This window comes from Pseudohaemophilus paraphrohaemolyticus (assembly GCF_003253115.1).
Classification (GTDB): Bacteria; Pseudomonadota; Gammaproteobacteria; order Enterobacterales; family Pasteurellaceae; genus Haemophilus_A; species Haemophilus_A paraphrohaemolyticus_A.
This window is the reverse complement of record NZ_QEQF01000007.1, coordinates 56,256-108,537: the sequence shown is the minus strand read 5'-3', so window position 1 is coordinate 108,537 and position 52,282 is coordinate 56,256. Positions and strand designations below refer to the sequence as shown.

General features: G+C 38.7%; 60 protein-coding genes and 1 pseudogene (1 of these 61 running past the window's edge). 18 read left to right on the top strand and 43 right to left on the bottom strand.

What is annotated here, in order from left to right; all coding sequences use genetic code 11:
* Nucleotides 1-135: 135 nt before the first annotated feature.
* The 5 genes from fbp to DPV92_RS07710 form a co-directional block, all read right to left on the bottom strand.
* The gene (gene fbp / locus DPV92_RS07730; RefSeq protein ID WP_111354372.1) at nucleotides 136-1,140 is read right to left on the bottom strand and encodes a class 1 fructose-bisphosphatase; all 1,005 of its coding nucleotides are present in this window, start codon (nucleotides 1,138-1,140) and stop codon (nucleotides 136-138) included.
* Between the two features lie 192 nt (nucleotides 1,141-1,332).
* The gene (locus tag DPV92_RS07725) at nucleotides 1,333-1,533 is read right to left on the bottom strand and encodes a helix-turn-helix domain-containing protein (protein WP_111354371.1); all 201 of its coding nucleotides are present in this window, start codon (nucleotides 1,531-1,533) and stop codon (nucleotides 1,333-1,335) included.
* Nucleotides 1,534-1,747: 214 nt separating this feature from the next.
* Complete coding sequence (locus DPV92_RS09940; protein WP_225791974.1) at nucleotides 1,748-1,858, bottom strand: type II toxin-antitoxin system RelE/ParE family toxin; 111 nt, start codon at nucleotides 1,856-1,858, stop codon at nucleotides 1,748-1,750.
* Nucleotides 1,859-2,022: 164 nt separating this feature from the next.
* The gene (locus tag DPV92_RS07715; RefSeq protein WP_111354370.1) at nucleotides 2,023-3,291 is read right to left on the bottom strand and encodes an NRAMP family divalent metal transporter; all 1,269 of its coding nucleotides are present in this window, start codon (nucleotides 3,289-3,291) and stop codon (nucleotides 2,023-2,025) included.
* Nucleotides 3,292-3,586: 295 nt separating this feature from the next.
* Nucleotides 3,587-3,928 (bottom strand): carboxymuconolactone decarboxylase family protein, encoded by a 342-nt coding sequence (locus DPV92_RS07710; RefSeq protein WP_005709289.1) that lies wholly within the window; start codon nucleotides 3,926-3,928, stop codon nucleotides 3,587-3,589.
* Nucleotides 3,929-4,054: 126 nt separating this feature from the next.
* Here DPV92_RS07710 and DPV92_RS07705 point away from each other — a divergent pair, with 126 nt between their 5' ends.
* Nucleotides 4,055-4,942: an AraC family transcriptional regulator gene (locus DPV92_RS07705; protein WP_111354369.1), complete on the top strand. Its 888-nt coding sequence runs from the start codon at nucleotides 4,055-4,057 to the stop codon at nucleotides 4,940-4,942.
* Between the two features lie 22 nt (nucleotides 4,943-4,964).
* Here the strand turns inward: DPV92_RS07705 and DPV92_RS07700 are convergent, their stop codons facing one another.
* The 3 genes from DPV92_RS07700 to DPV92_RS07690 form a co-directional block, all read right to left on the bottom strand.
* Nucleotides 4,965-5,516: a TIGR00645 family protein gene (locus DPV92_RS07700; RefSeq protein ID WP_111354368.1), complete on the bottom strand. Its 552-nt coding sequence runs from the start codon at nucleotides 5,514-5,516 to the stop codon at nucleotides 4,965-4,967.
* A gap of 177 nt (nucleotides 5,517-5,693) precedes the next feature.
* Nucleotides 5,694-6,578 (bottom strand): CAF17-like 4Fe-4S cluster assembly/insertion protein YgfZ, encoded by an 885-nt coding sequence (gene ygfZ / locus DPV92_RS07695; protein WP_111354367.1) that lies wholly within the window; start codon nucleotides 6,576-6,578, stop codon nucleotides 5,694-5,696.
* Nucleotides 6,579-6,598: 20 nt separating this feature from the next.
* Nucleotides 6,599-7,462: a YicC/YloC family endoribonuclease gene (locus tag DPV92_RS07690; protein ID WP_111354366.1), complete on the bottom strand. Its 864-nt coding sequence runs from the start codon at nucleotides 7,460-7,462 to the stop codon at nucleotides 6,599-6,601.
* Nucleotides 7,463-7,544: 82 nt separating this feature from the next.
* On the opposite strand from DPV92_RS07690, the gene rph reads away from it, so the two are divergent.
* From rph to kdsA, 5 genes are all read left to right on the top strand, one after another.
* Nucleotides 7,545-8,261 carry a ribonuclease PH gene (gene rph / locus DPV92_RS07685; RefSeq protein ID WP_111354365.1) on the top strand — a complete coding sequence of 239 codons (717 nt, stop codon included), beginning with the start codon at nucleotides 7,545-7,547 and terminating at the stop codon, nucleotides 8,259-8,261.
* 90 nt (nucleotides 8,262-8,351) lie between these two features.
* Nucleotides 8,352-9,959, top strand: a complete 1,608-nt coding sequence (gene rmuC, locus DPV92_RS07680; RefSeq protein ID WP_111354364.1) for a DNA recombination protein RmuC — start codon at nucleotides 8,352-8,354, stop codon at nucleotides 9,957-9,959.
* Between the two features lie 112 nt (nucleotides 9,960-10,071).
* Nucleotides 10,072-10,929, top strand: a complete 858-nt coding sequence (gene prmC, locus DPV92_RS07675) for a peptide chain release factor N(5)-glutamine methyltransferase (protein WP_111354363.1) — start codon at nucleotides 10,072-10,074, stop codon at nucleotides 10,927-10,929.
* 28 nt (nucleotides 10,930-10,957) lie between these two features.
* A complete protein-coding gene (locus DPV92_RS07670) occupies nucleotides 10,958-11,824 on the top strand; it encodes a SirB1 family protein (RefSeq protein WP_111354362.1) in 867 nt (288 codons plus the stop codon).
* A 22-nt stretch (nucleotides 11,825-11,846) separates the two neighbouring features.
* Nucleotides 11,847-12,701: a 3-deoxy-8-phosphooctulonate synthase gene (gene kdsA / locus DPV92_RS07665; protein ID WP_111354361.1), complete on the top strand. Its 855-nt coding sequence runs from the start codon at nucleotides 11,847-11,849 to the stop codon at nucleotides 12,699-12,701.
* 52 nt (nucleotides 12,702-12,753) lie between these two features.
* On the opposite strand, the gene DPV92_RS07660 is transcribed toward kdsA, so the two are convergent.
* From DPV92_RS07660 to DPV92_RS09980, 9 genes are all read right to left on the bottom strand, one after another.
* On the bottom strand, nucleotides 12,754-13,617 hold the full coding sequence (locus DPV92_RS07660; RefSeq protein WP_111354360.1) for a cysteine ABC transporter substrate-binding protein: 864 nt from the start codon (nucleotides 13,615-13,617) through the stop codon (nucleotides 12,754-12,756).
* Entirely contained in the window at nucleotides 13,601-14,365 is a 765-nt protein-coding gene (locus tag DPV92_RS07655) for an amino acid ABC transporter ATP-binding protein (RefSeq protein WP_111354359.1), read from the bottom strand. The genes DPV92_RS07660 and DPV92_RS07655 overlap by 17 nt, the downstream gene beginning before the upstream one ends.
* Nucleotides 14,366-14,367: 2 nt before the next feature.
* Nucleotides 14,368-15,033 (bottom strand): amino acid ABC transporter permease, encoded by a 666-nt coding sequence (locus DPV92_RS07650; protein ID WP_111354358.1) that lies wholly within the window; start codon nucleotides 15,031-15,033, stop codon nucleotides 14,368-14,370.
* Nucleotides 15,023-15,682, bottom strand: coding sequence for an amino acid ABC transporter permease (locus DPV92_RS07645; RefSeq protein WP_111354357.1), 660 nt, complete (start codon nucleotides 15,680-15,682; stop codon nucleotides 15,023-15,025). Before DPV92_RS07645 ends, DPV92_RS07650 begins: the two co-directional genes overlap by 11 nt.
* A gap of 159 nt (nucleotides 15,683-15,841) precedes the next feature.
* Nucleotides 15,842-16,066 carry a sulfurtransferase TusA family protein gene (locus DPV92_RS10075; protein ID WP_111354356.1) on the bottom strand — a complete coding sequence of 75 codons (225 nt, stop codon included), beginning with the start codon at nucleotides 16,064-16,066 and terminating at the stop codon, nucleotides 15,842-15,844.
* 49 nt (nucleotides 16,067-16,115) lie between these two features.
* Nucleotides 16,116-16,622 (bottom strand): hypothetical protein, encoded by a 507-nt coding sequence (locus tag DPV92_RS07635; RefSeq protein WP_111354355.1) that lies wholly within the window; start codon nucleotides 16,620-16,622, stop codon nucleotides 16,116-16,118.
* A gap of 11 nt (nucleotides 16,623-16,633) precedes the next feature.
* The gene (locus tag DPV92_RS07630; RefSeq protein ID WP_111354354.1) at nucleotides 16,634-17,146 is read right to left on the bottom strand and encodes a hemerythrin domain-containing protein; all 513 of its coding nucleotides are present in this window, start codon (nucleotides 17,144-17,146) and stop codon (nucleotides 16,634-16,636) included.
* A 98-nt stretch (nucleotides 17,147-17,244) separates the two neighbouring features.
* Nucleotides 17,245-18,384, bottom strand: a complete 1,140-nt coding sequence (gene tgt / locus DPV92_RS07625) for a tRNA guanosine(34) transglycosylase Tgt (protein WP_111354353.1) — start codon at nucleotides 18,382-18,384, stop codon at nucleotides 17,245-17,247.
* 65 nt (nucleotides 18,385-18,449) lie between these two features.
* Nucleotides 18,450-18,578: a hypothetical protein gene (locus tag DPV92_RS09980; protein WP_263969932.1), complete on the bottom strand. Its 129-nt coding sequence runs from the start codon at nucleotides 18,576-18,578 to the stop codon at nucleotides 18,450-18,452.
* A 103-nt stretch (nucleotides 18,579-18,681) separates the two neighbouring features.
* Between DPV92_RS09980 and DPV92_RS07620 the strand changes: the two genes are divergently transcribed.
* On the top strand, nucleotides 18,682-19,257 hold the full coding sequence (locus DPV92_RS07620) for a DUF1439 domain-containing protein (protein WP_111354352.1): 576 nt from the start codon (nucleotides 18,682-18,684) through the stop codon (nucleotides 19,255-19,257).
* A gap of 21 nt (nucleotides 19,258-19,278) precedes the next feature.
* The gene (can, locus tag DPV92_RS07615; protein WP_111354351.1) at nucleotides 19,279-20,025 is read left to right on the top strand and encodes a carbonate dehydratase; all 747 of its coding nucleotides are present in this window, start codon (nucleotides 19,279-19,281) and stop codon (nucleotides 20,023-20,025) included.
* Nucleotides 20,026-20,159: 134 nt separating this feature from the next.
* On the opposite strand, the gene serS is transcribed toward can, so the two are convergent.
* Genes serS through DPV92_RS07600 form a run of 3 tightly spaced genes read right to left on the bottom strand, consistent with a single transcriptional unit; the run spans nucleotide 20,160 to nucleotide 23,409 of the window.
* On the bottom strand, nucleotides 20,160-21,467 hold the full coding sequence (serS, locus tag DPV92_RS07610; RefSeq protein WP_111354350.1) for a serine--tRNA ligase: 1,308 nt from the start codon (nucleotides 21,465-21,467) through the stop codon (nucleotides 20,160-20,162).
* A 22-nt stretch (nucleotides 21,468-21,489) separates the two neighbouring features.
* Nucleotides 21,490-21,972, bottom strand: a complete 483-nt coding sequence (gene smpB / locus DPV92_RS07605; protein WP_225791975.1) for an SsrA-binding protein SmpB — start codon at nucleotides 21,970-21,972, stop codon at nucleotides 21,490-21,492.
* 33 nt (nucleotides 21,973-22,005) lie between these two features.
* Nucleotides 22,006-23,409, bottom strand: coding sequence for a YcjX family GTP-binding protein (locus DPV92_RS07600; RefSeq protein ID WP_111354348.1), 1,404 nt, complete (start codon nucleotides 23,407-23,409; stop codon nucleotides 22,006-22,008).
* Between the two features lie 58 nt (nucleotides 23,410-23,467).
* On the opposite strand from DPV92_RS07600, the gene DPV92_RS07595 reads away from it, so the two are divergent.
* Nucleotides 23,468-24,310 (top strand): CYTH domain-containing protein, encoded by an 843-nt coding sequence (locus tag DPV92_RS07595; RefSeq protein ID WP_111354347.1) that lies wholly within the window; start codon nucleotides 23,468-23,470, stop codon nucleotides 24,308-24,310.
* Between the two features lie 73 nt (nucleotides 24,311-24,383).
* On the opposite strand, the gene prfB is transcribed toward DPV92_RS07595, so the two are convergent.
* The 17 genes from prfB to DPV92_RS07510 form a co-directional block, all read right to left on the bottom strand.
* A protein-coding gene (prfB, locus tag DPV92_RS07590) for a peptide chain release factor 2 (RefSeq protein ID WP_111354346.1) occupies nucleotides 24,384-25,482 on the bottom strand; the annotation gives its coding sequence in 2 pieces (ribosomal slippage) (nucleotides 24,384-25,406 and nucleotides 25,408-25,482; 1,098 coding nt in all).
* A gap of 99 nt (nucleotides 25,483-25,581) precedes the next feature.
* A complete protein-coding gene (gene pfkA / locus DPV92_RS07585) occupies nucleotides 25,582-26,556 on the bottom strand; it encodes a 6-phosphofructokinase (RefSeq protein WP_111354345.1) in 975 nt (324 codons plus the stop codon).
* 95 nt (nucleotides 26,557-26,651) lie between these two features.
* On the bottom strand, nucleotides 26,652-27,848 hold the full coding sequence (locus tag DPV92_RS07580) for an aminotransferase class V-fold PLP-dependent enzyme (RefSeq protein WP_111354344.1): 1,197 nt from the start codon (nucleotides 27,846-27,848) through the stop codon (nucleotides 26,652-26,654).
* Between the two features lie 11 nt (nucleotides 27,849-27,859).
* Nucleotides 27,860-28,561: a thermonuclease family protein gene (locus tag DPV92_RS07575; RefSeq protein WP_111354343.1), complete on the bottom strand. Its 702-nt coding sequence runs from the start codon at nucleotides 28,559-28,561 to the stop codon at nucleotides 27,860-27,862.
* Between the two features lie 3 nt (nucleotides 28,562-28,564).
* Complete coding sequence (argE, locus tag DPV92_RS07570; RefSeq protein WP_111354342.1) at nucleotides 28,565-29,698, bottom strand: acetylornithine deacetylase; 1,134 nt, start codon at nucleotides 29,696-29,698, stop codon at nucleotides 28,565-28,567.
* Nucleotides 29,685-30,350 carry a DUF998 domain-containing protein gene (locus DPV92_RS07565; RefSeq protein WP_225791973.1) on the bottom strand — a complete coding sequence of 222 codons (666 nt, stop codon included), beginning with the start codon at nucleotides 30,348-30,350 and terminating at the stop codon, nucleotides 29,685-29,687. Before DPV92_RS07565 ends, argE begins: the two co-directional genes overlap by 14 nt.
* Nucleotides 30,351-30,497: 147 nt before the next feature.
* The gene (locus tag DPV92_RS07560; protein WP_111354340.1) at nucleotides 30,498-31,892 is read right to left on the bottom strand and encodes a basic amino acid/polyamine antiporter; all 1,395 of its coding nucleotides are present in this window, start codon (nucleotides 31,890-31,892) and stop codon (nucleotides 30,498-30,500) included.
* Between the two features lie 185 nt (nucleotides 31,893-32,077).
* A complete protein-coding gene (gene pal / locus DPV92_RS07555) occupies nucleotides 32,078-32,539 on the bottom strand; it encodes a peptidoglycan-associated lipoprotein Pal (protein ID WP_005709282.1) in 462 nt (153 codons plus the stop codon).
* A 20-nt stretch (nucleotides 32,540-32,559) separates the two neighbouring features.
* Nucleotides 32,560-33,840 (bottom strand): Tol-Pal system beta propeller repeat protein TolB, encoded by a 1,281-nt coding sequence (tolB, locus tag DPV92_RS07550; protein WP_111354339.1) that lies wholly within the window; start codon nucleotides 33,838-33,840, stop codon nucleotides 32,560-32,562.
* Between the two features lie 18 nt (nucleotides 33,841-33,858).
* On the bottom strand, nucleotides 33,859-35,175 hold the full coding sequence (gene tolA, locus DPV92_RS07545; RefSeq protein WP_111354338.1) for a cell envelope integrity protein TolA: 1,317 nt from the start codon (nucleotides 35,173-35,175) through the stop codon (nucleotides 33,859-33,861).
* A gap of 16 nt (nucleotides 35,176-35,191) precedes the next feature.
* Entirely contained in the window at nucleotides 35,192-35,629 is a 438-nt protein-coding gene (tolR, locus tag DPV92_RS07540) for a colicin uptake protein TolR (RefSeq protein WP_005709295.1), read from the bottom strand.
* 108 nt (nucleotides 35,630-35,737) lie between these two features.
* Nucleotides 35,738-36,421 (bottom strand): protein TolQ, encoded by a 684-nt coding sequence (gene tolQ / locus DPV92_RS07535; protein ID WP_005709287.1) that lies wholly within the window; start codon nucleotides 36,419-36,421, stop codon nucleotides 35,738-35,740.
* 25 nt (nucleotides 36,422-36,446) lie between these two features.
* Complete coding sequence (gene ybgC / locus DPV92_RS07530; protein WP_005709312.1) at nucleotides 36,447-36,839, bottom strand: tol-pal system-associated acyl-CoA thioesterase; 393 nt, start codon at nucleotides 36,837-36,839, stop codon at nucleotides 36,447-36,449.
* Between the two features lie 150 nt (nucleotides 36,840-36,989).
* Nucleotides 36,990-37,271 carry a cyd operon YbgE family protein gene (locus DPV92_RS07525; protein WP_005709296.1) on the bottom strand — a complete coding sequence of 94 codons (282 nt, stop codon included), beginning with the start codon at nucleotides 37,269-37,271 and terminating at the stop codon, nucleotides 36,990-36,992.
* 3 nt (nucleotides 37,272-37,274) lie between these two features.
* Nucleotides 37,275-37,373, bottom strand: a complete 99-nt coding sequence (locus tag DPV92_RS07520; protein WP_078177678.1) for a cytochrome bd oxidase small subunit, CydX/CbdX family — start codon at nucleotides 37,371-37,373, stop codon at nucleotides 37,275-37,277.
* A gap of 9 nt (nucleotides 37,374-37,382) precedes the next feature.
* A complete protein-coding gene (gene cydB, locus DPV92_RS07515) occupies nucleotides 37,383-38,519 on the bottom strand; it encodes a cytochrome d ubiquinol oxidase subunit II (RefSeq protein ID WP_005709324.1) in 1,137 nt (378 codons plus the stop codon).
* A gap of 10 nt (nucleotides 38,520-38,529) precedes the next feature.
* A complete protein-coding gene (locus DPV92_RS07510) occupies nucleotides 38,530-40,083 on the bottom strand; it encodes a cytochrome ubiquinol oxidase subunit I (protein WP_005709316.1) in 1,554 nt (517 codons plus the stop codon).
* Between the two features lie 419 nt (nucleotides 40,084-40,502).
* On the opposite strand from DPV92_RS07510, the gene DPV92_RS07505 reads away from it, so the two are divergent.
* Nucleotides 40,503-40,832, top strand: a complete 330-nt coding sequence (locus tag DPV92_RS07505; RefSeq protein ID WP_005709340.1) for a DUF5339 domain-containing protein — start codon at nucleotides 40,503-40,505, stop codon at nucleotides 40,830-40,832.
* A 74-nt stretch (nucleotides 40,833-40,906) separates the two neighbouring features.
* Here the strand turns inward: DPV92_RS07505 and DPV92_RS07500 are convergent, their stop codons facing one another.
* Both DPV92_RS07500 and grpE read right to left on the bottom strand, forming a co-directional pair.
* Nucleotides 40,907-41,731: a 5'-nucleotidase, lipoprotein e(P4) family gene (locus tag DPV92_RS07500; RefSeq protein ID WP_111354337.1), complete on the bottom strand. Its 825-nt coding sequence runs from the start codon at nucleotides 41,729-41,731 to the stop codon at nucleotides 40,907-40,909.
* A gap of 246 nt (nucleotides 41,732-41,977) precedes the next feature.
* The gene (gene grpE / locus DPV92_RS07495; protein WP_111354336.1) at nucleotides 41,978-42,589 is read right to left on the bottom strand and encodes a nucleotide exchange factor GrpE; all 612 of its coding nucleotides are present in this window, start codon (nucleotides 42,587-42,589) and stop codon (nucleotides 41,978-41,980) included.
* A gap of 232 nt (nucleotides 42,590-42,821) precedes the next feature.
* On the opposite strand from grpE, the gene DPV92_RS07490 reads away from it, so the two are divergent.
* The gene (locus DPV92_RS07490) at nucleotides 42,822-43,901 is read left to right on the top strand and encodes an extracellular solute-binding protein (RefSeq protein WP_111354335.1); all 1,080 of its coding nucleotides are present in this window, start codon (nucleotides 42,822-42,824) and stop codon (nucleotides 43,899-43,901) included.
* Between the two features lie 39 nt (nucleotides 43,902-43,940).
* Here the strand turns inward: DPV92_RS07490 and DPV92_RS07485 are convergent, their stop codons facing one another.
* Nucleotides 43,941-44,834 carry an ATP-grasp domain-containing protein gene (locus DPV92_RS07485; RefSeq protein WP_111354378.1) on the bottom strand — a complete coding sequence of 298 codons (894 nt, stop codon included), beginning with the start codon at nucleotides 44,832-44,834 and terminating at the stop codon, nucleotides 43,941-43,943.
* Nucleotides 44,835-44,848: 14 nt separating this feature from the next.
* Nucleotides 44,849-46,228 (bottom strand): DNA repair protein RadA, encoded by a 1,380-nt coding sequence (gene radA, locus DPV92_RS07480; RefSeq protein WP_111354334.1) that lies wholly within the window; start codon nucleotides 46,226-46,228, stop codon nucleotides 44,849-44,851.
* Nucleotides 46,229-46,420: 192 nt separating this feature from the next.
* On the opposite strand from radA, the gene DPV92_RS07475 reads away from it, so the two are divergent.
* From DPV92_RS07475 to DPV92_RS07445, 7 genes and pseudogenes are all read left to right on the top strand, one after another.
* Nucleotides 46,421-46,888, top strand: a complete 468-nt coding sequence (locus tag DPV92_RS07475; RefSeq protein ID WP_318655606.1) for a pilin — start codon at nucleotides 46,421-46,423, stop codon at nucleotides 46,886-46,888.
* Nucleotides 46,889-46,956: 68 nt separating this feature from the next.
* A complete protein-coding gene (locus DPV92_RS07470) occupies nucleotides 46,957-48,342 on the top strand; it encodes a GspE/PulE family protein (RefSeq protein WP_111354333.1) in 1,386 nt (461 codons plus the stop codon).
* Nucleotides 48,335-49,531, top strand: a complete 1,197-nt coding sequence (locus DPV92_RS07465) for a type II secretion system F family protein (protein WP_111354332.1) — start codon at nucleotides 48,335-48,337, stop codon at nucleotides 49,529-49,531. Before DPV92_RS07470 ends, DPV92_RS07465 begins: the two co-directional genes overlap by 8 nt.
* A gap of 1 nt (nucleotide 49,532) precedes the next feature.
* A complete protein-coding gene (locus DPV92_RS07460; protein ID WP_111354376.1) occupies nucleotides 49,533-50,177 on the top strand; it encodes an A24 family peptidase in 645 nt (214 codons plus the stop codon).
* A 20-nt stretch (nucleotides 50,178-50,197) separates the two neighbouring features.
* Nucleotides 50,198-50,824, top strand: a complete 627-nt coding sequence (coaE, locus tag DPV92_RS07455; protein WP_111354331.1) for a dephospho-CoA kinase — start codon at nucleotides 50,198-50,200, stop codon at nucleotides 50,822-50,824.
* Entirely contained in the window at nucleotides 50,812-51,000 is a 189-nt protein-coding gene (yacG, locus tag DPV92_RS07450) for a DNA gyrase inhibitor YacG (RefSeq protein ID WP_111354330.1), read from the top strand. The genes coaE and yacG overlap by 13 nt, the downstream gene beginning before the upstream one ends.
* Nucleotides 51,001-51,081: 81 nt before the next feature.
* Nucleotides 51,082-51,732: pseudogene (locus tag DPV92_RS07445) on the top strand (IS1595 family transposase).
* A 58-nt stretch (nucleotides 51,733-51,790) separates the two neighbouring features.
* Here the strand turns inward: DPV92_RS07445 and DPV92_RS07440 are convergent.
* Complete coding sequence (locus tag DPV92_RS07440) at nucleotides 51,791-52,051, bottom strand: DinI-like family protein (RefSeq protein WP_111354329.1); 261 nt, start codon at nucleotides 52,049-52,051, stop codon at nucleotides 51,791-51,793.
* Nucleotides 52,052-52,154: 103 nt separating this feature from the next.
* Nucleotides 52,155-52,282 carry the end of a 7-carboxy-7-deazaguanine synthase QueE gene (locus DPV92_RS07435; RefSeq protein WP_111354328.1) on the bottom strand. Its footprint extends 514 nt past the window's final position, so only the last 128 of its 642 coding nucleotides appear in the window; its start codon lies off the right edge, out of view; the stop codon is at nucleotides 52,155-52,157.

The following is a 52,282-nucleotide window of genomic DNA, read 5'->3' as shown; positions in this document are numbered from 1 at the left end:
TAATCTATCTCTATGAGATTTATTCTTTTACTATTTTTTTACTAAATAAAAAATACTTTTAAAAAATATTTCTTTAAAAGTATTTCAATATTTTTAAAATAACAAGCGATTGTTTTTTATGATTAATTTGCAAATCTATTCTGAAAATTCCTGCATAAATTCAACCGCTTTCTCAACCATCTCTTTTGAACCTGTAAAGAACGGCACACGTTGGTGTAGCGTGGTTGGTTTGATGTCTAAAATAGGGTTGATGCCATCAGTTGCCAAACCACCAGCCTGTTCGGCTAAGAATGCGATTGGGTTACCTTCATAAAGCAAACGTAATTTACCGTTTGGATAGACGGTTGAAGTTGGGTAGATGTAAATTCCGCCTTTAAGCAAATTACGGTGGAAATCAGAAACCAATGAGCCGATATAGCGAGAAGAGTATGGGCGTTTACTTGCTTCGTCGCTTTCTTGGCAATATTTAATAAAGCGTTTCACCCCTTGCGGGAAAGTGACATATTGCCCTTCGTTAATAGAGTAATATTTCCCTTTTTCTGGCATTTGCATATCTGGATGAGAAAGAATAAACAAGCCAAGCGATGGTTCGTAAGTAAAGCCGTTCACACCGTTGCCTGTAGTGTAAACCAGCATTGTAGATGAGCCATAGGTAATATAACCCGCGGCAACCTGCTTTCTTCCCTCTTGCAAGAAATCTTCCATCGTAACAGGTGTGCCAATTGGAGAAACGCGTTTATAGATAGAGAAGATCGTTCCCACAGAGACGTTCACATCAATATTGGATGAACCATCAAGTGGATCGGTCATTAAAATATATTTTGCATTACGAGAACGTTCAGTATCAAATGAGATGAAAGTGTCATCTTCTTCAGAAGCAAATCCTGCCACTTCTTCACGTGCAATAAGGGCTTTTTTCATTGTTTCGTTGGCAAAGACATCCAATTTCATTTGGGCTTCACCTTGAATATTTTCTGAGCCTGCAACACCTAAAATATCTTTACTCAAGCCTGCGTGGTTAATTTCGCGGTGGATAAATTTTGCTGCCAAGCGGATAGAAGAAAGAATGCCACTTAGCTCACCTTTTGCTTGTGGATATTCCGCTTGTTTCTCAATAATAAATTCGCCTAATGTTTTCATAATCACTCCTTTTTATGAATTGTTCAGTTAATCAAGTATGGTGTATCAGCTTTAATTATAGAGAGGATTTTTAGAAAAGATGTAATAGAAATGTCGAAAAATGTGAACTAGATCACACGCTTTTGGCTATAAAAAGAATAGACAGATTTTCGTCTGCCTATTGTGTTATGCGATAACTTCAATGCCTTTATGTTATACAAGGCTGGGGAATTTCAATGCTGTACCACTCGTTTTTTTAACGCCTCGCTCCCATTCAGAAATCATATTTTTGCTCACGTTCAGATAATGTGCAAAAATACTTTGCGATACTTGTTCTTTTTCGCGAATGGCTTTGATTTCGTCTGGAGATAAAGCTTGCACGGGAGTTAAGCAGAGATCATCAAATTTTCTCATTATTTTTTATCCATCAAACCTGATTTATATAAATCAGTAGTATTTTCATGGATCGTAAATAGAAGCTCACTCATAGGTATCCTACTGTAAAATTTCAATAAAATAACCTTTCTTTACTTGAGATTGAATTCGTAAAGCGGTTAATTTTTCATATTATTTTGCTGATTCCTGCAACAAAGTAGCTATTTTCATTAATTCGATAAAATATAAAAGATCAAAAACCACCAAAAAGCCCTTGCCCTTTTCTAGCTATACGTTGTTTTAAGATATTTCCAACTAAATCAGCATCAATTAATCCCTCTTCAGCTCTGAAAATAGCTTCCACGAGTTAGGCATCTTGAATATGATGCTTACGTGCAAATTTATCAAATGCTTTAGTTTTAAAACTCCTCACAACACTCCATTGTAATCTATGGCGTGATGACAATAACATGATTTTTACTCATAAAAAAGGGCGTATTCTCATACGACCTATACATTTATTTTAGATTAAATCCAACCAAACTCATACGCAATAAAGAGTAGCGTAAAGCCAGTTAAGTAAGTTAAACCAACAACGGCCAACCAGAACAAGCCGCCCTTCACGCGATGTTCACCTTTTAAAACCAGGGAGAAGTTTAACCAACCAAAAATTGGTGTGGAAACGAAAGAACAGATCATCGCAAATGAAAGTAATTTTGCTACATCGCTCATAAAAAAGAGAATGATGATAATGCCGATGGCTGAAGCGGCTGTCATCCAAATATTTAAGCTTGCCACTGAACTCTCTTTTCTGCCTAATAAAATACGCAATGCTTCGTTGTTTGCACGTGAATAGCCGTCGATTACGGTAATGGTTGTGCCGAACATACACATAAAGGCAATCAATGCAATGAGTAATTTAGACCAATCGCCAATAGCAAAGGCATACATTTTGATAAGCTGTGCAATATATTTTACACCCGCTTGTTCAACCACTTCACCAGAACCATATTGCACCAATGCACCGAGTGCTAAGAAAACAATCGCTAAAATCGCTGTGCCGATAAAGCCGATGTTGAAGTCTAAAATACCGTCTTGGTAGCTTACTTTGCTTAAACGGCGTTTTGCGACCACCCACATTGAGTTGATTGCTGAAATCTCAATAGGGGCAGGCATCCACCCCATCAATGCAACAATAAAGCCAAGAGAAGCCAAATTCCACGGTGACGGTTCAATAAAATCAGGTGCAACTTGTACACCACCTTTTGATGCAGCAATAACTACCGCAGAAACCGTTGAAATTGTTAAGGCGATCATAATAAGCTTAGACAAGCGGTCTAAAAATTTGTATTGACCAAGTAAAAGAATGCCTAGTGTGCCTGCAATAATAATGATACTTGCAGTTGGAATGCTGATGTCCCAGTTCAATCCTAACGCAGAAATAATAAATTTGAGAATGGCCGCTGTCACAATACCCACCGCAGCGGTGTTAATCATTGTGGCGATCACATTCAAGATAAAGAAAACAACTAAGTAGATGCCACCTTTTTCTTGATAACCTTCAAGCAAGGTTTTGTTCGAACTAAGCGTATATTGCACGCCGAAACGGAAGAAAGGATATTTGAAAAGGTTCGCTAAAATAATGATGATTGCAAGTTGCCAACCATAGATTGCGCCAGCTTGAGTTGATGCCACGATATGCGAACCACCAACTGCAGCAGATGCCATTAGGATACCAGGCCCAAGTACCTTAAACTTTGAAACCCAAGTTGAGCATTCTTCGATTTGTTGTGTCATAAAAAGTCCTACATTATATAAATTAAAGTCTTGGCGATTTTAATTTAAATTTTTAATAAAACATAGTCTTTTAGATAGCGTTTTTAGGATTTAAAACTATTAAAGAGAGTAAAAATGCGTGAAATGGAAGTTATATTAGAACTTGATTCTAGTTTTTAAATCAAAATTAGATATTTAAACTAAAATAAACAAATGTTACAGAAGAATAAAATTTGTAAAATTTTTATCGAATAATATAAAAAAAGCTAGCTTTGAAATCTGTTCAAAACTAGCTTTGGTTTACTTTAAATCTAAATTAGCCTTTTTGTACGTTATATGCTTCCAACGCACGTAGTGAATAAGTGTAAGCTGCACCCGCATTTAATGCGATAGACATGGCAAGTGCTGCAGCGACTTCATCTTCTGTCGCCCCCGCTTTCACTGCTTCTTCAGCGTGCACGCCAATACAACTTTCACAACGAGTAGTTACCGCAACAGCTAAGGCAATTAATTCACGTGTTTTCGGATCTAACACATTGCCTTCTGCCGCCGCAGAGCCTAATGCTTGATAGGCTTGTAACATTTTTGGATATTTTTTACCTAAGCCACCAAAAGATTTTTTCACATGTGCTACGTCATTTTTCCAATCTGCAAACATAATATTTCTCCTTAAATTTATGATGATGTATGTTTAACTGATGTGTGCATTATAAGAAAAATGAGCTATGATAATTGTCAAATCATCTCAACTGTTTTCGTAAAAATCTCAAAATGGAAATTTCTCATGGATTATTTAGATAAACTCACTCAGCTTGCACAAGTGCAAGGTAAAATTAATATTCGTTGTTTATTTCAAGGCGATTGGCGAGTAGAACACAATGTGAATACCGTCCAAGATGAAGGCATTTTTCATATTATCGAACAAGGCGAATGCTGGCTAACTTTGGCGGATAAAACCTTTCATTTGCAAGCCGGCGATCTGTTTTTCTTACCCAAAAACTGCCCACACCGAATGCATAGCTCTGCAAAAGTTTCCACAAAATCGACCGCTATTACCACCTCGCAAGGTTTATTTGAACTTCGTCAAATCGGGCAAAAATCTCCTGATCTCAAAATGTTCTGTGGGCTATTTTTATATCAAAAAGAATCGCTTTTAATTGATGCCTTACCCGAGTATTTGCATTTTCATCTGCCTGAAACACCTGTTCAGCCACTGCTTCAGCTTTTTCTTAAAGAAGCAAATGAAACAAATCAAGGCTCAAAATCAGTAATTGATGCATTAGCGAATGTGCTTTTTATCTATATTTTACGCCACGCATTGCAGATGGGATGGGTTGAATCAGGCTTGCTAGCAGCCTTTGAAGATAAACGGCTTAGCCATGTGCTGATTAAGATGTTAAATGAGCCACAAGCAGAGTGGAATATTGAACAATTAGCCGAGCTTGCATTGATGTCTCGTGCTAATTTCTGCCGTGTTTTTCAACAAAAAATGCAGATGCCTCCAAAGAAATTTCTCAATCAAATTCGATTGCAACAAGGGGCTTATTTGCTCAAACAAACCCCAAAAAGTGTGCTAGAAGTGGCATTAGAAATTGGCTATCAATCGGAGGCGCATTTTAGTAAAGCGTTTAAAACCGCTTATGGCATCACTCCGAGTCAGTATCGGAAGTAGCTTTTTAATTCAGTGAGTCTAACTAGTGTGTTTTGTGACTGGTACTATAAAGGATTTTATCCGTATAAGCCAATGCAATTGCCGAGGCTAAAAAGCCGAGGTGTAAAAACAACTGCCACATCATCGTTTTTTCAGGCATATTATTTGCATTTACAAAAGTTTGAAGCATATGAATAGATGAAATGCTAATAATTGACATAGAAAGTTTCACTTTCAGCACAGTCGCATTAACATGGCTAAGCCATTCAGGTTGATCTGGGTGATTTCGAGTGCGAAGCTTAGAAACAAAGATTTCATATCCCCCAATCGTTACCATAACTAATAAGTTAGCAATCATTACTACATCAATCAGATTAAGCACTGCCAACATAATGGTGTTGGAATCCATTACATTGATATTTGTAATAAGCTCCCAAAGCAATTTCATAAATTTATAAGCATAAATACCTTGTGCTGCAATCAATCCTAAATAAATAGGCAATTGCAACCAACGACTCATAAAAATCAGCTTACTGATTGCATTTGTTTGCGCATTATATTTTGCATAAGGATCTTGAGTTTTTGTCTGTTCCATAGTTACCACGATAAAATTTAATAAACATTGTATAAAAAAGTTGCACGAAAATAGCAATTTTATAAAAATTTTCAATTATTTTTCAGATCAATTTGAATAACACTATTTTCTATATGCAACAAAAACGACCGCATAATAATCCGAGCATAAGCGGCCGTTAAAGTAACAAATTGTACGTTATTCTTCTAACGAATACGGCAATTCACAAATCTGCAACGCAATACCATTCACGCGGAAATTCGCCTCTTGTTCCACATCTTTGTTCATTACCACTTGCAGCCACAATTTACCTTGGTAATGCACAGCAGAAAGAATTGTCCCCGTCGCACGCCAGTTTTCGCCGAGTTGCATTTCAATACTCGAAGCAATTTCTGGCAGCTCGATTTCTCTTTCAACATTGCCAACTAACGTAAACATCGCACGTTTATTGGCTCCACGATATCTAGCACGAGCCACGGTTTCTTGCCCGATGTAACAACCTTTGGTAAAGGAAATCGCATTTTCGATCGCTTGTAAATTTGCTGCTTGCGGGATCAGTTCAAACTGGTTCTCTTTAAACAAAATCGGTAAGCCATCTTGAATATCTATCAGATCCCAAAGTTTTGCCGAACCATTTGTTTCTACATTTTCGCCCCAAACAATCGCTCGTTTTTGCCCTTGCGGGAGCACCAAAGCGGTCGAATTTTCGTGAAGTGTTGCTAAAATCTCACCACTTGTTACGCCATAAAGCGGAGTATCTAATTCAGTGAAAGTTACTTTTGAGAACACCGCATATTTTTTGAGCTGAGTTAAGGCTTCAGGCAATAGATCTTGATGCATAATCACAAAAAATTGCTCTTGACTGGCTCGATATAAGCGGAATAAGGCACTCATTTTTCCTTTAGGATCACAATGGCAGGTTAGCGTGTGGCTTCCTACTTCAAGCTTTGCCACATCGCACGTTAATTGTCCTTGCAGATATTTTTCCGCATCCACGCCTGCAATTTCAATCAAGCGATATTGATCAAGTAATACGCAAAGATCGGGATGAATTTTGCTGATTTGGTTACATTCGCATTTCATTTTAACGTCCTTTTTTCAAGCTATTCCAAATTCTGAATTTGCTCACGCATTTGCTCAATAAGCACTTTCAATTCCACCGCTGAATTGGTAATGTCGGCATTGATCGATTTTGAAGCAAGCGTGTTGGATTCACGGTTCAATTCTTGCATCATAAAATCTAATTTACGCCCAACAGCCCCACCTTTTTTGAGAATAGAGCTGGTCTCTTTCACGTGCAATTGCAAGCGGTCTAATTCTTCGGCTACATCAACACGCTGTGCAGTAAGTACCATTTCTTGCTCTAAACGTTGCGGATCGAGTTGCAAATTAAGCTCATCAAAGCGTTGTTGTAGACGATCTTTTTGCCATTGCAACACTTCTGGCATCTGTTGTTGCACACCTTGTGCAATCTCAGCTATATTGTCTAAACGTTGCTGGATAATCGATTGTAAGTTTGCTCCTTCACGCCCACGCATTGCAATAAAATCAGTTAAAATGTGCTCAAACCCTGCTAATAAATCTTGCGAAATTTGGTCTAAATCTTGGCTTTGTGCATCGACCACACCTGGGTAACGTAGCACATCCACCAAGTTGATCTCCCCTTTCCCCGCAATGCCTTGCAAGGTTTTAAGCGAAGCGATAACTTTCTCTGCATAGTCGGTATTTAATGCGATAGTTTTATTTTCGGCTTGATCCAATTCAACGCGTAAGCTACATTCCACTTTACCGCGAGTAAGGGCACTGCGCAGGCGTTCACGCAAGCCCATTTCTAACTGGCGGAAAGCCTCAGGCAGACGGAAATAGGTTTCTAAAAAGCGTTGATTGACAGAGCGAATTTCCCATACTGCATTGCCCCACTCTTTTTTAATTTCTAAATGGGCAAAGGCGGTCATACTATAAATCATCTTGATTGTCCTGTTTTATAATGAAAATTAGCTTATTGTACTGTAAAATAGCCAAGAATTTTAGTAGAAGGAAAGAAAAACTATGCGTCCAAATAATCGCGAATTAAATCAAATCCGCCGTGTAAAAATTACCCGCCACTATACCAAATATGCTGAAGGCTCCGTGTTAATTGAATTTGGCGAAACCAAAGTGCTTTGCAATGCGACCATTGAAGAAACCGTGCCGCGTTTCTTAAAAGGGCAACAACAAGGCTGGGTAACCGCAGAATATGGAATGCTTCCACGTGCGACCCATTCTCGAACCCAACGTGAAGCCGCAAAAGGCAAACAGACAGGCAGAACGATGGAAATTCAGCGTTTAATCGCTCGTTCTTTACGTGCAGTGGTTGATTTAAAAGCCCTTGGCGAACGCACCATTACCGTAGATTGTGATGTGATTCAAGCTGATGGCGGCACACGTACTGCTTCCATCACTGGTGCTTGTGTAGCACTACACGATGCCATTGCTCACTTAATCGAAAATGGTACGCTTAAAACCAGCCCACTTAAAGGCTTAGTCGCTGCGGTTTCTGTTGGTATTGTGGATGGAAAAGCGGTTTGTGATTTAGAATATGTGGAAGATTCAAATGCGGAAACCGATATGAACGTGGTAATGGTTGAAGATGGCAGAATGGTGGAAGTGCAAGGCACCGCAGAAGGCGAGCCGTTCTCACACGACGAATTATTACGTTTATTAGACCTTGCAAAACAAGGAATTAACCAGTTAGTTGTAGCACAGCGTGAGGCGTTAAATCTATAATTTTCCATCATTTATTTGGTAAGGCGGACTTCAGTCCGCTGTTTCATTTCTTTAACCGGCGAACTGAAGTCTGCCCTACATTTAGCACCTATGACAATCGATCCAATCTGGCTCTATATCAGCTTAATTTTACTCAGCTTTCTCTCCATTACTCTCTTTTTCTTACATTCTCGTTCAACCAACGAAGCCCAAGCATTGCTACAACAAAGCGAAGAGCAAAAAGCCCAACTGACTCAGCTTTCACAAAAAACAGAACAGCTTGCGACTGAAAAATCACAGGTAGAACAATGGGCAGTGCAATATAAAGTTCGCTCTGAAAATGCCGAAAATCGGGTTAGCGAAAAAGAGAGCGAAATCCACCGCTTGCAAGCAAAAATTGAGCAGGCGTCTCAGTTAGAAGATCAACAAGAGAGCTACATCAACGAGTTGAAAGAACGCATTGGTGCATCGCAAGCAAAAGCGGAAAGCTTGGAAGAGCAACTAGCTTTTAGCCATCAACGTTTGAACCAAAAAGAGCAAGAGTGCCAGCGTTTGAATGGACAGTTTATCCAATCGCAAAATGAACTGACCGAATTACGTACAACGCTTAATGAAAAACAGGCGAATTTTGAAGAGCAACAACGTAATTTTGTGCAGGTAAAGCAGCAGTTGAATGTGGAATTTCAACATCTAGCACAGCAGATTTTAGAAGAGAAAAGCCAGCTTTTCGCCCAAAGTAACCAATCTTCATTAGATGCATTACTCAAGCCGTTTAAAGAACAAATTGAGGGTTTCCAAAAACGGGTGAATGAAGTACATAGCGAATCGCTCAAAGGCACGGCGAATTTAGAAGCAGAGATTAAACGCGTGTTGCAAATTGGTGTGTCAATGTCAGAAGAGGCACAGAACTTGGCTACCGCTCTCAAAGGCAACAACAAAATTGCAGGCAACTGGGGTGAAGTGCAGCTAGAAAGTGCGTTGCAATCAGCAGGCTTGTTGGCGAATGAACATTATGTGGCACAAGAGAACTTCCGTAATGAAGAGGGTAAGCGTTTTGCCCCCGATTTTGTATTGCATCTGCCTGATAACAAACATTTGATTATTGACAGCAAAGTCTCACTCGTGGCGTATGACAAAGCCATTCGTACCGAGAATCAAGCCGAAGTATTGCAAGCCTTTGATGAACATTGCCGCTCGTTGCGAGCACATATTGATGGGCTTTCCAAAAAAAATTACAGCTCGTTGCTGGGCGTAAAAAGCCCTGATTTTGTGCTGATGTTCGTGCCAATTGAGTCTGCATACATTGAGGCAATGAAGCACGATCAGCAGCTTTTCAATTTCGGTTATGAACGCAATGTAATTTTAGTTTCTTACACCACTCTTATGCCGATTTTACGCACAGTCGCAAACCTTTGGCGAATTGAGCGAGGCAATAGCGAAGCCCGTGAAATCAGCGAAAAAGCGGGTGATATTTACAATCAAGTATGCACCATTGCAGAGCGGTTAAGCAAACTGGGCAACACACTCAACACGGTAAACAATCAATACAACCAAACAGTGACTTCGCTTGTTGGACGACAAGGTTTGCTCGGTAAAGTTGAGCGTTTCCAACAGCTTTCCAGCAAAGCTGGTCAAAATGTGCCACAAGTAGAATTTTTGCAGAATGATTTGGATACAGCAAGATTGGAATTGTTGATGGAGAGAGAAGAGACAACATAAATAAATTCTAGTAAAAATTACATTGAAGTAAACATAACCTAGCCTTGTGCTAGGTTTTTTATTTGGGTGTGAATGTGCTATCCTAACACTATTCTTTATTGAGTGAATTTTTATGACTTATTCCGATTGGCTAACTTATGCCACCCAATTATTAACCGAAAAATTAAGCCAAGATCCTTATCTGAACGCGAAATTAGATGCGAATTTGCTGTTACAAGCGGTGACAAAACGCTCGCGTTCTGCAATTTTTGCGTTTGGAGAAACAGAGCTGAATGAAACTGAACAAAATCAGCTAAATCAGATGCTAGAACGCCGCACAAAAGGTGAACCGATGGCATATATTTTAGGCGAAAAAGAGTTTTGGTCGTTGCCATTAAAAGTGTCGTCTGATACTTTGATTCCCCGCCCAGATACGGAACGATTGGTCGAAGTCGCATTAAGTTGGGCAAACAAGCGGTTGGAAAATCAAGAAAGTTTGCAAATTTTAGATTTAGGCACAGGGGCTATTGCACTGGCACTAGCTTCCGAATTAAAGCAGAAAGCACAAGTGTTAGGTGTCGATTTCAAGCCCGAAGTGGTAGTACTTGCAGAAAGTAATCGACAAACGTTGCAGATTGAAAATGCCCGTTTTCAGCAAAGCGATTGGTTTTCTACATTAGTAAATCAGCAGTTCGATTTGATTGTAAGTAACCCACCTTATATTGATGAGGAAGATGAAAATTTGCAGATTGGTGATGTGCGGTTTGAGCCTTTAACCGCATTGGTAGCAGATAATCACGGTTTAAGCGATTTGCAAAAGATTATCGAAAATGCACCGCTTTATTTGAAACCGAATGGGGCGTTATTTTTAGAACACGGTTGGCAACAAGCACTCAATGTGCAACATATTTTTCACCAAAATCAGTGGCAAGCGGTTGAAACATTCCAAGATTATGCCAATTTAGATCGCATTACAAAGGCTGAGAAATAAAGCTAGAAGAGTAAAAAAGAAGGATAAAATGGACGATATTATTAACGAAATTTTACAAGAGCTGGAGTTACCGAAAATTACGATAAGCGATGAAAAACTGCAGACTTTTTTATATGAAGAGATGAGCCGAATTGGCGGAATTGTGGATGAAAGCGTAACGCCTCGCCAACGTAGTGCACGAGCTTCAGCTTTAGTACGGAAGGTTAGACCGCTCATTACAGCTGATAATGAACTCGACAGATTACATCAACTACTAGATGTGATTTACCACCAAATGCAATTTTCTTACCGCTACACCGACTATTTCAACAGCGATAATTTGTTGCTGCATAAAGTGTTGCAAACCAAGCAAGGTATGCCGGTTTCTTTTGCCGCTATTTTGCTTTATTTGGCGGCGAAATGCGGTATTCCGCTGTTTGCGGTAAACTTCCCAACACAAATTATTTTACGGGCGGAAATCTCGCACGCTGATGGTCGTCAAGAAACGCTTTTTATCAATCCAGCCGATGGTAAGTTTTTAAGCATGGATGATTTAGAAAAATGGTTGGATGGTGAGCCGATGGCGGGGCTTTTAGTCACACCAATGCTTATTCGTCGTGCTGAGTCATTTGAGCTATTGGAACGAGTGGAAACACTGTTTAAAATGGCATTAACTAAAGAAAAAAAATTTCAAGAAGTGCTAGAAATGATAAACTTCCGCCTGATTTTTTCGCCTGATGATCCGTATGAAATTCGCGATCGTGGGATGATTTTTGCGACAATGGAATGTTTCCAAGCGGCTTATGAAGATTTGAGCTACTTTATTGACCAATGCCCAGATGATCCATCAGCACGCATGATTAAAATGGACATTAAACAGCTGGAACAAAAAAGCAAAGAGATGGTTTTACACTAATTTTATTAACTAAGGAATCAAGATGACCGATAAAATCGTAAAAGTCGGCAGCGTTGAAGTTGCCAACAACAAACCATTCACCCTATTTGGTGGAATGAACGTATTAGAAAGCCGCGATATGGCGATGCGTGTGTGTGAAAAATATGTAGAAGTAACGCAAAAATTGAGCGTACCTTACGTATTTAAAGCCTCTTTCGATAAAGCGAACCGCTCTTCAATTCACTCTTATCGTGGACCTGGCATGGAAGAGGGCTTAAAAATCTTCCAAGAATTAAAAGAAACTTTTGGTGTAAATATCATCACCGATGTGCACGAAATCTACCAATGCCAACCAGTTGCGGAAGTAGTGGATGTGATTCAGTTACCCGCTTTTTTAGCGCGTCAAACTGACTTAGTTGAAGCGATGGCTCGCACGGGTGCAGTAATTAACGTGAAAAAACCACAATTCTTAAGCCCAGGACAAATGGGAAATATTGTCGAAAAAATCAAAGAGTGCGGCAATGATAAAGTGATTCTTTGCGACCGTGGTACCAACTTCGGTTACGATAATTTAGTTGTAGATATGCTCGGCTTCAACATTATGAAGAAAGTATCAAAAGGCTGCCCAGTCATTTTTGATGTGACGCACTCATTGCAATGTCGCGATCCATTTGGTGCAGCTTCTGGTGGTCGTCGTGATCAAGTTACTGAACTTGCACGTGCTGGTATGGCAATTGGTTTGGCGGGTCTTTTCTTAGAAGCACATCCAGATCCAAACAACGCAAAATGTGATGGTCCATCTGCGCTTCCACTTTCTAAATTAGAATCCTTCGTTTCTCAAATGAAAGCGATTGATGATTTAGTGAAATCGTTTGAAGAGATTGATACTTCTAACTAATGTAAAAAAGGTTGTTAGATAAAACTAACAACCTTTTTTACATTCTGTGGAATTATTTATATTCAACTACCACATCTTTCTCACTAATAGTATCACCATAAACAGGCAATAATGTTTTATCGTATGCTTGTTTTAACACCCCTTCTTTACCTAATTTTTGGATCTCTGCATTTAACCAATTAAGTAATTCAGTGTCGCCTTTTTTCACAGCTGGGGCGATGGTATCTTGATCACCTAAATTTTTAATGCTCACGGTAAAGCCTGGGTTTTCTTTTGCCCACGCAAAGAGCAAGGTGTTATCGTGTGCAAGTGCATCACCTCTTCCATCACGCAGTGCCTCAAAAGTTTCAGTATTTTGTTCGAATTTTAAGGTTTTGATGTTCGGATAGTTTTTAGTGAAATAAGCATCAGCCGTTGTGCCTTTGTTTAATAACAAGGTTTTATCTTTAAGCTGTTCTACATCGGTAATTACGCTACCATCTTTAGACACTACACCCAATGCCACTTTCATATATGGATCAGCAAAATCAACCACCTCTTTTCGTGCGGGTGTGACGGTAAAGTTAGCAAGGATAATATCCACTTTGTTAGAAACCAAGTATTCCGCACGGTTTGCTGCTTCTACGAGCACAAATTCAACTTTATTTTCATCTCCCAATAAATCTTTAGTAATTGCTTTGGCAATTTCTACATCAAAGCCTTGGCTTTTACCATTGGCATCAACATAACCAAATGGCGGTTTGTCACTGAATACGCCAATACGTACTTTGCCTGCTTGTTTTAGCTGCTCAATGGTTGAGGTCGGTTTTTGTGCTACTGGCTCATCTTTATCGTTGCAAGCGGTCAATCCTGTGGCAAAAATTGTAGCCGCGATGAATGCGCCGATTTTTTTGAAAGTTTTAGATGTTGTCTTCATAGTTTGTTCCTCTCGGTTCGTAATTTAAAATATTAAGAAATGCTTTCGCCCGATCTGTGCTCGGATTTGTAAAGAAATCTTCTGGTTTGGCTTCTTCAATGATCTGCCCTTTGTCCATAAAAATAATGCGGTTAGCAACTTGACGAGCAAAATTCATTTCGTGAGTGACGATCAGCATTGTCAATCCTTCTTTTGCCAAGCCTAAAATTACATCTAATACTTCGCGCACCATTTCAGGATCAAGGGCTGCGGTCACTTCATCGAATAAAATCACTTCAGGGTTCATACAAAGGGTACGAACAATAGCAATCCGCTGTTTTTGACCACCCGATAATTCACGCGGAAAGGCATTTTTACGTTCGTATAACCCAACACGTTTAAGCAACTCATCGGCTTGTTTTTCTACTTCAGCTCGATCACGATTTTGCACTTTAAGCGGACCAAGCAAAATATTGTCAATTACTGATAAATGAGCAAAAAGTTCGTAACTTTGGAATACCATCCCAATGCGTTGGCGGGCTTTCGTCCAAGAAATATCTTTGCCAAGCTTTCCGCAATTTTCTAGCAAAATTTGACCGCTTTTAATCTCTTCTAAGCCGTTAATGCAACGTAAAAAAGTACTTTTGCCACAGCCAGAGGAGCCAAGGATAACCACCACTTCTCCTTTTTCCACAGAAAGGTTAATGCCTTTAAGTGCGGTGACTTCGCCGTAGTTTTTGATTAGATCTTTGATTTCTAAAAGTGCCATTTTTATTCCCACTTATTCTCTAAAAACTTCGATACCAACGACAACGGGTAACAAATCACAAAATAAAGCCCGAAAATCACGCTGTAAATCCATAATGCCGCCGTTGGATCAGTAAAGAGCGAAGTTTCAATAATTTGTTGTCCTACTTTGATGACTTCCAAAACACCAATCAACATTGCCAGCGAGCTGGTTTTCACCATACGAGTGAAAAGGTTAATTGCACTAGGGGTGACGCGTTTAATACTTTGCGGTAGCAAAATGTAGCGGAAAGTTTGTAGTTTGGTAAGCCCCAATGCATAAGCGGATTCCACTTGATGCTTTTCAATGGAGGTTAATGCACCTCGTACCAAGTCGCCCATTTCAGCCGTGCCCCAGAAAATAAAAACGATAATGCAAACGGTAATACCGCTTAAGTGCACATCGAACCATTTTGCCACGCCGAAATAAGTAATAAATAATAAAGCAAGCAATGGAATGATGCGGACAAATTCTAAGTAAAAATGACTGATGGCTTGCACGAGCTTGTTTTTGCTGGTCATTACCACACCAAAAACCACACCAAAAATGCAAGCAAAAAAGACCGAAATAAAGGCAATTTCTGCGGTAATGGCTAAGCCGTTCAATAATCGCTCAAGATTGTTACCTTGCCACAATAAACTAAGCCCCATATTTTGCTCTCCGTGTGCGACGTTCTAAATAACGGATAAAAATCGACATTGGTAACAGAATAATGAGATAGAAAACGACCAGTAAAAATAAAGCTTCATTGGTTTTATAGTCCATCCCGATAATCTCTTTTGCCATAAACATTATCTCAGCGACAGCAACGGCACTGATGACCGAGGTCTCTTTCATTAAAAAGAGCATGTTTGCCCCAATCGCAGGTGTAGAAATGGCAAAGGCTTGAGGGAAAATTACATAGCGAAATGCTTGAAAAGGTGTAAGCCCAATGCTGAGTGCTGACTCAATTTGCCCTTTAGATACAGCTTCCAATCCACCCCGAATTGCTTCTGCCATATAACTACCGCCCAAAAATGCTAAGCCAATTACGCCGCACGTAAAACCATCTAGCTTGATCCCAATTTTAGATAAGCCGAAATAAAGAAAAAATACTTGAATAAGCAAAGGCGTGTTACGTGAAAGCTCGATATAGCCTTTCACTAGCCAACTCAATGCATTGACTTTATAAGTCATAATTACCGCACAGAACAAGCCGATAATAAGCGATAACACAACACCCCAAAAGGCGAGATGAAGTGTCATCATGGTCGCATCCACGAAGCGTGGCAAGGCTTGCCAAATATATTCCCAGTTCATGATTGTTTTCCATAATGGTTTAAAAAATAGTTAAGTAATCGTTTGTATGAAAAAGATGTTAGAGGAGATTGATAAGAAAAGGAAAGAATGGAAAACTATTTTTTATGCTAAAAAATTATAAAAAAGCCATCATAGATAAAAATTGTTACTAAAAAATAGCTACCTATTTACTTTTAGTAACATTCTAATTTGCTGATTATTCTGACTTTCATCTAAAATATCTATTGCTAAATTTTTACATAGTTGTTTAATATCAATGTAACTTTCTATGTTTAGTAATAGGCAAAATTGAGAAGGCTTACTACAATTTATAAATGTTTGCTTTGCTATTAATAAAGGCATTGGACAACGATAGCCTGTTAGATCTAATGAATAAGTTTGCATTGTTATATAAAAAATAACCGCTTAACATTAAAATAAGCGGCTATTTTATTTATTCCTCTGAAATAATTTTATTATCACTATATTCAATAATACGCGCAATTTTATAAATTTTAATTGTTTCTTTTGTATTTAAGAAAATAGGTCTAAATTTCTCATCAATTTTACCAAATGGTATTTGTAAATTGATAGGAATCATTTGATTTGGCGGAAGTGGACTATCTAATTCCAATTGCATATCTTGGCTATAAATCACTTCACGATTATATGTATAGATACTAAGCCATTGAATACTTTTAATCGGTTTTGAGCCTTTGTTGATTACCTCATAAGGAAATTGAGATAAAGCCTGCCCGCTTGCATCAATAATTGTTTCACGCTCTTTTACATTAATTTTAATAACATCATCTAATGTTGGATTACTTTTCGTCTGCTCAACTGATTTTTGAATGGACGCTGTTGAATCCTTTTTTGCTGGTACATCTGATTTTGGTGTAGAAATTACAGAAGGCGTTAATATCATTAAAAAAAATGCTGTAGCATATTTTAATAAATTCATAATTTCACCTCTTAAACCTTACGGCGTTCAGCCATAATTTTTCCCATTTCCGTTAATGTTTCTTGAGCAATATATTGTTTACCTAATTCGAACAGAGGTTCTTCAAGTGGAATATGCAAATCGTAACCAGAAACAAACCGCTTGATGAGTGCTTCATCAATTTGCGTGCGTTGGTTTTCCAATAATTCGGTTAATTGAACCGCTAAATCTGCCCAACTTTGATGCAAAGTTTCGTGTTGGCTTTCTAATTGATCAATGTTTTCTTGTGCTTGTGGGTAAACTTCAACTAAGGCAGGAAAGAAATCTTTTTCTTCGTCATCATGATGCAATGGAGCAGAAATGTTAAAGTAGTTTAGAATTTGTTGCACATCATTTTTAACCGCTTGATTCACACCGTGTTCTGCTAAATAAGCGGGTAAAATTTGCAATTGTTTGCAAAAGCGTTTTACTTTGCTATGGCAAGCATAAAGCATTTCAATCGGCTCGGCCCAAGTGGCAAATTGTTGAGATTGGAGTTGTTGCATATTAATTCCTAAAGTAAAAGAAATTTACTCTCTCCCCTTATGGGAGAGAGACAGGCAAAATGACATTTGGTCATTTTGTCAGAGAGAGGAGGATAACCTTAAGCCTTTTGCATCGGCGGTACATCTTTGCCGATTTTAGCATAAAATTCCACTACAAAATCATCAAAACGATCTTCATCAATCGCTTGGCGAATGTGTGCCATCAGGCGTTGATAGTAACGCAAGTTATGAATGGTATTCAAACGTGAGCCCAAAATTTCGCCGCATTTATCTAAGTGATAAAGATAGGCTTTGGTATAGTTTTTGCAGGTGTAGCAATCACACTCTGGATCAAGCGGACTGGTGTCGCTTTTGTATTTCGCATTGCGAATTTTCACCACACCATCGCTCACAAACAAGTGTCCGTTGCGGGCATTACGAGTTGGCATTACGCAATCGAACATATCGATCCCACGGCGAACCCCTTCTACCAAATCTTCTGGCTTACCCACGCCCATTAAGTAGCGCGGTTTATCTGCTGGCAATAATGGCGTGGTAAATTCTAAAATGCGGTGCATCTCTTCTTTCGGTTCGCCCACGGCTAAACCACCTACTGCATAACCATCAAAGCCTATATTGACCAAACCTTCAGCGGAAATTTTGCGCAACTCTTCATAAGTACCACCCTGTACAATACCAAACAACGCACGCGGGTTTTCTAATTCATCGAAGCGATCACGGCTGCGCTTTGCCCAACGCAGCGACATTTCCATCGATTTTTTCGCATAATCAAAAGTAGCTGGATATGGCGTACATTCGTCGAAAATCATCACAATATCAGAACCTAAATCGTACTGAATTTCTATCGATTTTTCAGGTGAAAGGAAGATTTTTTCACCATTGATTGGATTTTGGAAGGTGACCCCCTCTTCTTTAATTTTGCGTAATTTGCCAAGGCTGAACACTTGGAAGCCGCCCGAGTCAGTTAAAATCGGACCGTGCCACTGCATAAAATCGTGCAGATCGCCGTGCATTTTCATAATTTCTTGCCCTGGGCGTAACCATAAGTGGAAGGTGTTACCGAGCAAAATCTGCGCCCCTGTTTCCTCCACTTCTTCAGGCGTCATCCCTTTTACTGTGCCGTATGTGCCGACTGGCATAAATGCGGGGGTTTCAACGTGGAACTCCCCTTTCGGGCGAGCAAAAGTTAATCGACCTCGGCGAGCATTGCCACTGGTCTTTTTTAATTCATACTTCATAAAAATCCTTAATAGAGAAACAGTCTATTGTTACAAGCGGTCAAAAACCGTCAATATTTTGTAAACTAAAAACGGATACCCGTACCAAGCCCTACGCCTACGCCATTTGAGCCACCGCCTGCACTTACTCCGCCAGAAAAACTACAGCCTGCCAATAAACAAGTTAAAAGCACGCTAATCGCAAATTTTTTCATTTAAAAATTCCTTAATTTCGCAGAACTTGCTATATTTCTGCCATTCTAAAAAGTGAGTATTTTACCTGTTTTTATTCTGAACAGCCAACAGAAAGGAGAAAGTATGAAATTTATTTATAAAATCATGGTATTTTTTATGATTGCCATAGGTCTCGTGGCAGTTGCTTCCGCCAATTTGCTTAGCATTTCAGAGAAAGAGATTAACGATTATTTACACACGCGTCTTGCTGAAAAAGTTCCGCTTGCAGATAGCGTAGGCATTCCAGGCTTGATGCAACTCGATTACCAATTGCACGATTTAACCACAAAAATTGGTCAAACCAATAAGAAAAAAGTCGAAATTCAAGGTGTCGTAGATGGAGTACTGACCGCTCGTGGCAAAAAGCATGAGGCACAAATTAAGCTGAATTTAGACACAACGCCTTATTTAGAGCCAGAAAAAGGAGCTCTCTATTTAAAAGATGTTCGTTTACTCAGCTGGGAAGTTTCTCCTGAAAAATATAAAAATAATGTGCAAATGTTTTTGCCTGTATTGATGGATGGATTAACAAATTTACTTAACAATACCCCCGTTTATACGTTGGATGAAACTAAAACCAAAGAGGCATTAGTAAAAAAATTTGGTAAAGCGATTATTGTGGAAAAAGGTACGTTGCGTTTAGAAACCAGCCTTTTCTAACCATCAATAAAAGGAGAAAAAATGAAAACAATTGAACAACTGTTTGCCAACAACCATGCCTGGGCAACGCAGATGAAGGATGAACAATCCGACTATTTCAAAGAGCTTGCGGAACATCAAAACCCAACCTACCTTTGGATTGGCTGTTCCGACAGCCGGGTGCCTGCCGAAAAACTTACGGGTCTTGGGCCAGGTGAACTCTTTGTGCATCGTAATGTAGCGAATATGGTGATCCACACCGATCTTAACTGCCTTTCTGTGGTGCAATATGCCGTTGATGTATTAAACATCAAGCACATTATTATTTGCGGACATACCAATTGCGGGGGCATCAAAGCCGCAATGGGCACAGTGCAAGATTTAGGCTTAATCAGTAACTGGTTGCTACACATTCGTGATCTTTGGTTTAAGCACGGACATATGCTTGGTAAGTTATCTCACGAACATCGAGCCAATATGCTGACACGGTTAAATGTTGCCGAACAGGTTTACAACTTAGGCTGCAGTTCCATTATTCAAACCGCTTGGGATAAAGGTAAAGAACTTTCTATACATGGTTGGGTGTATGACGTGAATGATGGATTTTTAATCGACCAAGGCGTAATGGCTACTAGCCGTGAAACGCTTGAAATTACCTACCGCAATGCCATTGCCAAATTGATTGCAGAAGCAGATGAGCTTGCAGAGAAAACTGCTCACGAAAAAGAAGTAGAGCAAGAAATCCAGAAACAACTTGAAGAGGTTGCAGAAAAAACAGTATCAGAGTAGTATTTTTCTATATGATTTATAGGAAAGATTGCTAGTTACTTTTATTTTAAAGAAATAGTAGGCACGCATAGTAAACAAAAGAAACAACACAGAAATTTCAATAATTTCTGTGTTTTTGTTTATTCAAAGCAACATTAAGCTGTAATCACTTCTGTTCCACCCATATATGGACGCAACACTTCTGGCACAGTGATTGAACCGTCAGCATTTTGATAGTTTTCTAATACTGCAACTAAAGTACGACCAACCGCTAAACCAGAGCCGTTTAAGGTGTGAACCAAACGAGTTTTCTTGTCATTTTTCGCTTTGCAGCGAGCTGCCATACGGCGAGCTTGGAAATCCCACATATTTGAACAAGAGGAGATTTCACGGTAAGTATCTTGAGCAGGTAACCACACTTCTAAATCGTAAGTTTTACAAGAACCAAAGCCCATGTCGCCCGTGCAGAGTAATACTTTGCGGTATGGAAGATTTAAAAGTTGCAATACTTTTTCTGCGTGACCAGTCAATTCTTCTAACGCTTCCATTGATTTTTCAGGTGCAACGATTTGTACCATTTCCACTTTTTCGAACTGGTGCATACGGATTAAACCGCGAGTATCGCGACCGTAAGAGCCCGCTTCTGAACGGAAACAAGGAGTGTGAGCGGTCAATTTTAACGGAAGTTTTTCTTCTTCAATAATTTCATCGCGTACTAAGTTCGTCACTGGTACTTCAGCGGTTGGAATTAAGCTAAATGAGCGTTGAACTTCGTTAGGATCTTGACCTGTTAATGGTTGAGTGTGGAATAAATCTTCACCAAATTTTGGCAATTGACCTGTGCCGAATAAGCTGTCGTGGTTTACTAAGAATGGTACGTTTGTTTCCACATAACCGTGTTGTTCGGTGTGTAAATCGAGCATAAATTGCGATAACGCACGGTGTAAGCGGGCTAATTTACCTTTCATTACCACAAAACGGCTTGCGGTTAATTTTGCACCAGCACAAAAATCTAATCCGCCTAAATTTTCGCCTAATGTTACGTGATCTTTAATTTCAAAATCAAATTGACGCGGCGTGCCCCAACGAGCGACTTCTAAGTTTTCGCTATCGTCTTTACCTAATGGCACTTCTTCTGCAGGTAAATTTGGTACGTTTAAAAGCAACTCTTTAATTTCCACTTGCACTTCATCAAGGGCTTTTTTCGCTTCATTAAGCTCATTGCCCATATTGTCTACTTCCGCCAATAGTGCAGAAATATCTTCGCCACGCGCTTTTGCTGCACCAATATTTTTTGAGCGTGCATTACGTTCTGCTTGCAATGTTTCTGTTTTTACTTGCAATACTTTGCGTTTTTCTTCTAACGCTTTAACCTGCTCAACATCTAAAATAAAATTACGTTTGATTTTAAGTGCGTTTGCTACTTCATCTAAGTTAGTACGCAGTAAGTTTTGGTCTATCATTTTATATTCCTTTTGTTAAAAATTAGCCACGAGCAGCGTTTTTCATAATGCGTTGTTTTGCAACTTGCCACTCACGATCTTTAATATCTTCACGTTTATCGTGCAGTTTTTTACCTTTCGCCACACCGATTTTCACTTTTGCCCAAGCGGCTTTCCAGTAAACAGAAAGTGCCACAACGGTCATTCCGTCACGATTTACTTTACCGAATAGCGAATCTAATTCACGTTTTTTGAGCAACAATTTACGGGTGCGTGTTGGGTCTACCACGATATGAGTAGACGCCACGTTTAATGGAGTGATGGTCGCCCCAAATAAAAAAGCTTCGCCATTGCGGAAAGTCACATAGCTATCGCCAATATTTGCTTTTCCTGCACGCAGGGATTTAACCTCCCAGCCTTGTAATTCTAAGCCTGCTTCAATTTCTTCTTCGATAAAATATTCGTGACGAGCACGTTTATTTAATGCGATGGTATTTGAAGCCACTTTGGGTTTCTTTGCCATAATTTAATTCTTGTTAAAAATAAAACTGATTTTACCCTAATCTAACATATCAGCCAATAAAAACTGTAGTACTGCATCCATTCGTAAATGTGGAATAGGCTCATCATATTCAATATGTTTCGGTTCAAACTGGTCAAAATCGAACTGATTATATTGCCAATAACTTGCATTCGGCAAACGGCTCGGTACGCTACCTGGATAAGTGACCGACACTTGCGATGAATTATTGGAACGCACGCCTTTTACCGCTTTGAAAGATTGTCCATCTTTGGTCACATTGACTACATCTGTTGCTTTGATACTTGAAATCGCATAATAGCCTAGCTCTTTAATACCCTCAAAAGCGGTATGATTTCCACCCTCTAAAACCAATTGTCGCATTAAGCTTTCCAAGTTTGGAATTTGCTCGGGCGTAATATGATCGGCTTTGGTCGCTAAAAATAGCAATTTATCAATATGTGCGGAAAAAAGGCGAGAAAATAAATTTCTCGTGCCATAATGAAAATGTTTAAACAATTGCTGCAAGCCGATTTTCATCTCCATAAATTCATCATATCCGTGATTTAATGGCGTTAAACAATCAGCCAAAATTACCTGACGATCAAAACGAGAAAAATAATGATCATAAAACGGTTTTACTATTTTTTGCTGGTAATGGTAATAGCGTTTTTCCAACATTTTATAGGTGCTATGTTTATCTGCTTCTTCTAATTTTTGCCAATCCATTTCCGTTAAATTTAATAATGGAAAGAATTGTAGAACAGGTGCACCCTGCATATTTTGATCAGGCAGTACAAATCGTCCAGGTTGAATATACTGCATTCCGTTTGCTTTGCATTCTAATAAATAAGCGGTGTATTTTTCACTTAAATTTGCAAGTTGGTTTTCATCGGCTTTTGTAAAAAGATCCAAATTTTCGACCGCTTGTAACCATTCTTTCGCTAACTCAGCACGTTTTCCAGTGTGTACTAATTTCTGTGCTTCGCACCATTCTTTAAAAGATTGATTTAAAATTGGTAAATCCAGTAGCCATTCACCTGGGTAGTCAAAAATATCCAGATAGAGCGTATTTTCTTCAGCCAAATGGCGAGAAAGCCCTTTGCGTTTGTAGCGAATAGCTAAGCGAATTTCACTAATTCCACGCGTAGAATCGCACCAATGTGCGGGTATTTCTTCTAAACATTGACGACTTTTATCATATTCAAAACGAGGAATGGTTAAATCCCCCTGTTCAATGCGTTTGACCGAAACAATTTGCCCCGATTTTACCGCCTGAAACAGAGGTAAGTTCGCTGTTTGATAGTGCAAAAGTTGATCGACAAGGCTGGTAATAAATGCGGTTTTCCCGCTTCGGCTTAACCCAGTTACCGCCAAACGAAAATGGTTGTCTAAGCCTCGTTGTACTAAGGTTTGAAGTTCATTTTTAATTCGATTAAACATAATAGGTTTTCTGATAAAATAACGTTCAGATCATACCAAAAACAGGCAGAACAAAAAAATGGAAAATGAAATTGAATTAAAAATTATGCTTGAGACACAAAACATTGCACCAATTACTCAATGGCTTGCAATGCAAACAATTCTGGATGAAAGTGAGACCGCTCTAGGCAACACCTATTTTGATACGCCCGAACAATATTTTGCCCAAAATCAAATGGGCTTTCGCGTGCGTTCTAAAAATTACCGCTATGAAATGACGCTAAAAACCAAAGGTGAAATTGTAGGCGGCTTGCATATTCGCCCTGAATATAATTTGCCATTAGAGAATGAAGTGCCCGATTTCAAGCGGTTAGTTTCTCATTTTAATTTGCAAATTGAAAAGGCAGAGCAGATTTCAGCAAATCTTCAACCAACGTTCAGCACCGATTTTCTACGCCATCAATGGCTGATTCAATTCAATCAATCGCAAATCGAAGTGGTACTCGATCAAGGAGAAGTAAAAAATCTATTCGGTTCAGAAAAAATTTGTGAGCTTGAATTTGAATTAAAAACAGGTTCTTTAACAGATATTTTTCAGCTTATTGAGCAAATGCCAAAATTAAATGGGATGTGGTTAAGCAGTTTAAGCAAAGCACAACGCGGTTATATTGTTGGCAAGCCTGAGCGTTTTAAACAAGAAATTTTACAAGCGGTCAAAAAAGAAAAAAATTATACACTTGAACAACAATTAGCGGATTATTTACGCCTTTATCAAGATGAAGAAATTTATCAAATTTTTGTGAGAGAGTTTTATAGAGTTAATCAATATAAAATTGAGGAACTACAGAAGTATTTAAAAAGTAAAATATATCTATGCAAAAATATTGAAATCCTAAATAGTACTATTGGTCGTTGCTTATAGCTTTTTCAGATACATGCCTAAAGCCTTTTTACTGTAAGGCTTTAGGCACTTTTTTAGCTATTTATCCTATTTTTTACAACCCAGCCTTAAGACTAGCCTCAATGAACTTATCCAAATCGCCATCAAGCACAGCTTGGGTATTGCGGTTTTCCACGCCAGTACGCAAATCTTTGATTCGGCTATCATCTAACACATAAGAACGAATCTGACTACCCCAGCCAATGTCAGATTTATTGTCTTCCATCGCCTGCTTTTCAGCATTTTTTTTCATCATTTCCATCTCGAACAATTTTGCTTTAAGCTGTTTCATCGCCTGATCTTTATTTTGATGTTGTGAACGACCGTTCTGACATTGCACCACAATCCCAGATGGCATATGAGTAATACGCACTGCAGACTCAGTTTTATTCACGTGCTGACCACCCGCACCAGAGGCTCGATACACATCAATACGTAAATCTGCTGGATTGATTTCAATATCAATATCGTCATCAATTTCAGGATAAACGAAAGCCGCAGCGAACGAAGTATGACGGCGGTTATTTGAATCAAATGGGCTTTTACGTACTAAGCGGTGAATGCCCGTTTCGGTACGTAGCCAGCCGAAAGCATATTCGCCCGATACGCGAATCGTTGCCGATTTTAAGCCAGCAACATCACCGTCTGAAACCTCGATCAATTCCGCTTTGAAGCCTTTGCTTTCTGCCCAGCGTAAATACATACGTAGGAGCATTTCCGTCCAGTCTTGTGCTTCCGTACCGCCCGAACCTGCCTGTAAATCCACATAGCAATCAGACGCATCGTGTTGACCACTGAACATTCGTTGAAACTCTAATTTTGCAAGTTTTGCTTCTAACTCGACCGCTTCTGCTTGTGCTTCGTTGAAAGTGTCTTCATCTTCTGCTTCAACGGCAAGTTCAATTAAGCCCTCGACATCTTCAATACCTTGGTCAAGGGCTTTGATGGTATTTACCACCATTTCAAGAGCGGAACGTTCTTTGCCTAAGGCTTGTGCTTTCTCAGGCGTATTCCAGATTTCTGGCTGCTCTAATTCAGCATTCACTTCTTCTAAGCGTTCGACTTTGGCATCAAAGTCAAAGATACCCCCGAAGCACATTGGTGCGTTCAGCAAGGTCAGTAAGTTGAGTACGGATTGGGTTTAGTTCAAACATTGTTTTTCCTTTAATCATAGCAAAGGGCGTGCTCAGCACGCCCCTACACTAGAGCAACACAGTTGCTACATACATTACTTTATGAATAATAACATCAAATTAGAACAATTTTCTTGATGTTTCAAATAATTCTTCTTTGAACGGACGACGCATGTTGTTGATTGCATCAATAATGTCGTGGTGAACCAACTTTTCGTTTTGGATGCCCACACAACGTCCACCGAAACCTTGTAGTAATAACTCTACTGCATATACGCCCATGCGTGAGCCTAAAATACGGTCAAAGGCACAAGGTACACCGCCACGTTGAGTGTGACCTAACACCGTTGCACGAGTTTCGTGTCCAAAACGAGCTTCAATTTCACGAGCAAGTTGGTGTACATCCGTCATCAATTCCGTAATCGCAATAATCGCATGGCGTTTACCTTTTTGTAAGCCGTTTTCGATATTACGCATTAAAGATTCTTTATCTAAACCTTTTTCTGGAATCACGATGTATTCACAGCCACCTGCTAATGCGGCACTGATGGTTAAGTCACCGCAGTGACGCCCCATAATTTCAACAATTGAAATACGTTGGTGTGAACTTGAAGTATCACGCAAGCGGTCAATCGCTTCTAATGCGGTTTCAAGAGCGGTTTGATAACCGATTGTATAATCTGTACCTGCAACATCGTTATCGATTGTACCAGGTAGGCCGATGCAGTTAATACCATACTCTTCGGTTAATAATTTTGCGCCCATATAAGAGCCGTCACCACCGATTACCACTAAACCATCAATTTCATATTTTTTCAGTACTTCAACACATTTAGCACGCACTGCAGGATCTCTAAACTCAGGGAAACGTGCAGAGCCTAAGAATGTACCACCACGGTTGATGACATCAGACACAGAATGACGTTCTAACTTCACAACTTTATCGTGATATAAACCGTAGTAACCATCACGAACGCCATAGATTTCTAAACCTTCGCTTAATGCTGCACGCACTACGCCACGGATAGCAGCGTTCATACCTGGTGCATCGCCACCGCTTGTTAATACGGCAATACGTTTGATTTCTTTAGCCATTTTGACACCTTATTTAAAAATTAAAAAAATTCAATTGAGCGAGAGATTACGCTTTTTTGCGGGCGAATTCTACCATAAAATCGTTATTTTTTGATCTAATCCAATAAAATTGCTAACGCCTTATCAAGGGCTGTGAAAAATTGCTCTACATCCGCATCAGTATTGTAATGAGACAGTGAAAGCCGCACCGTTCCCGCTCGATTTAAATAGTGAAGATAAGGTTTCGCACAATGCTCTCCACTACGAATTGCTACTTTGCTTTCTGTGAAAAACGACGCCAAATCAGCGTGGTGAATACCTTCAATTACAAAGCTCATTGTTGGGCTATTTTGACTGCCTAGAATATGCAAATTTTTATAGTTTTTTAACCGCTTGCGAGTATTTTCCGCAAGCTGATAGAGCGATTGATTTAATGTTTCAAAATCCCATTCTTTTAGCCATTGTAACACTTCGCCAAAACCAATAATGCCTGCAATATTCGGCGTACCCGCTTCTAAACGATAAGGTAGCTCTGCTAACGTAAGTGCGGTTTCAGTTACATTTTGTAACATCTTCCCGCCATAAAAGAGCGGTTTTAAGACTTGCAAGCGGTCGAATTTCCCAATCAAAATGCCAACGCCATTTGGCCCATACATTTTATGTGCAGAGGAGGCATAGAAATCCGCTCCGATTTTTTGTACATCCACTTGCTCAGAACAGACTGCTTGTGCCATATCCACCACAATTTGAGCAGAAGAATGTTCACGAATAATGGAGACAATCTGTTCCGCTGGTTGGCGAACGCCTGTTACGTTTGAGACTAAATTAAATGCCACAATTTTAGTTTTTTCTGATAACGCTTGCGTTAAAGCCTGCTGATCGATTTGGTAATCTACATTTAATGGCAACACAATCAATTTTGCCTGTTTACGTTTGGAAAGTTGCTGCCATGGAATAAAATTGGCGTGATGTTCAGCAACAGAAAGCACAATCTCATCGCCTGCTTGGATTTGATCTTCTAACCCGTAAGCGACTAAATTCAGACTATGAGTTGTGCCACTGGTCCAAATAACCTCTTCGCGCTTCGCATTAAACCGTTCAGCGACTAAACTACGAGCCTGTTCATATTGTTGGGTTTGAGGCAAGTCATATTGACTGCGATGCACCGAGCCAGCTGAGCTGTAAAAATGCTGCGTCGCGTCAATTAACACTTGCGGTTTTAGTGTTGTTGCCGCACTGTCTAAATACGCCCAATCAGGAGACTGACTAAAAAATGGAAAATGTTGGCGAAATTTCTGGTTAATTTGGCTCATCGGAATTTTCCTTATCGATGTTTTCTCATTTTGTTATAGAGGCTATTGCACGGAATGTTGTCGCCATCACCGTCTAATCTTTTGGCATTGCATTGGCGAAAATAGCGCTCTGCTTCTGCGTAATGTCTGAAATCCTTGCAAGTCAATTTTTGCGAGCAATCAACACCACTCATCACGCCAGAATATTCAGGTTTGCGAGTTTGTACAAAATTGCCATCATTTGAGTGCTGATAACTAATGCCTTTGGCTTTACGCCATTCGGTCGGTTCAATTGGGCGAGCATCGTTCCATAATCCAATTCGACGAACCCTAGCCTGTTCTTGAGCTTGTTCATAAATCGGCTGGGTTTGGCGATACGCCCACACCATGCCTTGCTCAACCAATTTAAGGTTGATGTTCACATTTCGGTCATACACCACCGCAAGCACTCGCCCATATTTGTCATACCCCGTGTTTTGCAGAGTGACTTGCTTTTTAAATGCTAAATTCGACAAAGCTTGCTTCGCTTTATTCCCAAAGGGTTGAGAGGATTCTGGGGCATCAATATAAAGTAATCGCACCTTAAGTTGCATACGATCTTGTAAACAAGTGAGTGTATCACCATCGCTAATTCCAACCACTTTGCAATCAATAGTTCGCTCTGTTTTCGCCATTGCAAGCGGTGAGATTTGCCAGAAAAAGAACAAAGAGAATAGAAAAGAAAGTTTTTTCATAATTTAAAAACAAAAATGCTGAATTAACTTGGTTAATAATTCCTTTGTTGGCTCAATAAACTTGGCCTCTAAAAATTCATCAGGCTGATGAGCTTGTTCAATCGAACCTGGTCCAAGTACAAGTGTTGGGCAAAGTTGTTGGATATAAGGTGCTTCGGTACAGTAGTTTGCTGATTCACATTTTTCACCCAACAATGTTTCTACCACTTGCACAATTTGAGCAGAATGTTCGCACTCATAACCTGGAATACCGCCGTGTAACTGGCGAATTTCGATTAAATCGCCATATTTTTCGAGCATTGGAGCAAGATTTTCTAGCATCAAATGATGTAAATCTTCCACCGCTAAACCTGGCAACGGGCGCATATCCAATTGCAACTCACAGCAAGCACAAATACGGTTAATCGCATCACCCCCGTGAATGTTACCAAAATTCATTGTTGGGTAAGGCACTTTAAAGAAATCGTTGCGGAATTTGGTTTTGAGCTCATTACGCATCTCAATTAGGTGGCTTGTGGCTTCGTACATCAATTCAATTGCGTTGATACCACGATCGGGATCGCTTGAATGTCCACTTTTTCCCGTAATGCGGATCGCTTCGCCCATATGTCCTTTGTGTGCACGAATTGGTTTAAGCGAGGTTGGTTCGCCAATAATGGCACAATCAGGGCGAATATGGCTGTGCTGTACGAAAGTGCTCGCTCCTAGCATCGTGGTTTCTTCATCAGCGGTGGCAAGAATACGAATTGGCTTTTTCACTTGGCTTAAGTCAAGCTGGCTGACTACATCGACTACGAACGCAAAAAAGCCTTTCATATCAGCCGTGCCTAAACCGTAAAATCTCCCTTCTTTTTCGGTAAGATTAAACGGATTGAACGTCCATTTTCCGTCATCAAAAGGGACTGTGTCGGTGTGCCCTGCCAGCAATAAGCCGCCTTCGCCTTCACCATAAGTTGCCAATAAATTGTATTTATCTCGGCTATTTTCAACCGCTAGAATCTCGGTGTGAAAGCCCAAATCATTGAGCCAGTTTGCCAATAATTCAATCAGCGGTTTATTAGACTGATCCTCGAATACTGCAAGGCTTGAAATAGTTGGGATGGCAATCAGTTGCGAATAGCGATCAATGAATTTCATCTTTCTCTTCCTCTTGTTGGCGATGGCTTATGATATTTCTCATAACGGCAAATCCCGCAATCACTTCCCAAATCATTATCGTATAAAGGCTGATACGCTCTAATATTGACGAAAGTAACGTTGGATAAACCATTGTAATACTTACGCAAATCAATCCAATAAAACCAAGCCAGAGACTCGATTTTTTAAGGCGTACTGTAAGGGTTTTGTCTAAATCTAGCCCAATAAAAAGTAGCATTAAGTTACCAATAATAATAGAGAGACTTAAGCCGAAATTTTGCAAACCACCTTCTGAATATCGACCGCTTGTAATCTCAGAAACTAATGCCGTACCGATAGCAAAAAGCAGTGCGAGCAGGAGCTCAACTAGCCAGAGGCGTTTATGTGAAATCGGATAAAGGCAAATTAAATAGAACGGCACAACGATGTAGCTTTGGTAGCTAAACAGGGCTCGCATAACATGCGGTAAGTTGGAAAGCGCACTCTCTTTACCATCAATCACGCTACCAATGGGGAAAAAAAGCTCTAGTGTTGAATGATGAAAATAAGCGGTGATAGAACGCTCACTAAATAAAATGGCAACATGTTCGCCGAAAAGATAAAACACACCTGCATAAGCCATTAACCCACCGAACATAACGGTTAAAATCATCGCCATTTTTTTAAAGCAAGGATGTATTAAATAAGGATAAACCGCTATCGCAAAAGAGCCACTTTTAAAATAGCGACGAATGTTTTGCGAAAGAGAAACCAAGAAATTTAAGATTGAAGTGAGATATTTCATCTTACAAATTGAGTACTACAAAAAGGCATAAATAGAGCCTATGGATAAAATAAAGGTACAGCCAAGTGCAACCGTTTCATTACGTGAAAAATCAAATTTACCCGATTTATGGTAACGCGTGTAGAAAAAGAGGATTGCCCCAGGTGTATATAAAATTACTGAAAAGAGCAAGTATTCTATTCCCGCTGCGTAAACCAACCAGAAACCATAAAGGGTTGCAATAATGCCAGCCAGTTTGATATACCAAGCGGCACCAATGTTAAATGCGAGTCGAAGTAAATAAGTACCAACTAAGAAATAAGGCACTAAAATCATCGTAGTCGCCAACTGAATAAGCACATCATACCCTTTGCTGGTGAAAAAAACGAGCACCAAGATAATTTGAATAACGATGTTAGTAAACCAGAGTGAGCTAATAGGTGTATCGTTCTCATTCTTTTTATTCAGAAAACGGGGAAACACTTGCGTTTGGGAAGCTTGATACATCACTTCTGCCGAAAACATTGTCCAGCTCATATAAGAAGCAAGCACAGACACAATTAAGCAAAAAGTAATTAAAATTTTACCGCTTGTGCCGATCATATGCTCCATAATGTCAGTCATTGAAGGATTCGGCATAGCAGCAATCACTTCACGCGGTAAAATACCTAGCGAAAGTGCAGTAATCGCTACATAAAGAATCAGGGCGATTAAAATGCCGAGGATGGTCGCAATTCCCACATCGTTTTTCTTTTTCGCGTGAGCGGAAAGAACCGTTGCACCTTCCACGCCAACAAAAACCCAAAGCGTAATCAGCATCGTGCTTTTGATTTGATCCAATAATGGCATTTGCAAACTTTCGCCGTGGAAATCTTGCATAAATTGAGTAGACGAGAAAAAGATTATGGCTAATACAATAAAAATAATTAACGGGAGTACTTTAACGATCGTTGCAATCAAATTCACATAGGCGGCCTCTTTTACACCCTTTGCGATCAAAATATGGATCAACCACACCACCAAAGAAGCAGATAAAATCGAAACTAGCGACGTGCCATCGCCAAAAATAGTAAACTGTTCGCTATCAAAAAAGAGCCCAAACCCACTGAATGCGACAACAAGATAACTTACGCTACCAATAGAGGTACAAAGCCAATAGCCCCAAGCTGCAAGCCCACCGATAAAATCGCCAAAACCTTCTCGTGCATAGGTATAAATGCCACCATCTAAATCAGGACGCAATCGAGAGAGGAAGAAAAAAGAAAGCCCAAGGAAAATAATCCCAAAACCTGTGATTGCCCAACCCGCGAGCAAAGCTTCTGCACTTGCAACCGCTGCCATATTTTGTGGCAGGCTAAAGATGCCCGAACCAATCATCGAACTCAGTACTAGTGCAGTAAGTGATACCAATCCAATTTTGCCTTTTGACATAAAATGCCCTTTATTTATTTCGTTAATTATTCAAAAAATTTGCATAATTTATCATAAAAAGCGGAGATCATCTAATTAAAAGGACGGATTGTGAGTGAAAAGATAGACAATTACAGATAAAAATAAAGCCCTGATAAACAGGGCTTCATTTTTAATAAACTAAGTTTCTATAAAAGAAGTAGAAATTAGTATTCTAATACTGCACGACGGTTTTTCGCGTAGTCAGCTTCAGTATGACCTAAAACTGCTGGTTTTTCTTCACCGTAAGATACAGTTGCAACATTTGATGCACCTTGTTGTGCTAAGTAGTTTTGTACTGCGTTTGCACGACGTTGACCTAATGCAATGTTGTACTCTGGAGTACCACGTTCGTCAGCGTGACCTGCAACAGTTACGTTTGCTTTAGTTGCTTTTAATAATTCTGCATGAGCATCTAATAATGTACGGTATTCGCCTTCAACATTGTATTTATCGAAACCGAAGTACACAGTGTTGTAACGAGTTTGTAAATCTTGTGCAGACATACCGCCGTATTGAGCTCCTGCATTTGTGTTTGCATTTGCTGCTGCGTTGTCTGAAGATGAGCTACATGCCGCTAATACGAAAGCTGGCGCCGCTACCATTAAAACTTTAGCTAGTTTTTTCATTTTATACTCCTAAGAGAAGATTATTGTTTAGTTAAATACGGTGACCAAGCAGGGAACTTATATTGCCCTCCTGCACCAGGCAGATTTGCTTTAAAACGACCGTCTGCGGACACCAATTGTAGCACTTTACTCGTACCTTTGGTAGAGCTATAAATAACCATAATGCCATTTGGTGAAATACTTGGGCTTTCATCTAAAAACGTTGAACTTAAGACTTCCGTGCCACCCGAAGTGAGATCACGTTTTACCACTTTATCTCCAGCAATCATGATTAAATTCTTGCCATCAGCAGATGACTTAGCTGCATAGGAAACACCGCCTCCTACATTGCTTACACCACCACCTGATGCACTCATTCGATAAACTTGTGGTGAACCTGAGCGGTCTGATGTGAAGTAAATGAAACCACCATCAGGTGACCAACTTGGTTCAGTATTATTTCCTGCATTTGCAGTTAATTTGCTTGGTGTACCACCGCCAGCACCAACAACATAAATATTCAATTCACCATCTTGATTAGACGCAAAAGCAATTTTTGAACCATCTGGTGAGAACGCTGGTGCACCATTATGCCCTTTTAATGCAGCTACAACACGACGGCTACCCGAGCGGAGATCGTGAACAACAACTTGTGCTTTTTTATTTTCAAAAGTCACATACGCTAATTTACTGCCATCTGGCGCCCACTCTGGTGACATTAACGGCTCTTTACTTTTAACTACAGTGAAAGCATTGAAACCATCATAATCAGAGACTCGTAACTCGTATGATGATACACCACGTTGTACTACATATGCAATTTTTGTTCTAAATGCACCACGAATTTGCGTGATTTTTTCAAAGACCAAATCACTCACAGTGTGAGCACCTTGACGCATTTGTGCCGCTGGCACATTAAATGCACCTTGATCTAATACAGCAGCAGGTGAACTTAAAGTATCAACTAATTGGTATGCGACATTATAACCACCGCCAGCTGGTGTTACTTGTCCGACCACTACCATATCTACACCAATATCAGTCCATTGTTGTGAAACTACTTCACTTGCAGAACCTGGTTGAGCCGGCAGTTTAGTTCTATCAATAGGAGAGAATTTACCACTGTTACGTAAATCATCAGCAATAATTTGACCTACATCTTCGTTAGCACTACCTTTAAAAGGAATAACTGCGATTGGCTGAGCCATACTCACACCTTCGTCTACCGAAATCACTACATCTGACTCGGCTTTAGCAATATTAGCACTACACAAGAATGCGAACACACCCATTATACTCGCTAAATGCGATTTAAACTTCATTTTTTAACCTCTAGGTTATTATAAAACTTTTAATCCAAATTTGATGATTGGCGATTTATAAGTATTATAAGTCGGATCATCTTTTGCCCTTGGTACACTTTGTGCACGAGTAATAGCCGCCACCGCAGCACGACAAATATCTGGTGGGCCAGAAATCACTTCGTGACTTGAAATGCGTCCATCTCGTTCAATGTTGATTTTTACGCGGCATTCACGACCACTAAAGCTTGGATCAACTTGGTACTCGCGTGATAATTTTTGTTTAATTAAACGCTCATAACCACGGTCTGCCGTACCTTGTCCGTCCCCCAGACCTTTACTGTTGCCATTACCCGCAAGGCCAGCTGAATTTTTGTTTCCCCCTTTCGTGGCTGAGCCACCACCAATATCGCCACCTGATAAGAAATCATCTAGTGCTTTATTATTTTTTGCTCTTGCTGCGGCTGCTTTTGCTTCTGCATCTGCTTTAGCCTTAGCATCAGCTGCTGCTTTGGCTTTCGCTTCTGCAGCAGCTTTCGCTTTTGCCTCTGCTGCCGCTTTTTCTGCATTCGCTTTTGCTTCTTTTTCAGCCTTCTCTTTAGCCTCTTTCTCAGCTTTTGCCTTTGCTTCTGCTACGGCTTTTTCTTTGGCTTCTTTTTCGGCTTTTAGTTTCGCTTCTTGAGCTGCTTTTTCCTTAGCTTCTTGTGCTTTTTTCTGCTCTTCTAATTTCTTCTGCTGCTCTGCTTTTTGAAGGGCTTCTTTCGCTTTACGCTCTTCTTCAGCTTGTTTTGCTGCTGCCTCTAAACGTTTTGCTTCAGCTTCCGCTTTTAGACGAGCTGCTTCGGCTGCTTTTTTACGTGTTGCTTCTTCTTTCTGTTTTTCAAGCTGTTCTTGTTTTAACTGTTCTTGACGCTGCTGCTCTTTTTTCAACTGTTCTTGCTTGATTTGCTCTTGTCGTTTTTGCTCTTCTTGTTTTTGCTGAGCTAACAATTGAGCCTGACGTTGTTCTTCTAAAGTCTTTTCTTGCTCCTGTTTTTCAGCAAGCTCGACTTTAGCTTGTTCAACTTCTTCAGCAACCTCTTCTTTTACATCTTCAACAGGTTTTGTCTCTTCCACAGGTTTAGGTTGAGCATTCCCTTTTCTATCTGATTGTAATCGACCATATTCTGCAGCCACTTGCCCTGTATCAACCATCACCGCTTCAAACTCTTCACCATCTCCACCATTACCGCCAGCAGCAGGAGGTAATGTGATATTAGTAAATAGGGAGCCTAATAGAAGCAACCCAATTAAAAGAGCGTGCAATAGTAGAGAGAGAATTATTGCAAATTCAAGTCTATCGTTTTGAGATCTCACACGTTATCCTTGATGATTATTGACCTTGAGTCATTAAGCCTGCTTTTTCAATACCCGCTTCTTTTAATAACACAATACCTTTGATCACTTCTTCATAAGGCACGGTTGCATCACCTGCAACTAAAAAAAGCGTGTTTTCATCTTTTTTAAATTCTTCACCAGCAAACAAAATCACTTCTTGATCGCTTAGTTCTTCGCCATTACTACCAGTAACAAAGTTGCCACCAACTTTTAATTTATATAAACCCACACCCGCCACTTGTAAAATCACAGGGGTCTTATCTTCATTGGTTACTGATTGACTATGCTTATCTTCTGGTAAATTAACTTCTACACTTTGGCTGATAATGGGCGCTGTTGCCATAAAAATAAGCAAAAGCACAAGTAATACGTCCAAGAATGGTACAATGTTAATTTCAGATTTAATGTCCTTACGTTTGCGACGGTAAGACATATTTTCCTCTTTTACTAAATTCAGGTTATCACTAACATTTCACGACAAGCGGTCAGATTTTTATCTCTTTTTGCAAAAAATTGAATAAAAATGACCTCTTGTTCTCATTTATTTTTTAGAAAATGCTTGACGGTGTAAAATTGTCGTAAACTCATCAATAAAGTTTGCGTAATTTTGTTCTAACTTATTCGCACGTAAGCTTAAACGATTATAAGCCATTACTGCAGGAATAGCCGCAAACAAACCGATAGCTGTTGCAATTAACGCTTCTGCAATACCTGGTGCTACCGATTGGAGGCTTGCTTGTTTCACTGCACTTAATCCCATAAATGAGTGCATAATTCCCCAAACAGTACCAAATAAACCGATGTATGGGCTAATAGAGCCAACAGTACCTAAGAAAGGAATATAGCTTTCGAGCGTTTCCACTTCACGGTTTAGCGCGAGGTTCATTGCACGACTTGTGCCTTGAATATTTGCAGAGGGTGCATCTGGGCTTACTTGTTGCAAACGAGTAAACTCTTTGAACCCAACATAGAAAATTTGTTCTGAACCGCTTAATTTATCACGACGATTTTCTAATCCTTCGTGTAAACGATTTAAATCTTCGCCTGACCAAAATTTATTTTCAAAAGCGAGTGACCCTTTTGCTGCATTAGTCAAATAACGACTACGTTGAATAATCACTGCCCAAGATAATACCGAGAAAGTGATAAGAATAAGCATGACGATCTTAACAACGATACTTGCTTGTGCAAATAACGAAATTAAGTCAAAGCTAGTTTCTTGCATTGAAAACTCCAATAATGATAATGAATTAGTGAGATGAATCCATTGCATCACGAATATTTTTCGGTATTGCAATCGGTTTCATTTTAAGTAAATCGACACTTGCCACACTAACTATTGCGTAGCTTATACAAACTTGATCACGCAAAAGTTTCTGTTCAAAAATAATCGTCGCTTTCTTTATTTCTTTAATTTCTGTTTCAACAGAAAGAAAATCATCTAAACGAGCAGGCGTTTTGTAGTCTATTTCTAACTTCTTCACAACAAAAGCAATATTTTCCGATAACAATGATTGTTGGGAAAAGCCTTTGTTGCGTAAAAATTCCGTTCTTGCTCGTTCAAAAAAACAGACATAGCTTGCATGATAAACCACACCGCCCGCGTCTGTATCTTCATAATAAACTCGAATAGGAAAATGCATATTCTATCCTATTTTATTCTCTTTCGTAAACGTCCACTTTTTAGACGATCGCGGCTGTCTATTTTATTCAGTTAAAAATGCCAGCGCAATAGCTTTTGCAATTTATTTTTTATTTAAAAATAAAAGTACACTTTCTTTTTATAATTTAACTCAAAAAAGGATACAAAGCGAAGGGATAACAATTGCATAACCGATTAAAGGTAGGAAAACCAATTGCCAAATTTTACTACGGATTTCAAAGCCGATACCGTGAATCCATAAAATCCCCATGCCATAAAAAGCCAATAAAGCAAAGTAAGGAATTTTACCGCCAAAATAGAGCCCGAAAGTGGTCGATTTTAATAAAATCATTGCAAACAGACCGCTTGCAAGAAGAAAAGAAAGGGCTTTTAGCAAGCCCTTTAAAGTTAAGTTATATAACAAATGAATCATAGATTATTCGTCAAATTTACCTGTTTTCTCAATCTTTGTCGTAACAAATACGGCAAAGTAAATTGCGAGAAACATACCAAAAAACCAAGTTAAATAAAACATAATTGCTCCTTAGTATGCTGTTGCGTGGTTTTCTTCAATGAATTTTGCATCAAGACGACCAAACATTTTGATGTAAGACCAAATAGTATAGCACAATACGATTGGTACAAAGAAACACGCTGCATAGAACATAACGGTTAAGGTGTTAAGGCTTGCAGTTGAATCCCAAACAGTTAAGCTCATTTCTGGATGAGAAATTGAAGGCATAATGAATGGGAACATAGAAACTGCTGCGGTTAAGATAACACCAATTTGCATTAAAGATGATGCAAAGAACGCAGTACCTGAGCGGTTTGCTTTAGATGCAACGATGGTTAATAATGCACCGATGACTGCAATTGCAGGTACAATCCAAAGCACAGGCATTTCAGCATAGTTTTTAAACCAAGCAGATGTTTCAACAGCTACAGTTTTGTTGGTTAATGCAGAAACTGCGTTGTGATCTAATTGGCTTGTGATCACAAAACCTTCTTTGAAGTATAACCAAACACCCGCTAATACAAATGCAACTAATGTTACGGTTGCCGCTAATTGTGATACGCCACGTACGCGGTTGCGTAATTCAGCCGTGGTTTTCATTTGCAACCAAGTCGCACCTTGAGTAGTTAGCATAAATAAACTCACCACGCCGCATAATAATGCGAATGGATTTAATAAGCCTAAGAATGTACCCGTATAAGTTACTTGATTGATGTTATTAAACTCAAATGGTAAGCCTTGTAATAAGTTACCAAACGCCACACCGAAAATAAGTGACGGCACGAAACCACCGATGAATAATGCCCAATCCCAAGCATTACGCCATTTTGGTGAGTCGATTTTCGCACGGTACTCAAAGCCCACTGGACGGAAGAATAATGCTGCAAGCACTAATATCATTGCCAAGAAAAAACTTGAGAATGAGGTTGCATATACAGTTGGCCACGCTGCGAAGATCGCACCACCACCTGTTAATAACCAAACTTGGTTACCATCCCAGTGAGGTGCAATTGAGTTGATCATCACACGACGTTCTGTATTGCTTTTACCCACCACAGGTAAAAGCGTTAATACGCCCATATCAAAGCCATCGGTAATTGCAAAACCGATTAACAATACAGCAATTAAGATCCACCAAATAAAGCGGAGAACTTCATAATCTAACATTGTCTACTCCTTATTTCGCAGATTGCTCAAAGTAGTATTTACCTGTTTTTAATGCACTTGGACCTAAACGACCATATTTGAACATTAAATACATTTCTACTACTAAGAAGATTGTATATAAACCACATAATAAACCAATTGCAGTCCATAATTCAGCCACAGTTAAGTGAGAAGCCGAAATACCTGTTGGTAACACTTCATAAACTGCCCAAGGCTGACGTGCGAACTCAGCTAAGAACCAACCAGCTTCAATGGCAATCCATGGTAATGGCATAGACCATAATACCACTTTAAGTAACAATTTGTTTTTACCTACTGTACCACGGAAGTTAAAGAAGAATGCTAAGCCAATGATTAAAGACATTAGCATACCAGAGCCAACCATCATACGGAACGCCCAGAAGTTAGGACCTACATTTGGAATAGTTGCATCTGCTGCTTTAATAATTTGTTCTTCTGTTGCCGCTGTAATATTATCGCCTACGTATTGTTTTAACAATAAACCAAAGCCAAGATCTTTTTGAACTGCTTGGAATGCTGCTTTTTCTTCTTCTGTATAGTTACCAGAACGAAGTTTTTCTAATAAAACAACTGCTGTAGCACCGTTACGTACACGCTCAATATTTTCTTTACGAATATCATTTAAGCCTTTGATTTCAGTATCTAAAGAACGAGTTGCCACTAAACCGCCAAGGTATGGGATTTGAATTGCAAAGTCGTTTTGACGAGCTTTAGAGTTTGGAATTGCAATTGCATTAAATGCCGCAGGTGCTGGGTGAGTTTCCCATTCAGCTTCCATGGCTGCTAATTTAACAGGTTGTGCTTTACCGATTTCATAACCAGATTCATCACCCATAATTAATACAGATAAAATAGCGAACAAACCAAAACTTGCCCCCACTGAGAATGAACGTTTTGCAAAGCCTAAATCACGACCTTTTAAGATATAGTAAGCACTGATGCTTAATACAAAGATCGCACCACAGGTATAGCCTGCAGTTACAGTATGTAAGAATTTACTTTGAGTCACTGGGTTTAAAAGAAGATCAGTAAAACTGGTCATTTCCATACGCATTGTTTCAAAGTTAAATTCTGAACCTACTGGGTTTTGCATCCAGCCGTTCGCTACTAAGATCCACATTGCAGAGAAATTAGAACCAAATGCCACACAGTATGTTGCTAATAAATGTTTTTTCTTAGACAGACGCTCCCAACCAAAGAAGAATAAACCCACGAAAGTTGATTCTAAGAAGAACGCCATTAAACCTTCTAATGCTAAAGGTGCACCGAAGATATCGCCTACATAGTGAGAGTAGTATGACCAGTTTGTACCAAACTGGAATTCCATGGTAATACCAGTCGTTACCCCAAGAGCAAAGTTAATACCGAATAACTTACCCCAGAATTTAGTCATATCTTTATAAACTTCTTTTCCTGTCGTTACATAAAGTGTTTCCATCACTACAAGCACAAAAGAAAGACCTAATGTAAGCGGCACAAATAAGAAGTGATAGAGAGCAGTTAAAGCAAACTGCAAACGCGAGAGTTCAACAAAGTCTAACATCTCAAACCTCTTCATCTTGATAATATGAAATACGATTAATTATTCGATACCGAATAATGCCCCACAAAACTTTGACCCAAAGCAAAGATCTACCCCACATAGGTAATCAGAGTTTCAGGCGACTATTCTACCTGTTATTGAAAAAATAAAAAACCGCCCCTATTAACAGGAACTTAACCTTTGTATTGAAATAATTCAACTTTTAGCAAAATTTTTTAATAAATTAAGAAAAAAGATCAAAATATGTTACCTCTCAAGAGGTAAAATTAAGTTATTCTTTTGAGAAAGATCAAAAAAAATCTGATTTTTAGCCATCTGCTCTTGCTGACTTTTTCATTTAAGCGTGCTAATCTCTTAGCGATTTAAGTCATTTTTATTTAGATTGAAAGCTTTTAGCTATAATAGAAAAAGGTAAAACTATGCTAAAAAAATATTTTCTTCTCTGTTTTCCAATTTGTACCAGTGCATTATTTTCCACAAGCGTACAAGCCCAAGTAAAAACCTCGTCTCTTACTATTGAAAAACCAGAGGTTATTAAACTTATTCCACAATGTGAAAATATGTTTAACGTTGCAAATACGCTTATTAAAGATGCAGAAAGACAACCAGGTACACACACTCAAGTAAAGCGTTTAAAAAATAAGCTAACAGAAACCCAAAAACAATTGCTCGCAATGGAAGAAAGCTTACAGCAGAAAAGTTGTGAGAAAGGATTAAATGCATTAAATACGTTGAAGCAAAAACATTAAATTTCAGATATAAAAAATACGGTAAAATCATATTTTTAGTATTTGATTTTACCGTACCATAAAATTCCTATAAATTACTTACCATCCCATGCTTGAATAGCATCTAAACGAGCTTTAATTTTGCTTTGTGCATCGCCTTTAAAGTAATCTTTAGCTAAACCGCCTTCCCAGCCACCATAGTTCGGGTTAGGTAATACGATGTAAGTTTTACCAAATTTTGCTTGGTTTTCTTTTACAAATGCACTGCGTTCTGCATTTAATTTACCGTATACTGCATCACCAAAGTCATCTAAGTTATCGCCGACATAAAGTACGATTTCATAGCCTTGTTTTTCAATTTCAGCAAAACGAGCAGCTTTCGCTGATTTATCTTTTTTCAAGTAAAATACTGACTCGTCCACACCTTCAAAGCCTAAACGTTTCATATCGTCAATTGTACCCGCTTTTTCGGAGCTATCTTTACGGTTAGTTACATAGAACATTTTACCTTTGTGTGAATTAACATAGTTGTTAAATTCTACCGCACCAGGAACTGCACGAGATTGTCGAGCATCAACCCAGCGTGTCCAATCTTTACCATCAAAACCTTTATTATTTTGAACTTGCCAACCAGCGTATGGGCTGTTGTCTAGCATCGTTTCGTCTAAATCTACTACCACCGCTTTTTTCTTACCTTTAGTCACTTTCGCGTGATCAAAGGCAGTTTTAGCCGTGTTATAAGCTTGGTAGGCAAGCGCTTTATATTCGCCCGAATCTTGCATCCAGTTAATGCCCATTACTGCTTGTTGTTGCAATTGAGCTTCCGCGTGTGCTTTTGCATCCATTTGATTATGTGCACAACCTGTTAAGACTAATGCAGATAACGTCGCTAATACACTTACTTTTAAAGTCATTTTCATATTTTTTCCTTCTGAAATTAAATAGACAAATTAAATAAATAGAGAGCGGTCATATTTTTACGGGAATTTGCAAATGTTCCAAGTAGAAATATTTAGATTTGTGATTTAGATCACATTTTATAGTGTTTTAGCTAAAAAATTTTTTAAAGACACGCTAGAAAAAATTGTTGTTAAACCGCTAAAGCTACACACCTAATAAAAAATTGTTGCTAGCATTTATTTTTAAAAATAGTTCAGTTCGGTAAATTAAGCTGCAACCATTACCATTGCTGGACGTAACACTCGCCCTTGAAGTGTATAGCCTTTTTGTAACACGACACTTATGTGGTTCGACTCAATGCCTTCAGCGGGTTGCATTGAAATCGCTTGGTGAAGTTCAGGATTAAATGCTTCACCAACAACACCTACTGCTTCTACACCAAATTTGCCTAAGGTTGAAATGAATTCTTTGTGGGTCATTTCTACGCCATCAACTAACGCTTGTGTTGTTTCATCAGTAACAGCATTATCTAATGCGGCTAAACCACGTTCAAGATTATCAACAACAGTTAGTAGCTCTTTTGAAAATTTTTCTAATGCAAATTTATGAGCTTTTTCGACATCTTGCTCAGCTCGACGGCGAATATTTTGAATTTCTGCTTGGGCACGTAATTGAATATCTTTTTCACGGGCATCAATTTCTGAAACGTAAATTTCTAATTCATTGATACGAGCGTAAGCTGCGGCTAATTCTGCTTCTACAGCTTGCTCTTCTCTATTTTCTGATTGTACTTGCTCTTCAACCGCTTCAGGTTGTTGGAGTTCTACATTTTCTTGTTCTGTGCTTTGCTCTTGTGCTTTTTCTTGTTGAGTAGTCATACAAAATCCTCTTAAATTCAGTGAAATAAAATCGGATTTAATATAATAGCAAATTAGCGAAATTCAAGAAGAATAGGAAAATAAATCCTTCTTCAGGGCAAAAAAGGCTTGCAAAATGTGGGGGGTAGCTTAAAATCCCTTCGATTTCATTGCCATTGATTGGTGTGGAAGATTCGTCAAACTTCGGAGAAATCCGACCGCTTTTATCTTTTTTCTTAACGGAGAAAACTAAATGAAAAAATTCGCAGGTTTATTCGCTGCAGGTGTGGCTTCATTGGCATTAACAGCTTGTAATGAAGAAAAGGCAAAAACAACTGAGGCTGCTGCCCCAGCTGATGCTGGCACTGTTCACTTATATACTTGGACTGAGTATGTACCTGAAGGTTTGTTAGATCAATTTCAAAAAGAGACTGGTATTAAAGTTGAGGTATCTAGCCTTGAATCTAACGAAACAATGTATGCGAAGTTAAAACTTCAAGGTAAAGATGGCGGTTATGATGTAATCGCACCTTCCAATTACTTTGTGTCTAAAATGGCAAAAGAAGGGATGTTAGCGGAGCTTGATCACAGCAAATTACCCGTTATCGCAGAATTAAACCCTGACTGGTTAGACAAACCTTACGATAAAGGTAACAAATATTCATTACCTCAACTTTTAGGCGCCCCAGGCATTGCATTTAACACTAACAACTACAAAGGCGACCAATTCACCTCTTGGGGGGATTTATGGAAACCTGAATTTGCGAACAAAATACAATTGTTAGATGATGCACGCGAAGTATTCAACATTGCATTATTAAAATTAGGCAAAAACCCGAACACAACTGATCCTGAAGAGATCAAAGCAGCTTACGAAGAGTTAAAAAAATTACGTCCAAACGTGCTTTCATTCAGCTCTGACAACCCTGCAAACTCATTCATCTCAGGTGAAGTTTCTGTAGGTCAATTATGGAACGGTTCTGTGCGTATTGCGAAGAAAGAACAAGCACCAATTGATATGATATTCCCGAAAGAAGGTCCTGTTCTTTGGGTTGATACCTTAGCCATTCCAGCAAACTCTAAAAATAAAGAGAATGCTCATAAGTTAATCAACTACTTATTAAGTGCAAAAGTATCTGAGCAACTTACTCTTGCAATCGGTTACCCAACTTCAAATATGAAAGCGTTAGAAGTATTACCGAAAGAGATTACGCAAGATCCAGCGATTTACCCAACACAAAAAGTGCTACAAGAATCACAATGGCAAGATGATGTAGGTGATGCAATCAAGCTTTACGAGAAATATTACCAAGAGTTAAAAGCATCTAAATAATTTAGATGTGTAAGAAGAGCTGGATTTACCAGCTCTTTTTTACATACGAGACAAAACATAATCCACCATCATTCCCGCGATATCTTTACCTGAAACCCTTTCAATTCCTTCTAAACCTGGGCTGGCATTTACCTCTAAAATCAATGTGCCTTGGCTGGTACGGATTAAATCAATACCTGCAACATCGAGCCCAATCGCTTTAGTCGCTTTAATGGCGAACAGTTTTTCTTCCTCTGTTAGCTCAATGCTTTCTGCTGTTCCGCCTTGATGTAAATTCGCTCTAAAATCACCGTTGCGAGCAGTACGTTGCATGCTAGCAACAACTTGATCGCCAATCACAAAAGTTCGAATATCTTTTCCTCTCGCTTCTTCCATAAAATCCTGTACTAATACTTTTTCGCCTGTTTGTTTTAACGTTTCTAGCTTATTTAAGGCATCGGCTTTTTGCTCACATAACTCCACGCCAGCACCTTGCATACCGACTAATGTCTTAAGTACGACTGAAGGAGAATGCAAAACCAATTGAGAAAAGCTTTCAACTAATTCGCCAATGTAACTTGTTGAGGGAATAGGCAAGCCGTAAGCGGCAAGCAATTGCAAACTTTGCCATTTGTTTCGAGCCAATCGGAAAGCTTGGGCATTATTTAGCACTTTCGTTTTCTTGATTTCAAAATGCTGCAACACATAACAGCCCATCTCTGTGCTGGTTACGCCAAACCGAGGAAGTACCGCTTGATATTCATCGAGCTCTAATTTTTGTTCCGGCGTTTGATAGAACAATCTAGCGGTCGATTTTCCTCGAACATTTGCAAGTTTAAGTAACATTCGATTTGGGTCGAGAATGTCGAGTGAAATGCCACGCTGTTCACAGGCGGTTTTTATCCGTTGGCAGCTGTATAAACGCGGTTCGCGGCAAAGCATTAACCATTTAATAGAGGAATTAGCCATTACAAATTGCCTAAAATATCTAACGCATCACTGAGTTTTTTCACGCCAAAAACCTCCATGCCTTTAATCGCTTTTTTCGGCATATTACCAAATGGCACAATGGCACGCTTGAAACCATGTTTTGCTGCTTCGGAAATACGTTCTTGACCGCTTGGCACTGGGCGAATTTCACCCGCTAAGCCCACTTCACCAAAGATTACTAAATCATGTGGCAGTGGTCGATTTCGAAAGCTTGAAATCAAAGCGAGAATTAAGGCTAAATCAGCACTGGTTTCGGTAACTTTTACACCGCCCACTACGTTGACAAATACATCTTGGTCTGACATTTGCAATCCACCATGGCGGTGTAAAACAGCAAGCAGTAACGATAGGCGATTATGATCTAAACCCACAGCCACACGGCGAGGATTAGCGAGCATTGAGTGATCGACCAAGGCTTGAATTTCCACCAAAAGCGGACGCGTGCCTTCCCAAAGTACGACCACCGAACTACCTGAAACTTGCTCTTCGCTACGGCTCAAGAAGATCGCGGATGGATTTTTGACTTCGCGAAGTCCTTGTTCTGTCATCGCAAACACGCCTAGCTCATTTACAGCACCAAAACGGTTTTTTTGGCTGCGCAAGGTGCGGTAGCGAGAGTCTGATTCCCCCTCTAACAAAAGTGAGGCATCAATCGCATGTTCTAAAACTTTAGGGCCTGCAAGCGTACCGTCTTTGGTTACGTGTCCGACCATAATAATCGCCACTTGGCGGGTTTTCGCATAACGAGTAAGGAATGAGGCACATTCACGCACTTGAGAAACCGAACCTGGTGAAGATTGAATATCTGAAAGATGCATCACTTGAATAGAGTCAATCACCATAATTTGAGGTTTTTCTTGATCGGCAATGTTACAAATATGCTCAACCGAGGTTTCAGAAAGCATTTTGAGATGTTCGGTTGGCAAGCCTAAACGGTTCGCGCGCATTGCCACTTGTTGAAGCGACTCCTCACCTGTGACATACAGTGTAGGAATTTCTTTAGATAATCCGCACATCATTTGCAGCAACAACGTACTTTTCCCCGCACCAGGGTGACCGCCAATCAGAATGGCTGAACCAGGTACAACACCGCCCCCCAACACGCGATCGAGCTCGTTAAATCCACTACTAAAACGCGGTACTTCCTGCAAGCTGATTTCAGATAAAGCCTGAACTTTGCCTGAGGTTTCGCCTGCATAGCCACTAAAGCGGTCGTTTTTCTTATTCTCTTTTGCAGAAACTAAGCGAATTTCACTGATCGTGTTCCACGCATAGCACTCTTTACATTGCCCCATCCATTTAGAGTATTCTGCCCCACAATCGCTACACACATAAGCTGTTTTTGGTGCTTTTGCCATATTAAACCTCAACCCTAAACTGAAAAATTGGCGAAATACTAGCAAAAAATACTGAATGAATAAACACTAAAAATTTTTATTTTTTCGAGCATGCTCGAAAATTTAAACATTAGTACTCGCTAAAACAGAAAAAATCCGCAAACTTTAAGGGCGTGAATAACACGCGTATTGATTTAAAAGGAAATTTAACAAATGAAATCTTTAATGAAAAAGTCACTTTTTCTTAAGCCTTCAAAGGCATTTACTCTCATTGAATTGATGATTGTTATTGCTATCATTGCCATTCTGGCAACCATTGCGATCCCTTCCTACACCACTTATACACAAAAAGCGGCACTCTCTGAACTTTTACGAGCATCTGCTTCATATAAATCAGATGTGGAAGTTTGTATTTACAACACTGGCAATATGGCAAATTGTTCAGGCGGCTCAAATGGTGTGCAGGCAAATAAAACCTCAAGCGACGAAACTAAATACTTGAAATCCGTTTCTGTCGCAAGCGGGGTCATTACGGTAGCAGGTAAAGGCAATATTGATGGCTTTGGTTACACAATGACGCCAACCTTTAGCTCAAATACGATTAGCTGGAAAACAACTTGTACGGGTTCTGATACGAGTTTATTCCCTGCGAATTTCTGCTCTACAGGCTCAACAAACTAATAGAATCAATTCCAAGCGGTCAATTTTGACCGCTCTTTTGCTAATAAATCACTTATAACAAAAAAACTATGACCTATACTGTTTGCGATTTAAACACTCAAAATATTTTTGAAATCTCAAAACCTCAATGGCAGAAAAATTGTGAAGATAAAACCATTCTTTTACGTTATTTGGCTATTCCCGTTAAAGAGGATAAAGAGAAATTATGGCTTGCAATTGATGATTTAAACAATCTGACCGCTTATGAGATTTTTTCCTTTATTGCACATAAAGAGATTGAACCTATTTTAATTTCGACTGAAGAATTAAAGTATCTGTTAAATGAGTTATCTCCTAAAAAAGAGATGCTTTACGAAACAACGGAAATTATTTATGCAGAAAATAATCAGCAGACAGAATTAGATCATAATAATCCTGTAATACATATTTTAGATGAATTATTTAATTATTGCCTGCAGAAAAACGTTTCCGATATTCATTTAGAACCACAGAAAAATCAGCTATTGATCCGCTTAAGAATTGATGGTGTTTTACATATTTATAAAACGCTATCGCTGAATTTATCTAGTCGTATTATTTCTCGATTAAAAATTCTTGCTAAATTAGATATTAGTGAAACTCGTTTGCCCCAAGATGGACAATTCCACTTTAAAACAAAAATTTCTGATACGTTAGATTTTCGTGTTTCTACATTGCCAACTAATTTTGGTGAGAAAATAGTGCTGCGTTTGCAAAAGAATAAACCTGTTGATTTAAATTTTTTAGAGCTTGGATTTAATCCTCAACAGAAAGAAACTTTATTAAATGCACTAAATCAACCACAAGGTTTAATTTTAGTAACTGGCCCTACAGGAAGCGGTAAAAGTATTACTTTATATAGTGCATTAAGTTATTTGAATCAAAGTGAAAAACATATTTTAACTGCAGAAGATCCAATTGAAATCGAAATTGATGGCATTATTCAAACCCAAGTAGATCGTGGCATTGGATTAGACTTTAGCCAATTATTACGTACTTTTTTACGCCAAGATCCCGACATTATTATGTTTGGTGAAATTCGTGATGAAGAGAGTGCACAAATGGCATTGCGAGCCTCTCAAACAGGGCATTTGGTGCTTTCCACACTTCATACTAACGATGCTCCATCAGCAGTAGAACGCCTGTTGCAACTTGGAATTAAAGAATTTGAATTAAGAAATAGCTTGCAATTGGTTATTGCTCAACGCCTAGTTAGGAAAATCTGCACGCATTGCCAAGGCAATAGCTGTGAGCATTGTTATCAGGGCTACAAAGGGCGAATTGGTGTGTATCAATTACTGTCAAAAAATGGTAAAGAATTTGAAAAATCGACCGCTTGTTTAGATTTTTCTACTTTGGCAGAAAGTGCAATACAAAAATGCCAAGAAAATAAAACCAATTTACCAGAAATCCAGAGGATATTAGGCTATGTTTAAGGTATATGAATTTCATTGGAAAGCTATTAATCGTTTTCAGCAGAAACAGAAAGGGAAATTATTAGCTAGAAATCAAGATGAATTAGAACAAAGGTTAATTAAAAAAGGCTTTCAGCAAATTAAAATTAGTCGGAATTTTATTTTACCTAAAAATCCAAAATCAGAAGAGGTGACTCAGCTTATTTCTCAACTTGCTTTACTAATCAATGCCAAACTACCATTAAAACAAGCCTTATCTATTATTTTAGAGAACACACAAAATATAAAACTCTATTTATGGTTTGAGGAAATAATTCGTTCGGTTGAGTTAGGTTATTCTTTTTCAAAATCATTAGAAAATTTAAATCGCTATTTAGATAGCCAAGAAATTCAGCTTATCAAAATGGGAGAAATGAGTGGAAAATTAGGTATAATACTTGAAAATATAGCACAATCTAGGTCTGAAAGTGAGAAATTATTTTCTAAAGTAAAAAAGATCATGTTTTATCCTGTGATGGTCTTAACAATTGCGTTAACACTTTCAATTGGAATGTTAGTGCTAATTTTGCCTAAATTTGCAGAATTATATAGTGCTAAAGATAAAACTCTTCCATTTATTACGGAAATACTCTTTTTTCTCTCTAATTTATTAGTGGATAATTATATATTTCTACTAGTTTTACTTATTTTAAGTAGTGTTTTACTCTCTTTTTTAGCGAAAAAAACAACAATAATCACAAAGCTAAAATACTCTATTTTAAGTAATATGCCCGTATTTAAGACTATTCTTAGCCAATCACGTATTGTTTATTTTACCCAAAATGTAGCCTTAATGCTAAATGCTAGCCTTCGGTTAGATCTTATTTTAGAAACTTTTTTATCGAATAAACAAGCCGATCCTATTTTACAAAAAGAGTGTCTATCGGTACTAACGCTGATTAAACAGGGTTACGCTTTTTCTGAATGTTTAAATACAGAGGTATTTGAAAGCCAAACGGTTCAGATGTTATCCGTGGGTGAAAAGAGCGGAAAATTAGCTGAAATGAGCGAATATGTTAGCCAAATCTATAAAAAGAAATTAGATGATCAGCTAGATATTTTGTCGCAATTGCTTGAGCCTGTGCTAATGGTGGTATTGGGCGGGATTGTTGGCACAATTATTGTTGGGCTTTATTTACCAATTTTTGATATGGGATCTTTAGTTGAATAAAATGAATTTAGTAAAATTTTTGGAATTTTTAACTGCCATATTATTAGCTTTCTGGTTTAAAAGAGAGATACCTCTTTTTGCCAAGCGAATCAACCGGCAAACTTATGACGAATTTTATTCTCTAGTGAATTTTCAGCTAGATTATAGCGATTTTGAAAAACAATCTAAATTAAAAATAAAAAATAGTAAGTTATCAATTCTTTTTTTCTTTATCTTTCCTTTGGTTACTTTATTAAATCAAAATTATCTTATTTCAGCAATGATTATTATCCTATGCTTTCTAACTGTATTAGATATAATTTATTACCTGACTGATATTCGATATTTAGCTATTTTATTTTTACTCACACTATATAAAGGAAATTTAGAGACATTCTATTTTACGGTCATTTTCTTTATTTTTATTCACTTTTTCTCTATTTTCCTTTTAAAGAAGGAAGGCTTTGGGTTGGGAGACAGTTTATTGTTAATTGCTTTATCACCTCTTTTTATGTTAGAGCAGATGTTACAACTTGTGCTTATCGCCTCAGTGCTAGGGATAACATACTACTTAGCAGAACGATGCATGACTTCGCAAAAACGGCAAAAATTGCCTTTTATTCCGTTTATTAGTGTGGCAACTTTTATTATAATTTACCTCAACTAATCATAAATTGAGGATAAAGAATGCCTTATATTGTTGGATTAACGGGCGGTATTGGAAGTGGGAAAAGCACCATTGGTGGTCTATTTTCAGCACTTGGAGTGCCTGTAGTTGATGCCGATATTATTGCCCGTCAAGTCGTTGAAAAAGGCTCGCCATTATTAGCAGAATTATGTTCTCATTTTGGTACTGATGTTCTCACAGAACAAGGTGAATTAAATCGAGCTAAATTACGCGAAATCATTTTCTCTCATCCTAATGAGAAAACGTGGCTGAATCAATTGCTTCATCCTGCCATTAGAAATGAAATGCTTGCCCAAGTGGAACAATGCCAGCAGCCTTATGTGATTTTAATGGTACCATTACTGATTGAAAATAATCTGCCCCATTTATGTGATCGTATTTTAGTGGTAGATGTGCAGCCTGAAACACAAATAGAAAGAGCGATAAAGCGTGATAATAATAAGTTAGAGATAATTCAAAATATTATGGCATCGCAAGTTTCAAGAGAAAAAAGATTAAGTTATGCTGATGATATTATTGATAATAATCAGCCGCTTGAAAAAAATTTAGGAAAAATAAAAAAACAAATAAATGAACTTCACAAAATTTATTTGAAAAAAGCAGAGGAAAAGCAATGTCAGAATTAGTCGTAGAATGTCCAACTTGTCAGAAGAAAGTAGAATGGAAAGCCGAGAATAAATATCGCCCATTTTGTAGTGACCGCTGCCACTTAATCGATCTCGGTGAATGGGCAAATGAAGAAAAACGGATTCCAGCGGTAGAAGCTGAAATTTTTTCTGAAAATTTAGAAATGCAAGCATAGTAGACAAATTTGTTGCTAATATTTATTTTTGGGGCTGTACTAGATAACGACTAAAAATCCCATTTAGGTTAGAATAAACTAATGAGAAAAAGTCGCTTAAGTCAGCATAAACAAAATAAACTCATTGAACTGTTTGTCGCAGGTGTCACAGCAAGAACAGCCAGTGAATTGGTTAATGTAAACAAAAATACAGCCGCTTATTACTTTCATCGATTACGCTTGCTCATCTATCAAACAAGCCCCCATTTGGAAATGTTTGAAGGTGAAATTGAAGCCGATGAAAGCTATTTCGGCGGTACTCGAAAAGGCAAACGTGGGCGCGGTGCCGTGGGAAAAGTCGCAGTATTCGGGCTTCTCAAACGAAATAGCAAGGTTTATACCGTCGTTGTCCCTAATGCGCAATCAGCGACATTATTACCAATTATCCGATAGAAAGTTAAGCCTGATAGCATTGTGTACACGGATACTTTTCGTAGTTATGATGTGCTTGATGTCAGTGAATTTAGCCATTTTCGTATCAATCACAGCACGCATTTTGCTGAAAATCACAACCACATAAACGGAATTGAGAATTTTTGGAATCAAGCAAAACGCCATTTACGGAAGTTTAATGGCATTCCCAAAGAGCATTTTGAGCTATATTTAAAGGAATGTGAATGGCGTTTTAACAATAGTGAAATAAAATCTCAAATTTCCATTTTAAAACAATTAGTTAAGGGGAGTTTGGTCTAGTTATCTAGGACAGCCCCTTATTTTTATAATATTAGTAACGCTTTTTATATAAAAGATTTTAATAATACTGATCATTTAATTCATCAAACGCCGAGCCATCATTAAAAAGCGCTTCTAAAAATTCAGAAACCTCTTTCTTTCCTTCTTTACCTAAGCCAAAAACCGAAACATCACTCATTGATGCCGATTTTCTGGCTCTTACAATCGCTTTTGGAAACTCTTTTGCCACCTCTTCTTCCACAATTTCAAGTAAGCGGTCGAATTTGTGATCTTTCATTTTTTGCGTGTTGGCGATACGGATATCAATAGTTGCTTGCATAAAAAACACCTCATTAACTGGATTTAATATAAGTGAATTTAAATACAGTATAACAAGGCATTTTAAACTGTCAATAAAAACAGTGGTTTTTCTATAAAATGATTTACTCAATCCCTACAATCTTATGCGTTTGCAAACTCAGCTGCCATTTCGGCTTGTTTTCACGCTGATTAAGTTGCCCTAGCTGAGTGATGGTTTCCAGCAAATTCATTTTGCCATCAACTTCGCATG

What these genes read in the sequence shown, in the direction of transcription:
- fbp (WP_111354372.1), bottom strand. Translation starts at nt 1,140, where the DNA reads ATGAAAACATTAGGCGAATTTATTATTGAGAAACAAGCGGAATATCCA.
- DPV92_RS07725 (WP_111354371.1), bottom strand. Translation starts at nt 1,533, where the DNA reads ATGAGAAAATTTGATGATCTCTGCTTAACTCCCGTGCAAGCTTTATCT.
- DPV92_RS07715 (WP_111354370.1), bottom strand. Translation starts at nt 3,291, where the DNA reads ATGACACAACAAATCGAAGAATGCTCAACTTGGGTTTCAAAGTTTAAG.
- DPV92_RS07710 (WP_005709289.1), bottom strand. Translation starts at nt 3,928, where the DNA reads ATGTTTGCAGATTGGAAAAATGACGTAGCACATGTGAAAAAATCTTTT.
- DPV92_RS07705 (WP_111354369.1), top strand. Translation starts at nt 4,055, where the DNA reads ATGGATTATTTAGATAAACTCACTCAGCTTGCACAAGTGCAAGGTAAA.
- DPV92_RS07700 (WP_111354368.1), bottom strand. Translation starts at nt 5,516, where the DNA reads ATGGAACAGACAAAAACTCAAGATCCTTATGCAAAATATAATGCGCAA.
- ygfZ (WP_111354367.1), bottom strand. Translation starts at nt 6,578, where the DNA reads ATGAAATGCGAATGTAACCAAATCAGCAAAATTCATCCCGATCTTTGC.
- DPV92_RS07690 (WP_111354366.1), bottom strand. Translation starts at nt 7,462, where the DNA reads ATGATTTATAGTATGACCGCCTTTGCCCATTTAGAAATTAAAAAAGAG.
- rph (WP_111354365.1), top strand. Translation starts at nt 7,545, where the DNA reads ATGCGTCCAAATAATCGCGAATTAAATCAAATCCGCCGTGTAAAAATT.
- rmuC (WP_111354364.1), top strand. Translation starts at nt 8,352, where the DNA reads ATGACAATCGATCCAATCTGGCTCTATATCAGCTTAATTTTACTCAGC.
- prmC (WP_111354363.1), top strand. Translation starts at nt 10,072, where the DNA reads ATGACTTATTCCGATTGGCTAACTTATGCCACCCAATTATTAACCGAA.
- DPV92_RS07670 (WP_111354362.1), top strand. Translation starts at nt 10,958, where the DNA reads ATGGACGATATTATTAACGAAATTTTACAAGAGCTGGAGTTACCGAAA.
- kdsA (WP_111354361.1), top strand. Translation starts at nt 11,847, where the DNA reads ATGACCGATAAAATCGTAAAAGTCGGCAGCGTTGAAGTTGCCAACAAC.
- DPV92_RS07660 (WP_111354360.1), bottom strand. Translation starts at nt 13,617, where the DNA reads ATGAAGACAACATCTAAAACTTTCAAAAAAATCGGCGCATTCATCGCG.
- DPV92_RS07655 (WP_111354359.1), bottom strand. Translation starts at nt 14,365, where the DNA reads ATGGCACTTTTAGAAATCAAAGATCTAATCAAAAACTACGGCGAAGTC.
- DPV92_RS07650 (WP_111354358.1), bottom strand. Translation starts at nt 15,033, where the DNA reads ATGGGGCTTAGTTTATTGTGGCAAGGTAACAATCTTGAGCGATTATTG.
- DPV92_RS07645 (WP_111354357.1), bottom strand. Translation starts at nt 15,682, where the DNA reads ATGAACTGGGAATATATTTGGCAAGCCTTGCCACGCTTCGTGGATGCG.
- DPV92_RS10075 (WP_111354356.1), bottom strand. Translation starts at nt 16,066, where the DNA reads ATGCAAACTTATTCATTAGATCTAACAGGCTATCGTTGTCCAATGCCT.
- DPV92_RS07635 (WP_111354355.1), bottom strand. Translation starts at nt 16,622, where the DNA reads ATGAATTTATTAAAATATGCTACAGCATTTTTTTTAATGATATTAACG.
- DPV92_RS07630 (WP_111354354.1), bottom strand. Translation starts at nt 17,146, where the DNA reads ATGCAACAACTCCAATCTCAACAATTTGCCACTTGGGCCGAGCCGATT.
- tgt (WP_111354353.1), bottom strand. Translation starts at nt 18,384, where the DNA reads ATGAAGTATGAATTAAAAAAGACCAGTGGCAATGCTCGCCGAGGTCGA.
- DPV92_RS09980 (WP_263969932.1), bottom strand. Translation starts at nt 18,578, where the DNA reads ATGAAAAAATTTGCGATTAGCGTGCTTTTAACTTGTTTATTGGCAGGC.
- DPV92_RS07620 (WP_111354352.1), top strand. Translation starts at nt 18,682, where the DNA reads ATGAAATTTATTTATAAAATCATGGTATTTTTTATGATTGCCATAGGT.
- can (WP_111354351.1), top strand. Translation starts at nt 19,279, where the DNA reads ATGAAAACAATTGAACAACTGTTTGCCAACAACCATGCCTGGGCAACG.
- serS (WP_111354350.1), bottom strand. Translation starts at nt 21,467, where the DNA reads ATGATAGACCAAAACTTACTGCGTACTAACTTAGATGAAGTAGCAAAC.
- DPV92_RS07600 (WP_111354348.1), bottom strand. Translation starts at nt 23,409, where the DNA reads ATGTTTAATCGAATTAAAAATGAACTTCAAACCTTAGTACAACGAGGC.
- DPV92_RS07595 (WP_111354347.1), top strand. Translation starts at nt 23,468, where the DNA reads ATGGAAAATGAAATTGAATTAAAAATTATGCTTGAGACACAAAACATT.
- pfkA (WP_111354345.1), bottom strand. Translation starts at nt 26,556, where the DNA reads ATGGCTAAAGAAATCAAACGTATTGCCGTATTAACAAGCGGTGGCGAT.
- DPV92_RS07580 (WP_111354344.1), bottom strand. Translation starts at nt 27,848, where the DNA reads ATGAGCCAAATTAACCAGAAATTTCGCCAACATTTTCCATTTTTTAGT.
- DPV92_RS07575 (WP_111354343.1), bottom strand. Translation starts at nt 28,561, where the DNA reads ATGAAAAAACTTTCTTTTCTATTCTCTTTGTTCTTTTTCTGGCAAATC.
- argE (WP_111354342.1), bottom strand. Translation starts at nt 29,698, where the DNA reads ATGAAATTCATTGATCGCTATTCGCAACTGATTGCCATCCCAACTATT.
- DPV92_RS07565 (WP_225791973.1), bottom strand. Translation starts at nt 30,350, where the DNA reads ATGATTTTAACCGTTATGTTCGGTGGGTTAATGGCTTATGCAGGTGTG.
- DPV92_RS07560 (WP_111354340.1), bottom strand. Translation starts at nt 31,892, where the DNA reads ATGTCAAAAGGCAAAATTGGATTGGTATCACTTACTGCACTAGTACTG.
- pal (WP_005709282.1), bottom strand. Translation starts at nt 32,539, where the DNA reads ATGAAAAAACTAGCTAAAGTTTTAATGGTAGCGGCGCCAGCTTTCGTA.
- tolB (WP_111354339.1), bottom strand. Translation starts at nt 33,840, where the DNA reads ATGAAGTTTAAATCGCATTTAGCGAGTATAATGGGTGTGTTCGCATTC.
- tolR (WP_005709295.1), bottom strand. Translation starts at nt 35,629, where the DNA reads ATGTCTTACCGTCGCAAACGTAAGGACATTAAATCTGAAATTAACATT.
- tolQ (WP_005709287.1), bottom strand. Translation starts at nt 36,421, where the DNA reads ATGCAAGAAACTAGCTTTGACTTAATTTCGTTATTTGCACAAGCAAGT.
- ybgC (WP_005709312.1), bottom strand. Translation starts at nt 36,839, where the DNA reads ATGCATTTTCCTATTCGAGTTTATTATGAAGATACAGACGCGGGCGGT.
- DPV92_RS07525 (WP_005709296.1), bottom strand. Translation starts at nt 37,271, where the DNA reads ATGATTCATTTGTTATATAACTTAACTTTAAAGGGCTTGCTAAAAGCC.
- DPV92_RS07520 (WP_078177678.1), bottom strand. Translation starts at nt 37,373, where the DNA reads ATGTTTTATTTAACTTGGTTTTTTGGTATGTTTCTCGCAATTTACTTT.
- cydB (WP_005709324.1), bottom strand. Translation starts at nt 38,519, where the DNA reads ATGTTAGATTATGAAGTTCTCCGCTTTATTTGGTGGATCTTAATTGCT.
- DPV92_RS07510 (WP_005709316.1), bottom strand. Translation starts at nt 40,083, where the DNA reads ATGTTAGACTTTGTTGAACTCTCGCGTTTGCAGTTTGCTTTAACTGCT.
- DPV92_RS07505 (WP_005709340.1), top strand. Translation starts at nt 40,503, where the DNA reads ATGCTAAAAAAATATTTTCTTCTCTGTTTTCCAATTTGTACCAGTGCA.
- DPV92_RS07500 (WP_111354337.1), bottom strand. Translation starts at nt 41,731, where the DNA reads ATGAAAATGACTTTAAAAGTAAGTGTATTAGCGACGTTATCTGCATTA.
- grpE (WP_111354336.1), bottom strand. Translation starts at nt 42,589, where the DNA reads ATGACTACTCAACAAGAAAAAGCACAAGAGCAAAGCACAGAACAAGAA.
- DPV92_RS07490 (WP_111354335.1), top strand. Translation starts at nt 42,822, where the DNA reads ATGAAAAAATTCGCAGGTTTATTCGCTGCAGGTGTGGCTTCATTGGCA.
- radA (WP_111354334.1), bottom strand. Translation starts at nt 46,228, where the DNA reads ATGGCAAAAGCACCAAAAACAGCTTATGTGTGTAGCGATTGTGGGGCA.
- DPV92_RS07475 (WP_318655606.1), top strand. Translation starts at nt 46,421, where the DNA reads ATGAAATCTTTAATGAAAAAGTCACTTTTTCTTAAGCCTTCAAAGGCA.
- DPV92_RS07470 (WP_111354333.1), top strand. Translation starts at nt 46,957, where the DNA reads ATGACCTATACTGTTTGCGATTTAAACACTCAAAATATTTTTGAAATC.
- DPV92_RS07465 (WP_111354332.1), top strand. Translation starts at nt 48,335, where the DNA reads ATGTTTAAGGTATATGAATTTCATTGGAAAGCTATTAATCGTTTTCAG.
- DPV92_RS07460 (WP_111354376.1), top strand. Translation starts at nt 49,533, where the DNA reads ATGAATTTAGTAAAATTTTTGGAATTTTTAACTGCCATATTATTAGCT.
- coaE (WP_111354331.1), top strand. Translation starts at nt 50,198, where the DNA reads ATGCCTTATATTGTTGGATTAACGGGCGGTATTGGAAGTGGGAAAAGC.
- yacG (WP_111354330.1), top strand. Translation starts at nt 50,812, where the DNA reads ATGTCAGAATTAGTCGTAGAATGTCCAACTTGTCAGAAGAAAGTAGAA.
- DPV92_RS07440 (WP_111354329.1), bottom strand. Translation starts at nt 52,051, where the DNA reads ATGCAAGCAACTATTGATATCCGTATCGCCAACACGCAAAAAATGAAA.